56 protein-coding genes (2 of these 56 only partly in view) are annotated in these 55,323 nt (G+C 69.4%); 39 read left to right on the top strand and 17 right to left on the bottom strand.

Features of this window, described 5'->3' with window-relative positions; genetic code table 11:
* From hrpB to N177_RS18615, 8 genes are all read left to right on the top strand, one after another.
* On the top strand, positions 1-1,750 hold the 3' portion of the coding sequence (gene hrpB, locus N177_RS18580) for an ATP-dependent helicase HrpB (protein ID WP_023433959.1). The gene continues 701 nt to the left of window position 1, outside the view; the window shows 1,750 of its 2,451 coding nt (coding positions 702-2,451); its start codon lies off the left edge, out of view; its stop codon occupies positions 1,748-1,750.
* Positions 1,751-1,883: 133 nt separating this feature from the next.
* On the top strand, positions 1,884-3,059 hold the full coding sequence (locus N177_RS20780) for a GGDEF domain-containing protein (RefSeq protein WP_023433960.1): 1,176 nt from the start codon (positions 1,884-1,886) through the stop codon (positions 3,057-3,059).
* Between the two features lie 153 nt (positions 3,060-3,212).
* A complete protein-coding gene (locus N177_RS21750) occupies positions 3,213-3,440 on the top strand; it encodes a hypothetical protein (protein WP_023433961.1) in 228 nt (75 codons plus the stop codon).
* A 22-nt stretch (positions 3,441-3,462) separates the two neighbouring features.
* Entirely contained in the window at positions 3,463-5,937 is a 2,475-nt protein-coding gene (locus tag N177_RS18595; protein ID WP_023433962.1) for an EAL domain-containing protein, read from the top strand.
* A gap of 379 nt (positions 5,938-6,316) precedes the next feature.
* Positions 6,317-6,640, top strand: a complete 324-nt coding sequence (locus tag N177_RS18600) for an ArsR/SmtB family transcription factor (protein ID WP_023433963.1) — start codon at positions 6,317-6,319, stop codon at positions 6,638-6,640.
* Positions 6,637-7,050 carry an SRPBCC family protein gene (locus N177_RS18605; protein WP_023433964.1) on the top strand — a complete coding sequence of 138 codons (414 nt, stop codon included), beginning with the start codon at positions 6,637-6,639 and terminating at the stop codon, positions 7,048-7,050. Before N177_RS18600 ends, N177_RS18605 begins: the two co-directional genes overlap by 4 nt.
* A gap of 4 nt (positions 7,051-7,054) precedes the next feature.
* Entirely contained in the window at positions 7,055-7,495 is a 441-nt protein-coding gene (locus N177_RS18610) for a DUF1801 domain-containing protein (RefSeq protein ID WP_023433965.1), read from the top strand.
* Positions 7,496-7,641: 146 nt separating this feature from the next.
* Entirely contained in the window at positions 7,642-10,485 is a 2,844-nt protein-coding gene (locus tag N177_RS18615; protein ID WP_023433967.1) for a translocation/assembly module TamB domain-containing protein, read from the top strand.
* A gap of 12 nt (positions 10,486-10,497) precedes the next feature.
* Here N177_RS18615 and N177_RS18620 read toward each other — a convergent pair whose 3' ends face one another.
* Positions 10,498-10,764, bottom strand: a complete 267-nt coding sequence (locus N177_RS18620; RefSeq protein WP_023433968.1) for a hypothetical protein — start codon at positions 10,762-10,764, stop codon at positions 10,498-10,500.
* Positions 10,765-11,084: 320 nt separating this feature from the next.
* On the opposite strand from N177_RS18620, the gene N177_RS21930 reads away from it, so the two are divergent.
* From N177_RS21930 to N177_RS21175, 3 genes are all read left to right on the top strand, one after another.
* Entirely contained in the window at positions 11,085-12,095 is a 1,011-nt protein-coding gene (locus N177_RS21930) for a hypothetical protein (RefSeq protein WP_200863433.1), read from the top strand.
* Positions 12,096-12,129: 34 nt separating this feature from the next.
* Positions 12,130-13,365, top strand: coding sequence for a DNA cytosine methyltransferase (locus N177_RS21170; RefSeq protein ID WP_200863434.1), 1,236 nt, complete (start codon positions 12,130-12,132; stop codon positions 13,363-13,365).
* A 65-nt stretch (positions 13,366-13,430) separates the two neighbouring features.
* Complete coding sequence (locus tag N177_RS21175; RefSeq protein ID WP_081718675.1) at positions 13,431-13,820, top strand: very short patch repair endonuclease; 390 nt, start codon at positions 13,431-13,433, stop codon at positions 13,818-13,820.
* 25 nt (positions 13,821-13,845) lie between these two features.
* Here N177_RS21175 and N177_RS18630 read toward each other — a convergent pair whose 3' ends face one another.
* From N177_RS18630 to N177_RS18645, 4 genes are all read right to left on the bottom strand, one after another.
* Positions 13,846-14,439 carry a LysE family translocator gene (locus N177_RS18630; protein WP_023433971.1) on the bottom strand — a complete coding sequence of 198 codons (594 nt, stop codon included), beginning with the start codon at positions 14,437-14,439 and terminating at the stop codon, positions 13,846-13,848.
* A 129-nt stretch (positions 14,440-14,568) separates the two neighbouring features.
* A complete protein-coding gene (gene ilvN, locus N177_RS18635; protein ID WP_023433972.1) occupies positions 14,569-15,084 on the bottom strand; it encodes an acetolactate synthase small subunit in 516 nt (171 codons plus the stop codon).
* Between the two features lie 35 nt (positions 15,085-15,119).
* Positions 15,120-15,833, bottom strand: coding sequence for a glutathione S-transferase family protein (locus tag N177_RS18640; protein WP_023433973.1), 714 nt, complete (start codon positions 15,831-15,833; stop codon positions 15,120-15,122).
* Between the two features lie 359 nt (positions 15,834-16,192).
* On the bottom strand, positions 16,193-17,959 hold the full coding sequence (locus N177_RS18645; protein ID WP_023433974.1) for an acetolactate synthase 3 large subunit: 1,767 nt from the start codon (positions 17,957-17,959) through the stop codon (positions 16,193-16,195).
* A gap of 371 nt (positions 17,960-18,330) precedes the next feature.
* Here N177_RS18645 and N177_RS18650 point away from each other — a divergent pair, with 371 nt between their 5' ends.
* Together N177_RS18650 and N177_RS21180 are read left to right on the top strand one after the other, a co-directional pair.
* Positions 18,331-19,506, top strand: coding sequence for a DNA cytosine methyltransferase (locus N177_RS18650; RefSeq protein ID WP_023433975.1), 1,176 nt, complete (start codon positions 18,331-18,333; stop codon positions 19,504-19,506).
* Positions 19,503-19,934: a very short patch repair endonuclease gene (locus tag N177_RS21180; RefSeq protein WP_081718677.1), complete on the top strand. Its 432-nt coding sequence runs from the start codon at positions 19,503-19,505 to the stop codon at positions 19,932-19,934. The genes N177_RS18650 and N177_RS21180 overlap by 4 nt, the downstream gene beginning before the upstream one ends.
* Here the strand turns inward: N177_RS21180 and N177_RS18655 are convergent.
* Both N177_RS18655 and N177_RS21185 read right to left on the bottom strand, forming a co-directional pair.
* Positions 19,896-20,567: a hypothetical protein gene (locus N177_RS18655; RefSeq protein WP_160170946.1), complete on the bottom strand. Its 672-nt coding sequence runs from the start codon at positions 20,565-20,567 to the stop codon at positions 19,896-19,898. The two genes, N177_RS21180 and N177_RS18655, sit on opposite strands and share 39 nt — an antisense overlap.
* 236 nt (positions 20,568-20,803) lie before the next feature.
* Positions 20,804-21,445, bottom strand: a complete 642-nt coding sequence (locus N177_RS21185) for a thermonuclease family protein (RefSeq protein WP_023433977.1) — start codon at positions 21,443-21,445, stop codon at positions 20,804-20,806.
* Positions 21,446-21,758: 313 nt separating this feature from the next.
* On the opposite strand from N177_RS21185, the gene N177_RS20785 reads away from it, so the two are divergent.
* The 4 genes from N177_RS20785 (at position 21,759) to N177_RS18685 (ending at position 25,867) form a co-directional block, all read left to right on the top strand.
* Positions 21,759-22,784 carry an N-acetylmuramoyl-L-alanine amidase gene (locus tag N177_RS20785; RefSeq protein ID WP_023433978.1) on the top strand — a complete coding sequence of 342 codons (1,026 nt, stop codon included), beginning with the start codon at positions 21,759-21,761 and terminating at the stop codon, positions 22,782-22,784.
* 284 nt (positions 22,785-23,068) lie between these two features.
* Positions 23,069-24,181: a 3-isopropylmalate dehydrogenase gene (leuB, locus tag N177_RS18675; protein ID WP_023433979.1), complete on the top strand. Its 1,113-nt coding sequence runs from the start codon at positions 23,069-23,071 to the stop codon at positions 24,179-24,181.
* Positions 24,182-24,308: 127 nt separating this feature from the next.
* The gene (locus N177_RS18680; RefSeq protein WP_023433980.1) at positions 24,309-25,298 is read left to right on the top strand and encodes a hypothetical protein; all 990 of its coding nucleotides are present in this window, start codon (positions 24,309-24,311) and stop codon (positions 25,296-25,298) included.
* A complete protein-coding gene (locus N177_RS18685; protein ID WP_023433981.1) occupies positions 25,298-25,867 on the top strand; it encodes a hypothetical protein in 570 nt (189 codons plus the stop codon). Before N177_RS18680 ends, N177_RS18685 begins: the two co-directional genes overlap by 1 nt.
* Before the next feature lie 22 nt (positions 25,868-25,889).
* Here N177_RS18685 and N177_RS18690 read toward each other — a convergent pair whose 3' ends face one another.
* Positions 25,890-27,284, bottom strand: coding sequence for a M20/M25/M40 family metallo-hydrolase (locus N177_RS18690; RefSeq protein ID WP_040486170.1), 1,395 nt, complete (start codon positions 27,282-27,284; stop codon positions 25,890-25,892).
* A 117-nt stretch (positions 27,285-27,401) separates the two neighbouring features.
* Entirely contained in the window at positions 27,402-28,883 is a 1,482-nt protein-coding gene (locus N177_RS18695; RefSeq protein WP_023433983.1) for a helicase HerA-like domain-containing protein, read from the bottom strand.
* Positions 28,884-29,014: 131 nt separating this feature from the next.
* Between N177_RS18695 and N177_RS18700 the strand changes: the two genes are divergently transcribed.
* The 3 genes from N177_RS18700 (at position 29,015) to scpA (ending at position 33,430) form a co-directional block, all read left to right on the top strand.
* Positions 29,015-29,368: a hypothetical protein gene (locus tag N177_RS18700; RefSeq protein WP_023433984.1), complete on the top strand. Its 354-nt coding sequence runs from the start codon at positions 29,015-29,017 to the stop codon at positions 29,366-29,368.
* Positions 29,369-29,438: 70 nt separating this feature from the next.
* Positions 29,439-31,274, top strand: a complete 1,836-nt coding sequence (locus tag N177_RS18705) for a methylmalonyl-CoA mutase family protein (protein WP_023433985.1) — start codon at positions 29,439-29,441, stop codon at positions 31,272-31,274.
* Positions 31,271-33,430: a methylmalonyl-CoA mutase gene (gene scpA, locus N177_RS18710; protein WP_023433986.1), complete on the top strand. Its 2,160-nt coding sequence runs from the start codon at positions 31,271-31,273 to the stop codon at positions 33,428-33,430. The genes N177_RS18705 and scpA overlap by 4 nt, the downstream gene beginning before the upstream one ends.
* Before the next feature lie 6 nt (positions 33,431-33,436).
* Here the strand turns inward: scpA and N177_RS18715 are convergent, their stop codons facing one another.
* Entirely contained in the window at positions 33,437-34,006 is a 570-nt protein-coding gene (locus N177_RS18715; protein WP_023433987.1) for a hypothetical protein, read from the bottom strand.
* A 145-nt stretch (positions 34,007-34,151) separates the two neighbouring features.
* Here N177_RS18715 and N177_RS18720 point away from each other — a divergent pair, with 145 nt between their 5' ends.
* From N177_RS18720 to N177_RS18735, 4 genes are all read left to right on the top strand, one after another.
* The gene (locus N177_RS18720) at positions 34,152-35,258 is read left to right on the top strand and encodes a DUF3298 domain-containing protein (RefSeq protein WP_023433988.1); all 1,107 of its coding nucleotides are present in this window, start codon (positions 34,152-34,154) and stop codon (positions 35,256-35,258) included.
* A 92-nt stretch (positions 35,259-35,350) separates the two neighbouring features.
* A complete protein-coding gene (locus tag N177_RS18725) occupies positions 35,351-35,932 on the top strand; it encodes a DUF1131 family protein (RefSeq protein ID WP_023433989.1) in 582 nt (193 codons plus the stop codon).
* A gap of 10 nt (positions 35,933-35,942) precedes the next feature.
* Positions 35,943-36,944, top strand: coding sequence for a methylmalonyl Co-A mutase-associated GTPase MeaB (gene meaB, locus N177_RS18730; protein WP_023433990.1), 1,002 nt, complete (start codon positions 35,943-35,945; stop codon positions 36,942-36,944).
* The gene (locus N177_RS18735) at positions 36,941-37,591 is read left to right on the top strand and encodes a pyroglutamyl-peptidase I (protein WP_023433991.1); all 651 of its coding nucleotides are present in this window, start codon (positions 36,941-36,943) and stop codon (positions 37,589-37,591) included. Before meaB ends, N177_RS18735 begins: the two co-directional genes overlap by 4 nt.
* Positions 37,592-37,616: 25 nt before the next feature.
* Here N177_RS18735 and N177_RS22270 read toward each other — a convergent pair whose 3' ends face one another.
* The 5 genes from N177_RS22270 to msrB form a co-directional block, all read right to left on the bottom strand.
* Positions 37,617-37,745, bottom strand: coding sequence for a hypothetical protein (locus N177_RS22270; RefSeq protein ID WP_023433992.1), 129 nt, complete (start codon positions 37,743-37,745; stop codon positions 37,617-37,619).
* A gap of 12 nt (positions 37,746-37,757) precedes the next feature.
* A complete protein-coding gene (locus N177_RS18740) occupies positions 37,758-38,081 on the bottom strand; it encodes a pyridoxamine 5'-phosphate oxidase family protein (protein WP_023433993.1) in 324 nt (107 codons plus the stop codon).
* Positions 38,082-38,102: 21 nt separating this feature from the next.
* Positions 38,103-39,320 carry an acyl-CoA dehydrogenase gene (locus N177_RS18745; RefSeq protein ID WP_023433994.1) on the bottom strand — a complete coding sequence of 406 codons (1,218 nt, stop codon included), beginning with the start codon at positions 39,318-39,320 and terminating at the stop codon, positions 38,103-38,105.
* A 67-nt stretch (positions 39,321-39,387) separates the two neighbouring features.
* The gene (locus N177_RS18750; RefSeq protein WP_023433995.1) at positions 39,388-41,493 is read right to left on the bottom strand and encodes a S9 family peptidase; all 2,106 of its coding nucleotides are present in this window, start codon (positions 41,491-41,493) and stop codon (positions 39,388-39,390) included.
* 51 nt (positions 41,494-41,544) lie between these two features.
* On the bottom strand, positions 41,545-41,961 hold the full coding sequence (gene msrB / locus N177_RS18755; protein WP_040486243.1) for a peptide-methionine (R)-S-oxide reductase MsrB: 417 nt from the start codon (positions 41,959-41,961) through the stop codon (positions 41,545-41,547).
* A gap of 217 nt (positions 41,962-42,178) precedes the next feature.
* Between msrB and N177_RS18760 the strand changes: the two genes are divergently transcribed.
* The 13 genes from N177_RS18760 (at position 42,179) to N177_RS22145 (ending at position 52,151) form a co-directional block, all read left to right on the top strand.
* Positions 42,179-42,664, top strand: a complete 486-nt coding sequence (locus tag N177_RS18760) for a Na+/H+ antiporter subunit E (protein ID WP_160170947.1) — start codon at positions 42,179-42,181, stop codon at positions 42,662-42,664.
* 1 nt (position 42,665) lies between these two features.
* Complete coding sequence (locus N177_RS18765; RefSeq protein ID WP_023433998.1) at positions 42,666-42,947, top strand: MrpF/PhaF family protein; 282 nt, start codon at positions 42,666-42,668, stop codon at positions 42,945-42,947.
* Positions 42,944-43,441: a monovalent cation/H(+) antiporter subunit G gene (gene mnhG / locus N177_RS20790; RefSeq protein ID WP_023433999.1), complete on the top strand. Its 498-nt coding sequence runs from the start codon at positions 42,944-42,946 to the stop codon at positions 43,439-43,441. The genes N177_RS18765 and mnhG overlap by 4 nt, the downstream gene beginning before the upstream one ends.
* Positions 43,438-43,992 carry a DUF4040 domain-containing protein gene (locus N177_RS18775; protein ID WP_023434000.1) on the top strand — a complete coding sequence of 185 codons (555 nt, stop codon included), beginning with the start codon at positions 43,438-43,440 and terminating at the stop codon, positions 43,990-43,992. Before mnhG ends, N177_RS18775 begins: the two co-directional genes overlap by 4 nt.
* Positions 43,989-44,405: a Na(+)/H(+) antiporter subunit B gene (locus tag N177_RS18780; RefSeq protein ID WP_023434001.1), complete on the top strand. Its 417-nt coding sequence runs from the start codon at positions 43,989-43,991 to the stop codon at positions 44,403-44,405. Before N177_RS18775 ends, N177_RS18780 begins: the two co-directional genes overlap by 4 nt.
* The gene (locus N177_RS18785) at positions 44,405-44,770 is read left to right on the top strand and encodes a cation:proton antiporter subunit C (protein ID WP_023434002.1); all 366 of its coding nucleotides are present in this window, start codon (positions 44,405-44,407) and stop codon (positions 44,768-44,770) included. Before N177_RS18780 ends, N177_RS18785 begins: the two co-directional genes overlap by 1 nt.
* The gene (locus tag N177_RS18790; RefSeq protein ID WP_023434003.1) at positions 44,767-46,248 is read left to right on the top strand and encodes a monovalent cation/H+ antiporter subunit D family protein; all 1,482 of its coding nucleotides are present in this window, start codon (positions 44,767-44,769) and stop codon (positions 46,246-46,248) included. The genes N177_RS18785 and N177_RS18790 overlap by 4 nt, the downstream gene beginning before the upstream one ends.
* Positions 46,248-47,771 carry a monovalent cation/H+ antiporter subunit D family protein gene (locus tag N177_RS18795; protein WP_023434004.1) on the top strand — a complete coding sequence of 508 codons (1,524 nt, stop codon included), beginning with the start codon at positions 46,248-46,250 and terminating at the stop codon, positions 47,769-47,771. The genes N177_RS18790 and N177_RS18795 overlap by 1 nt, the downstream gene beginning before the upstream one ends.
* A complete protein-coding gene (locus N177_RS18800) occupies positions 47,768-48,013 on the top strand; it encodes a hypothetical protein (protein ID WP_023434005.1) in 246 nt (81 codons plus the stop codon). Before N177_RS18795 ends, N177_RS18800 begins: the two co-directional genes overlap by 4 nt.
* On the top strand, positions 48,006-49,688 hold the full coding sequence (locus N177_RS18805; protein ID WP_023434006.1) for a Na(+)/H(+) antiporter subunit D: 1,683 nt from the start codon (positions 48,006-48,008) through the stop codon (positions 49,686-49,688). The genes N177_RS18800 and N177_RS18805 overlap by 8 nt, the downstream gene beginning before the upstream one ends.
* A 301-nt stretch (positions 49,689-49,989) precedes the next feature.
* Positions 49,990-50,403 (top strand): Ros/MucR family transcriptional regulator, encoded by a 414-nt coding sequence (locus N177_RS18810; protein WP_023434007.1) that lies wholly within the window; start codon positions 49,990-49,992, stop codon positions 50,401-50,403.
* Positions 50,404-50,952: 549 nt separating this feature from the next.
* Positions 50,953-51,321, top strand: a complete 369-nt coding sequence (locus N177_RS18815) for a helix-turn-helix domain-containing protein (RefSeq protein ID WP_051402481.1) — start codon at positions 50,953-50,955, stop codon at positions 51,319-51,321.
* Positions 51,318-52,151, top strand: coding sequence for a DUF6456 domain-containing protein (locus N177_RS22145; protein ID WP_023434009.1), 834 nt, complete (start codon positions 51,318-51,320; stop codon positions 52,149-52,151). Before N177_RS18815 ends, N177_RS22145 begins: the two co-directional genes overlap by 4 nt.
* Before the next feature lie 19 nt (positions 52,152-52,170).
* Here the strand turns inward: N177_RS22145 and N177_RS18825 are convergent, their stop codons facing one another.
* Both N177_RS18825 and N177_RS20795 read right to left on the bottom strand, forming a co-directional pair.
* Positions 52,171-52,605 (bottom strand): SufE family protein, encoded by a 435-nt coding sequence (locus tag N177_RS18825; RefSeq protein WP_023434010.1) that lies wholly within the window; start codon positions 52,603-52,605, stop codon positions 52,171-52,173.
* A gap of 79 nt (positions 52,606-52,684) precedes the next feature.
* On the bottom strand, positions 52,685-53,104 hold the full coding sequence (locus tag N177_RS20795; RefSeq protein ID WP_023434011.1) for a DUF5330 domain-containing protein: 420 nt from the start codon (positions 53,102-53,104) through the stop codon (positions 52,685-52,687).
* 231 nt (positions 53,105-53,335) lie between these two features.
* On the opposite strand from N177_RS20795, the gene N177_RS18835 reads away from it, so the two are divergent.
* Both N177_RS18835 and N177_RS18840 read left to right on the top strand, forming a co-directional pair.
* Positions 53,336-55,111: a PAS domain-containing sensor histidine kinase gene (locus tag N177_RS18835; RefSeq protein WP_152527965.1), complete on the top strand. Its 1,776-nt coding sequence runs from the start codon at positions 53,336-53,338 to the stop codon at positions 55,109-55,111.
* 43 nt (positions 55,112-55,154) lie between these two features.
* Positions 55,155-55,323: the start of a peptidoglycan-binding domain-containing protein gene (locus tag N177_RS18840; protein ID WP_040486171.1), read on the top strand. Its footprint extends 503 nt past the window's final position; only the first 169 of its 672 coding nucleotides appear in the window; its start codon is at positions 55,155-55,157; its stop codon lies beyond the right edge, outside the window.

Consider the following 55,323-nt stretch of genomic DNA (forward strand, 5'->3'; position numbering starts at 1 on the left):
GCTGCCGGCCGACACCGATCTCGCGCCGCTCTACGGCGCGCTCGATGCCCGGGCACAGGACCTAGCCATCCGTCCGGCAGCGCCCGGCCGGCGCAAGGTGGTGCTCGCGACCTCGATCGCCGAGACGTCGCTGACGATCGAGGGCGTGCGGCTCGTGGTCGATTCGGGCCTCTCCCGCCGCCCCCGCTACGAGCCGGGCTCGGGCCTCACGCGGCTCGAGACGGTGCGGGCGTCGCGCGCCGCCGCCGACCAGCGCAGGGGCCGCGCCGGGCGCACGGAACCGGGCGTCTGCTACCGTCTCTGGGACGAGCCGCAGACGGCCTCGCTCCAGCCCTTCGACACGCCGGAGATCCTCGCCGCCGACCTCGCGGATCTCGCGCTCACGCTCCTCGCCTGGGGCGCGGCGGATCCGTCGGTGCTTCGCTGGCTGGACGCGCCGCCGGCCGCCGCCTACGCCGAGGCGCTCGACCTGCTGACCCGCCTCGGCGCGCGGGATAAAGCGGGCGGCCTCACCTCCCACGGCCGCAGGCTCGCCGAGCTGCCGCTTCCCCCGCGGCTCGCCCACATGCTGCTTCAGGGCGCGGCCTCCCGAGAGGGACGGCTGGCGGCGGACATCGCCGCCATCCTCTCCGAGCCCGGTCTCGGCGGACGCGACACCGATCTTCCCGCCCGACTCGAGAGCTTCCGCCGCGATCGCGGCCCCCGCGCGAGGGCCTCGCGCGACGCCGCCGCCCGCTGGGCGGCGATGGCGGAACGGCTGACGGCGCGGGATGACGCCCTGCCGCAGCCGCCCGACGCGGCCACGCTGCTGGCGCTCGCCTATCCCGAGCGGCTGGCGCAGCAGCGGGGCGGGCGCGGCCGCTTCCGCATGGCGAACGGCAGCGGCGCAAGGCTCGACGGGGGGGATCCGCTCGCCGATGCCCAGTTCCTGGCGATCGGCGAGGTGCAGGGGGGCGGACCGGACGGCCGCATCCTGCTCGCCGCCCGCACGGACCGGGAGACGATCGAGGCGGTGTTCGCCGACCGCATCGTGGAGGAGGAGCGGCTGGACTACGACAGCGCCGCGGACGGGCTGCGCGCGGTCCGCCTGCGCCGGCTCGACGCCCTCGTGCTCCGCGAAACACCGATCGAGGTGCCGCGCGACGAGCGGGCTGCGATGCTCCTCGCCGACGCGGTGGCGCGGCGCGGGCTCGCCTCCCTCCCCTGGCCGGAGGACATCGCCCGGCTGCGCGAGCGCGTGGGCTTTCTCCGCCGCCACGACCCGAGCTGGCCTGACCTGTCGGACGAGGCGCTGGTCCGGCGCCGCGAGGAATGGCTCCTGCCCATGCTTCAGGGCAAGAGGCGGCTCGGCGATCCCGGCCCCCGGGACATCCGCGACGCGTTCGCGGCACTCCTGCCATGGGCGCGCATGGCGGAGCTCGACCGGCTCGCGCCGCCACGCTTCGAGGCGCCCTCCGGCACGAGCGCCGCGATCGACTATGCGGGGGAGGAGCCGGTCGTCCGCATCCGCGTGCAGAACCTCTTCGGGCTGGCGACCCATCCGGGCGTCATGGACGGCCGCGTGCCGATCCTCCTCGAGCTCCTGTCGCCGGCGCAGCGGCCGCTCCAGGTCACGCGTGACCTGCCGGGCTTCTGGGCCGGCAGCTGGCGCGACGTGCGCGCCGACATGCGCGGCCGCTACCCCAAGCACGCCTGGCCGGAGGATCCGGCCACCGCGGCGCCGCTCAAGGGCACGAAGCGGCAGGGCTGAGGGTGGCAGCGCCACATTCGCCCGGTATCCGGAGACGATTCTCTCGTTTTCATCCGATCGGGACGCCGGGCGAGGGCGGATTTTAACGTTTTGCGGGAATTGTCCGTCTTGAACAACGCGACGAGTCCTCTCCATGACCGAGACCGGCGGCCACTGGTCCATCGGCGTCGATCCGGCCACCATGCTGGCCGCGAACGCGCTGATCCTGCTCATCATGTCGGTCGTCTTCTTCATCGCTTGGCGTGGCCAGCGCGACGAGAAGACGTGGCTCTCATGGCTCGCCTCGAACCTGGTCCTGGCGGCGGCGGTGGGGCTCTTCGTCCTGGTTCCGCCGGGGCATCTCGATCCCCTCATCTTCCTGCCGAACTGCCTGCAGGTCCTCGGTGTCGGGCTGCGCTGGCGCGCCGCGCGGTGCTTCAATCGGCGGACGACACCGGTGCTCTTCATCGTCCTGCCGGTCGCGCTCACGGGTTCGATCTACGTGGTGAAGCCCTTCATCCCGTTTGCGGACCTCTATGCCCTCGTCAACGCGATCGTGGCCGCGCAGCTCGTCGCCATCGCCTGGGAATACTGGCGCGATCGTCACGACGGCCTGCGCTCGCGCTATGGCCTCGTCGCCGCCTACGGCCTCGTCGCCATGTCCTGCTCGGCCAGGGTGATCCAGGGCCTGACGCTCGACCGCACGGTCGTCGATCTGCCGCACGATCCGCTCCTCGAGGTCCATGTGATGGTGGCCCTGATCCTGACCGTCGCCGGCGGCGCCTTCGCCCTGTCGCTCGCCTACGAGCGCAACTCGCGGGAGCTGAAGCGCCTCGCGATGTGCGACGCGCTGACCGGCCTCTGCAACCGCCGGGCCTTCGACGACGCTATGCGGCGAGAGCTCGCGAACCTGCCCCGCCGCAACTTCGCGCTTCTCCTCGTCGACATCGACCGGTTCAAGGACGTCAACGACCGCTACGGCCATGGCGCCGGCGACGAGGCCCTGCGCACATGCGCCGGCGTGTTCGCCGCGTCGGTCCGGCCGGGCGACCTGGTGGCCCGTATCGGAGGCGAGGAGTTCGCCTTCCTGCTGCCGGGCATCGCCGCCGCCGATGCGATGGCCATGGCGGAGAGGTTGCGGGGGCAGGTCGAGGCGACGGAGATCGTGGCGGGAGAGCACCGGTTCACCGTCACCCTGAGCGCGGGCCTGTTCCACGGGCGCGGCGGCGCCGGCGACTTCGACGCGGTCATGCAGGCGGCCGACCGCAGCCTCTATGCCGCCAAGCATGGCGGGCGCAACTGCGTGGCGTCGTCATCGCTCGCCGCCTGAACGTGGAGCCTCGGTCAGAAGCTCTCCCGCGGCGCGGCGCCGGGTAAGGCTCGCTTAAGTTCCGCATGAAACAGTCGGCTCGAGTTGAGCAGCGGACGGTTCCACAACTGGCGGGTTCCACAACTGATGTGCAGAGTCGGTCCCCAGAAGGGGATGCGCGAGACCGCCAGAAGGGCGGTGCTTGCCGGGCTCGCCACCGACCTGTCGCTTCCACCAGTGACGGTGCAGGCGCGCGATGTGGCGAAGGACAGCGCCGTGACGGCGGTGGCCGAGGTCGCGGCGGTCGGGCGCGGGCGAGATGCCCGTTCCCCGGCGGGCGACATCGGGGCCTTGTGCGTCGGGGTCCCCGGGAGCGTTCGCTTCCGGATCGCGGCCGTATGATCTCGAACTGCGGCGCCCATCAATGTCCATCCGTCTGAAGCTCCTGGCGGGATCCCTCGTCCTGACGCTGGTGACGATCGTGCTCGGCGGCTACGCGCATGTCTCGCAGCGCGAGGTGGGCACCCTCGCCATGCGCATCTACGACGAGACGTTCCTGTCGCTCGACCATCTCCGTTCCGCGCAGAACGCCCTCGTCGAGCTCAGGGCGGACTACAGGATGCTCGACTCGTCGGCGCTTGCGCGCAACGACGAGCTCGAGTCCGGAAACGGCTTCGCCACCTATGGCAGGCGACTGCCCCACATCATCGCCGACCTCGAGTCGGCCGCGGGACGTTCGACGTCGTCCGCAGGCCGTGCCCGCATAGAGGCTCTTCATGCCGATCTCGTGGCACTGCAGGAGGGGAGCCCGCGGCTGTCGCGGCGGCAGCTCCTGGACCAGCTCCTGCGGATCGACCGGGAGCTCGAGACCGCAGTCGAGACCTTCGCGGACGATGGTCTCCGCCTGCGGCGCGAGATCGGCGGCCTCGTCTCGGCTTCCATGCACGAGATGGCGGTGGCGGTGGCCGTCGCGGCGGCGATCGCATTGGCGGCGTCGGTCCTCCTGTCGGGGATGATCGTGCCGCCTCTCAACCGTGCGGTGAAGGTCGCGAAGGCCATCGCCGAAGGGAGGCTCGACAACGAGATCACGCCCGGAGGGCGCGGCGAAACGGCCGATCTCCTGGGCGCGCTCGCGACCATGCAGGACGGGATCGCCGCCCAGCTGCAGCGCATCCAGGACCTGATGGCCGCGCAGGCGAAGACCTACGACCACCGCATCGCGCTGCAGAACGCGCGCTTCCAGGCGGCGCTCAACAACATGTCCCAGGGCCTGTGCATGTTCGACGAGAACGAGCGTCTCGTCGTCTTCAACCGCCGCTTCGCGCAGATGTTCGGCGGCTTCCGGCTGGGCGCGTCCGCCTCGCAGGTGCTCCTGAGCCCCGAGATCAAGCACATTCTCGCACCGGGCACCGACGCGGCCTTCACGCACGAGCTGCCGGACGGGCGCGTCATCTCTATGACCCGCCAGATGATCCCGGAAGGCGGCTGGGTCGACACGTTCGAGGACATCACGGAGCGGCGGCTGGCGGAGCGCCGGCTCAGCCACATGGCCCTGCACGACGGCCTGACCGGCCTGCCGAACCGCGTGCAGTTCCGCGAGACGCTGGCGGCGGCGCTGCGCGACCACGAGTGCCGCGGCGTGGCCGTGCTCTGCCTCGACCTCGACGGCTTCAAGACGGTGAACGACGCGCTCGGCCATCCGGTCGGCGACGCGCTCCTGAAGGCGGCGGCCGGGCGCCTCCTCGGCGCGACCGAGGAGGGCGATCTCGTGGCGCGGCTCGGCGGCGACGAGTTCGCGGTGATCCGCCGGGGCCCCGGCGCGGCGGAGACGGCCGAGGCCATGGCGCGCTCCATGATCGCGCTGCTGGCGGAGCCGTTCCGCCTCGGCGACCACCTCGTGACGGCTGGTGTCTCCGTCGGGATCGCGGCGTCGGGGGGCGCGCACCGGGCGGAGATGTGCGTCGACACGCTGATCAAGAACGCCGACCTCGCGCTCTACCGGGCCAAGAGCGACGGGCGCGGGACCTACCGCTTCTTCGAGCCGGAGATGGACCGGCGGCTGCAGGCGCGCCGCCGCATCGAGCTCGACCTGCGCGGGGCGCTGGAGCGGGGCGAGCTCGAGCTGCACTATCAGCCCTTCGTCGACGTCTCCGCGCGGACCGTGACGGGCGTCGAGGCGCTGCTCCGGTGGACCCACAAGGAGAGAGGGCCCGTCTCGCCGGCCGAGTTCATCCCGGTGGCGGAGGAATCCGGCCTCATCCGGCCGCTCGGCCTGTGGGTGCTGCGCGAGGCGTGCCGCCAAGCCGCCGCATGGCCGCAGTGGCTTGACGTGTCCGTCAACCTCTCGCCGGTGCAGTTCCGGACCGACAGCCTCGTCGGCGACGTGCGTTCGATCCTGGCAGAGACGGGCCTCGATCCGAGGCGCCTGCAGCTCGAGGTGACGGAATCGCTCCTCCTGCAGGACACCCAGTCCGTGCTCGTGAAGCTGCAGGCCTTCCGCGACCTGGGCATCCGCATCTCGATGGACGATTTCGGCACCGGCTACTCCTCGCTCGGCTACATCTCGAAATTCCCCTTCGACAAGATCAAGATCGACCAGTCCTTCGTGCGTGACATCGAGAAGCCCGACAGCCTGGCGATCATCCGCGCGGTGATCGGCCTGAGCCGGGCGCTCGGCATCGCCGTCATCGCGGAAGGCGTCGAGACGGAGGCGCAGCGCGACGCCCTGCGCACGGAAGGCTGCCACGAGATGCAGGGCTATTTCTTCGCGAAGCCGCAGCCGGCGCCGGAGCTCGCCGGCTCGGTGCTGCGGATCGCCCGCGGCTTCGGCATTGCCGAGGACGCGCTCCCCGACGCGCGCCAGGCGGGGGAGCGGACCTCCGCCTTCGCGGCGGCCTGACGAACGGACGGCTCAGGCCCGGCGCCCCTCACGCTGCCGCGCGGCGACATCAGCCGCCTGACCGCGAGGAGGATCAGGACGTTGAGGCCCATGCCGGCTAGAAGCACCAGCGCGTAGGCGACGAGCGGGAGCTCTCCCTCGCCCAAGTCGAGGAAGCCGATCCAGGGCATTGCGAGAAGGGTCGCGAAGGCGGCCGTCCAGCCGGGGGGCGGAGTGGTCATCGAAGGGATCCCGGGAAGGGCGGCCTCGCCGCGCCCGGCGACGCTATATGGCGCCGCGACGCCGCGCCACAGGCAACGGCGGACCTGCCTCGGCGTCCCCTTGACCATCGATAACCATCTGGTTATGGAAATTTCATAACCACAGAGTTGTCGATCGAATGGCCGCTACGGACGACGCGCTCTTCAAATCCCTGGCGGACCCGACGCGGAGAGCGATCTTCGAGCGGCTCTGCCGAGAGGGCGAGCTGACGGTATCGGCACTCACGAAGGGGGCCGGCGTCTCCCAACCCGCCGTGTCGAAGCACCTCGTCGCGCTGAAGCAGGCGGGGCTGGTGAGCGACCGCCCGCAGGGTCGCCAGACCCACTACAGCGCCCGGCCGGAGGGGCTGATGCCGCTGATCGACTGGACCGGCCGGATGACGGCGTTCTGGGAGAGGCGGTTCGACGATCTCGAAGACCTGCTCAGGAGGATGGACCAGTGACCGTTGCAGCGAGCCAGACCCGATCCGTCGTCGTCGAACGCGAGCTTCCGCACTCGCCCGAGCGGGTGTGGCGGGCGATCACGCAGCCGCAGTTGATGGAGGAGTGGCTGATGAAGGGCGACTTCTCCCCCGTCGTGGGCCACCGCTTCAGCTTTCGGGCCGAGTGGGGCACGATCGAAGGCGACGTTCTCGAGGTCGAGCCGACGAGAAGGCTCACCTACAGCTGGGGCGACCACGATCTGAAGACGGTCGTCTCCTGGACGCTGACGCCGACCGGCATCGGAACGCAGCTCCGCATGGAGCAGACGGGTTTCCGGTCCGACCAGCCGCGCTACTATGGTGGCGCGAAGGCCGGCTGGCCGCGCTTCCTCGAGGCGCTCGAGGAGGTGCTGTCCCGGAACTGGGAGTGAGGCGATGGCAGGAAGGTCCCGGAAGGCGCCCGCTGCCGGCGGCGCGCCGAAGCTGCTCTCCGGAGGCAACCCGCAGATCCCGAAGGGCGACGGCGACGAGCCGGTGCAGGCTTACATCGCCGCCATGCCGGGCTGGAAGCGCGATGTCGGGCACAGGCTCGACGCGCTCGTGGCGCGGACCGTGCCGGACGTGCGCAAGGCGGTGAAATGGAACTCGCCGCTTTACGGCGTCGAGGGGGGCGGCTTCTTCCTCGGCGTCCACTGCTTCACGAAATACGTGAAGCTCGCCTTCTTCCGCGGCGCCCGGTTGAGCCCGCCGCCGCCGGTGGGGTCGAAGGATCCGGATACGCGCTACCTACACATACACGAGAACGAGGAGATCGACGAGGAGCAGCTGGCGGACTGGCTGCGGCAGGCGTCCCAGCTGCCGGGATGGGTGCCGTAGCGCCGCCGGCACCCGACTACGCGTCCTGCACCGGAACCGCCGCGGCGGCCGCCATGTTCTCCTGAACGCGCGCGCGATGACGGTTGCCGCCGGCCCGGCGGCGCCTCCCGTCGGCGTCGGGCGCCGCGGCCGCATCGGGGATTGCCATGCACCACACGGGTCTTCGACGTCTCGTCTTTCCGGTCCTCGCGCTCATTCTCGTCGCGGCGGCCACGGTCGCGGCGGTCGCGCAGGAGGGCGAGGACGAGGAGCGCTCCCGCTTCGTGCGCTTCGTCGAGCGGCAGATCTCCACCCCCGACAGGCAGATCAGGCTCGGCGGCATCGAGGGCGCGCTGTCCTCCAATGTCAGGCTCGACAGCATCACGATCGCCGACCGCGACGGCGTGTGGCTGCGCATCGAGGGCGTGCACCTCGTCTGGAGCCGGAGCGCGCTCCTGCGCCGGCGCCTCGAGGTCGAGCGCCTCGAGGCCGACCGCATCGCCGTCGAACGCGCGCCGCGGGCCGCGGACGGGCCCTCGCAGCCGCTCGAGGAGCGGACCTTCGAGCTCCCCGAGTTTCCGCTGACCTTCGATGTCGGCGAGATCCGCGTGCCGCGCATCGAGATCGCCGCGGGCGTGGTCGCCGACCAGGCCTACGACCTCTCGCTCGCCGGCTCGGGACGGCTCGAGAGCGGCGCGCTCGACCTCGACGTCGCGGTGGAGCGCCTCGACGGCGCCGGCGAGCTGCAGATCGAGGCGGGTTTCGCGGAGGAGACGCGGGTCCTCGACCTGCATCTGCTCTTCTCCGAGCCTCGGGACGGGCTCGTCGCGAACCTCCTGAACCTTCAGGGACGCCCCGCCGTGACGCTGGAGGTGACCGGGTCCGCCCCGATCGACGACTTCACCGCCGACATCAGCCTGACCGCCGACGGCGAGGAGATCATCTCCGGCGACGCCGCGATCACGAGCCCCGCGCCGGGCAGCCACCGCCTCGCGGCCGACCTCGGCGGCAGCCTCGAGCGCCTCGTGCCGCCGGCCTATGCCGAGCTCGTCGACGAGGGCTCGCGGCTGACGATCGACGCGACCCGCGCCGCGGACGGCTCGATCGCGATCGCCGGGGCGACGCTGCGCTCGGGCGTGGCGGTGGTCGAGGTGTCGGGCGAGCTCGCCCCCGACGGCGTGCCGACCGCCCTCGACGTCACCGGCAGCCTCGGCACCGCCGAAGGGACCCCCGTCACGCTTCCCGTCGGCGAGGGCCCCTCAACCGTGAACGCCGCGCGGCTCGAGGCGAGCCTCGGCGGGGAGGGGGGAGGCTGGACGGCGGAGCTCGCGCTCGACGCGCTGGCGACGCCGGCGCTGTCGATCGGGCGCCTGACGATCGCAGGCGGCGGGACGGCGGCCGAGATGGCCGACCCGGAGGCGCGGAGCCTGACCTTCGACGTCACCGGCCGGGCGGAAGGCGTCGAGGCCGAGGGCCTGCCGGCCGCGATCGGCGCCGAGGTCGATCTTCGGGCGCAGGGCGCCTGGGGCGCCGGCCAGGGCTTCCGGGATCTCGACGCGACGCTTCAGGCGGGCGGCGGCCGGCTGAACGTCACGGGCGTGGCGGGCGAGGCGCTGGCGCTGTCGGGCGACTTCGAGGCGGTGCCGCTCGCGCTCCTCAACGCCGTGCAGCCGGATCTCGAAGCCGCGGGCATCCTGTCGGGCACGCTCGAGCTCGGCGGCACGAGGGAGGTGCCGATCGCGGTGTTTGACCTTCAGGGCCGCGGGGTCGCCGTGGCGCTGACGGAGCTCGTCGGGCTCGACCCCGTCGACATCGAGGCCGAGGGCCGCTTCGCCGACGAGACGCTGACGATCGACGCCGAGGCGCTCGTCGCCGGCCGCACGCTGAGCCTCGACGGCACGATCGGCGAGGCGCTCGACGTGACGCTCGGCATCGACGCGTTCCCGCTCGACATGGTCGAGGGCCTCGCGCCGGGGCTCGACCCGCAGGGCCGCATCTCGGCGGAGCTCCACGCGACGGGCACGCTCGCCGCGCCGCGGGCGAGTTTCGGCCTGAGCGGCGAGGGCGTGACGCTCGGCCTCCTGCAGGATCTGGGCCTGCCGCCGGTCGAGCTGACGGCCGAGGGCCGCTTCGAGGACGGGGCGGCCGAATTGACGCGGGCCGTGCTCGGCATCGGCTCCGGGCGGATCGAGATCGAGGGCGCGGTCGGCGAGATCGTCGACCTCCGGGCGAGGCTCGACGCGATCCCGCTCTCGATCGCGGGTGCCGCGCTGCCGGGCCTCGACCCCCAGGGCACGATCTCCGGCACGGCCGAGGTCGCGGGCTTCGTGCTCGATCCCGAGGCGGAGTTCGAGCTGACCGGCAGCGGGGTCACGCTCGCGCCCCTGTCCGAGGCGGGCGTGCCGCCGGGCGAGCTCTCGATCTCCGGCGCCTATGCCGCGGGCGCGGCGTCGCTGTCGCAAGGCATGTTCGAGATCGCCGGCGGCCGGCTCGACCTCCAGGGCGAGGTCTGGCCGGCGCTCGACGTGGCGGCGACGCTCGACGCGCTGCCGCTCTCGCTCGCGCGGGGCTTTTCGCCGGCGCTCGACGTCGACGGCACCGTCTCGGGCCGCGCGGAGGCGACGGGATCGCCCTTCGAGCCGCAGGCGGAGTTCGACCTCCAGGCGTCGGGCATCACGAACGCGGGGCTCGCGCAAGCCGGCATCGAGGCGGCGAGCCTCAGGGCGCGCGGCAGCCACGGGCAGGGCACGACGACGCTCGAGGAGATTTTGCTCGAGGCGGGCGAGGGAAGGATCGAGGCGCGCGCCGCGCTGGGCGACGAGATCGACCTTCACGCGACGCTTTCGGCCTTCCCGGCCGCCGCGATACGCGCCGTGCGGCCCGACCTGCCGCTCACCGGCACGCTCTCGGGCACGCTCACGGCCTCCGGCCCGACCGGCGACCCCGTGCTCGACTTCGAGCTCACCGGCAGCGCCATAAGCGGCCTCGGCGCCGGCGCGGAGGCGCGCTGAGGGGAGGGGGCTTCAGGCCAGCCGTTCGAGCTCCGCCTCGAAGGCGAGCCGATACTGCGCCGCTTCCTCCTCGGGCAGCGCGAGCGACATCTGCGGGAAGAGCTTGCGGTAGAGCCGCTGCCGCTCGGCATCCCACGGCATCGTGCTCGCGCCCCGCGCCTCCTCGAGAATCCGCCCGAGCTTCCGCCGCACCCGCACAGGGTCGGCGCGATAGACCACCGGTGCCGAGGGAAAGAGGTCGTCCTGCGCCTGGAAGAGGTCGAGCTGGGGCTTGGTCATTCCGCTGCTTCCTCTGCTCGTGCGAATCAGCCTCAATGATCGGCGTCGTCGGCTAGGTCTTCACCGTCGTGCTTCCGCAACTTGGCAAGAGTCGCCACGCCCGCTAACAACATAGCATGAGCAGTAAACCCGTCGTACAGCGCGCCCCCTTTATTTGGAGAAGCTACGCAGTCAAGCCCTCGTCCAAGCGGCTGCTGATAAACTTCGTTGTTTCGGCGCTAGCCGCTCGCGGCTGTACCATCTTTCATGTTAGCTCGGAGCGTCTTGCGCCATTTTACATCGTGTTTGAAACTAGAGGTGGCCAGCGCAAGGGAGTGTTGGTGTACGCCTTCCTTGCTAACCAGAAGGTGACTGGCGGTAGGCCTGAAGATGAGCATAGATTCCAAATAAAATATGGGGGTGATCTCTCTGGTTCGCTCGATGTTGGGATTGACCCCACAGGCTTGATTACGACTATCATGATCGGCATCGATCCAGATCGGGACCTGTTCGTCGCGGTTGATCCGCGCATGAACACGCCAGCCCCCATGTCGCGCTCCGTCGAATTCAAGGCTCGTCACGTTGAGCGCATCAAAGATGTAGGGTGGTGTGCGTGGGAGAGGGTCCGCCGTCCGGCGAAGTCGAAAGGGCGTCGGGCTTACCAACTGGATGACGATGCGCGCATCGAGGTCGTGATAGGCGCTCAAAAGCAGCGCCTCCTCGATCTTATTGCTTTCGAGCAGATCGCTGCCGGCCTTGATCCCGGCGAGCGTCATCTACTAGCCGATCAGGTCTTCGCCCAAAAGTGCGACGCCCCCGATGAAGCGCTTCCGCACGACCTTCTCAAGGAGTTGGATGTTCCGCCGGATGCGTTGTTCGACCTGATTGAAGGCGCGAGCCGGCTGAAGATGGCCGTGCGGGGCTGGGTTGCGGAGTCTCACCTGGAGAGGTGGCTACGTGGCTTGCAGGGCGTGACAGAATGCCAGCGGCAAGACATCGAGGGAGCGCCGGATATCACGCTCCGGTGGAAAGGCGGTCCACCTTTCCAAATCGAATGCAAAAACACGCTTCGGCAGCCTTATGCGGATGGGATGCCGAAGGTGGATTTTCAACGCACGAGGGCCTCGAAAGGAGACCCCTGCTCGCGCTACTATGCCCCCGGCGACTTTCCGGTGTTGGCAGCTTGCCTGCATGCGGTTACAGCGAAGTGGGAGTTCCGCTTCGCCCTCACTCTCGAACTGCCACCGCACAAGAAATGCAAGGGCCGTATCGCAAACATGGTGCGCGTGGCAGAGCCAACGTTCACCTCCGACCCCAGTATTTTGTTCGACAAATGTTCTCAATCGCATTAGCCTTGTACGGGATGCCTCAGCATCGGGGGTCGACGTGGCTTTGAAAGCAATTTCGCTCTTCACGGGCGTTGGAGGTCTTGATTATGGGTTCGAGGCCGCCGGCTTCGGAACCGAGGTGGCGCTCGATATCGATCCCGTGGCCTGCCACACGCTGAGACTGAACCGCCCTTGGCGCGTGCTTGAGAAGCCCATCAAGGAAACCACGGCGGAGGAGTTGCTAGACGAGTCTCGACTTCTCCCGCGGCAAGCGGATGTCCTCATCGGAGGGCCACCCTGTCAGCCGTTCTCCAAGTCGGGATATTGGGCACGAGGCTCTGCCTCACGAATGGAGGATCCTCGTGCGGAGACGCTTCAAGGGTATCTGGACATTCTTGAAGGGACGCTGCCGAGGGTCTTTCTGATAGAGAACGTGCCTGGCCTGAACTACCGAGGTAAGAATGAGGGCTTCGAGGCCATCCAACGTGGCATTGACGCCATTAACGAGAGACGGGGCACAAGCTACAGGATATCTGTTGCAGCCCTGAATGCCGCTTCGTATGGGGTGCCTCAGCTGCGAGAGCGGGTGTTCATCGTCGGGTCTCGCGAAGGGGCGAAGTTCAGATTTCCAAGGCCGACTCACAGGCTTCCCTTCCGACCGGATTCCGATCAGGGGTTGGAACCCTGCAGAACTGTTTGGGACGCGATCGGTGATCTGCCCTCGGCGTTGAACGATGCGGAACTCGGTATGAGAGGGAAGTGGGCAGATCTCCTGCCAACAATTCCCGAGGGCCAAAACTACCTGTGGCACACTGATCGAGGAGGCGGCCTTCCGCTTTTTGGGTGGCGTCGTCGATACTGGAGCTTTCTGCTGAAGCTGTCGAAGTCGCTTCCATCATGGACCATTCAGGCGCAGCCGGGACCAGCGACGGGTCCGTTTCATTGGTCCAACCGCAAGCTTTCGGCGGTAGAGCTTGGACGAATTCAGACGTTTCCCGATGGCCTGACCTATGATTGCCGTCACGCCGACGTACAGCGGCTTGTTGGCAATGCTGTTCCATCTGCCCTCGGCGAATTGCTGGCACGCGAGATAAGTTACCAATTGCTTGGTTGCGCGAAGATTGTCGCGCCTTTGTCGCTGATCCCGATGAAGCGTGGTGACATACCCGAGCCCGAGCCCATTGCACCTCTGCCAGCGAAGTACGCCTCAATGGTCGGGGAGCATGAAGATCATCCGGGGACCGGTAAGGGCTATCGGGCAACTGGATGGGCTGCTGCCGCAGTGACTGGGTAGTGCAAAGACGCGAGCGTGTAGTTCCTCAGGCCCCACCGCCGACATCAACGGGCGTCAGCGCGGTCATGCGCGGAAACAAGCGCTCGAACACAAAGCCCGAGATGATCGTGCGTTCGCTCTTGCACGCGGCAGGCTACCGCTATCGCCTCCACGCATCCGATCTTCCAGGCAGACCGGACATCGTCTTCCGATCACGAAAGAAGGTGATCTTTGTGCATGGGTGCTTTTGGCACCAGCATCCGGAACAGCACTGCCGTCTGCGAAAGCCCCCGAGGACGAATACGAGCTATTGGGGCCCTAAGCTCACTCGTAACGTGCAGAGAGATGTGGCGAACCAGATGGCGTTGGCTTCGAGGGAGTATGCAGTGCTTGTCATATGGGAGTGCGAGCTTCGATACCCCGTGCTCCTGCGGTCAAAGCTCGAGACGTTTCTCGGGCCCCCGCGGCGTGCCTAGACTAGCTTGTGCGGGCTGCCCCGCCTCACATCAGCATCGGCCAGAGCGAGAGGACCAGCAGCGCGCCCATGGTGCGGTTGAACCATTTGAGGCGGGTGGGCTGTGCGAGCCAGGTCTTCAGCGCGGCGCCGAAGCCCGTCCAGGTCGTGACGCTGACGAGGGTGACGAGGGTGAACACGACGACCATCACCGTGACGCTTCGCGCGTAGCGGGCGGGATCGGTGTAGGCGGCCGTCGCGGCGATCGCCATCGTCAGGCCCTTCGGGTTCACCCACTGGAAGGCCGCCGCCTGCAGGAAGCTCATCGGCGCGCCGGCGCGCTTCGCCTCGCCCATCGAGCGCGACAGCGCGATCTTCCAGGCGAGCCACAGGAGATAGGCGCCGCCCAGGATTTTCACCGCGATCTGCAGCGCCGGCACCTCGCGGAAGATCGCGCCGAGCCCCAGCGCCACGACGAGCATCAGGAGCGCGAAGCCCCAGGTGATGCCCATCATGTGCGGGATCGTGCGGGTGAAGCCGAAATTCACCCCCGAGGTGACGAGCATCAGGTTGTTCGGCCCCGGCGTCATCGCGCCCGCGAAGGCGAAGAGCGTGACGGCGAGGATCAGGTGCGCGTCCATCTCGGATGCCTGCGGGGTTAGATCACGATGATGTCTGGTCGAACCGACCAGACATCATGAACGTGATCGATTCCAGGTTTGGAGCGGGATGCGGGCGGAAAACCGGTTCCCACTTTTCCTCATCCCGCTCTACAGCGCCTGGGGCCCGCGCTGCAGCGCCGCGAGGCCGGTGCGGGCGACCTCGACGAGGCCGAGCGGCTTCATGATGGCGACGAACTCCTCGATCTTCGTCGCGCGGCCGGTGATCTCGAAGACGAGGTGGTTCGTCGTCGCGTCGACGACGCTCGCCTTGTAGGCGTCCGCGAGCCGCAGCGCCTCGACGCGGTTCTCGCCGCGGCCGGAGACCTTGACGAGGGCGAGCTCGCGCTCGAGCGGGCGGTTCGTCAGGGTGAGGTCGACGACCCGGTGCACCGGCACGATGCGCTCGAGCTGCGCGCGGATCTGCTCGATGACGGCCGGCGTGCCGGTGGTGACGATCGTGATGCGCGAGAGGTGCTTCTCGTGCTCCGTCTCCGAGACGGTGAGGGAATCGATATTGTAGCCCCGGCCCGAGAACAGGCCGATGACGCGGGCGAGCACGCCCGGCTCGTTGTCGACCAGCACGGAGAGCGTGTGCTGGGCGGTCTGGTCTGCGTCGTGCGTCATCGTGGTCCTCGTCTTCCCCGTGCCTTGTCGTCTTTTCAGAGTGCCGGCCGCAAATTCTCGATCGGCTGCTCGTCCACCTCGTCGTGGGCGAGCACCCAGGTCTCCCGAAGCGCGGCCTCGCGCCAGGCCTTAAACGCCGGCAGCGCCATGACGGCCGCCATGTAGTCGCGCACGACCTCGTAGGTAGGCTCGTAGGTAGCCCCGTCATTTTGCGTGACCACGCTGTAGGTATGAAAGCGCGTGACGACCGGCGCGAACATCGCATCGGCGGCAGAAAACCCGCCGAAAAGGAACTCTCCACCCGATCCGAACCGCTCCCGGGTGGTTTTCCAGATCTCCAAGACCCGTTTCACGTCGCCGGTCACGTCGTCTGGATGGACCTTCGCCGAGTACCGTTTTCCGAGGTTCATCGGCATCGCGCGCCGGAGCGCCTGGAAGCCCGAGTGCATCTCCGCCGAGATCGCGCGCGCATGCGCCCGCGCGGCCCGGTCCTCCGGCCAGAGCCTCGCCTCGGGGAAGCGTTCGGCCAGGTATTCGAGAATCGCCAGCGAATCCCACACCCTCACGTCGCCGTCCTTCAGCGCCGGCACCTTTCCGGCGGGGGAATGCTCGAGAATCCGCGCCTTCGTGTCCGGCTGGTCGAGCGGCACCATCACCTCCTCGAAGGGGATGCCGTGATGCTTCAGCGTGAGCCAGGGCCTGAGCGACCAGGAGGAATAGCACTTGTTGCCGATGACGAGGGTGAGCATGCGGGTGATCCCGTGCGGGAGATGTGTAGCTACGCCGTCGTGATTAGTCCCCCGGCGCGGCCGCGTCGAGGGGGATGGGGCGGGGTGCCCCGTGTGGCCCTGGATCCCAGCTTTCGCTGGGATGAGCGGCTGGGGGGAGGGCGGTGCCCCTCGCCCCACTCCCCGCGGGAGGCGGGAGAAGGGCGACGCCCTTCCCGTGTCGCCCCTGGACCCTGAAACAAGTTCAGGGTGACACCGAGTGTGTGGCGAGGCCTTGCCACACGCGTGCCCCGGCCCCGAGCCGGGGCCCAGGGCCGGGTGGCACGAGCTCCCCGCATGGCCCCTGGGCCCCGGGTCAAGCCCGGGGCACGCGCTGCGGCTTACACGAGCATCTTGCCGGCCTCGTCGATCGCCTGCGAGATCTCCTCCTCCTCGATGTCGGCGGCAAGCAGCATCTCGTTGTGGGCCTTGCCCGAGGGGATCATCGGGAAGCAGTTGGCGAGCGAGGCGACGCGGCAGTCGAAGATGACGGGGCCGGGCGTGTCGATCATCTCCTGGATCTTGTCGTCGAGCTCGCCGGGCTTCTGGCAGAAGATCCCCTTCGCGCCATAGGCTTCGGCGAGCTTCACGAAGTCGGGCAGCGCCTCGCTGTAGCTGTGCGACAGGCGGTTGCCGTGCAGAAGCTGCTGCCACTGGCGGACCATGCCCATATACTGGTTGTTCATGATGAAGATCTTGACCGGCAGGTTGTGCTGAACCGCCGTCGACATCTCCTGCATGTTCATCAAGACCGAGGCATCGCCCGCCACGCAGACGACGAGGGCGTCCGGGTGCGCGACCTGCACGCCCATCGCGGCCGGCAGGCCGTAGCCCATCGTGCCGAGGCCGCCCGAGGTCATCCAGCGGTTCGGCTCCTCGAAGCCGTAATATTGCGCGGCCCACATCTGGTGCTGGCCGACCTCGGTCGTGATGTAGGAATCGCGGCCCTTCGTCAGCTCGTAGAGCCGCTCGACCGCGTATTGCGGCATGATCACGTCGTCGTTCGGCTTGTAGCCGAGGCACCTCTTGCCGCGCCACGCCTCGATCTGGCGCCACCAGGTGGCGAGCGCCTCGGTCTCGGTGCGGCCGCCCTCGGCCTTCCACGCCGCCATGATCTCGGTGAGGACGGCGTTCACGTCGCCGATGATCGGCACGTCGACCTTCACGTTCTTGTTGATCTGCGAGGGGTCGATGTCGATGTGGATCTTCTTCGAGCCCGGCGAGAACGCGTCGAGCCGCCCGGTGATGCGGTCGTCGAAGCGGGCGCCGACGCAGATCATCACGTCGCAATCATGCATGGCGAGGTTCGCCTCGTAGGTGCCGTGCATGCCGAGCATCCCGAGCCACTGCCGGTCGGACGCCGGGTACGCGCCGAGGCCCATCAGCGTCGACGTGACGGGAAAGCCCGTGGCGCGGGCGAGCGCGCGCAGCGTCTCGCTCGCCTCGGGGCCCGAGTTGATGACGCCGCCGCCGGTGTAGAAGACCGGCCGCTTCGCCCCCGCGATCAGCCGCGCGGCCTCCTCGACGCCCGAACGCTCGGGCTTGATCCTCGGCTGGTAGGTCTTGTGCTGCACGTTCTCGGGGCCCGAATAGCGGCCGAGCGAGAGCTGCACGTCCTTCGGGATGTCGACGAGGACGGGGCCGGGCCTGCCGGAGCGGGCGACGTAGAACGCCTCGTGCAGGATGCGCGGCAGATCCTTCACGTCCTTCACGAGCCAGTTGTGCTTCGTGCAGGGGCGCGTGATGCCGACCGTGTCGCATTCCTGGAAGGCGTCGTTGCCGATCAGGTGCGTCGCGACCTGGCCCGAGATGCAGACGAGGGGGATACTATCCATCAGCGCGTCGGTCAGGCCGGTCACGGCATTGGTGGCGCCGGGGCCGGAGGTGACGAGGACGACGCCGACCTCGCCGGTCGAGCGGGCATAGCCCTCGGCGGCGTGCGTCGCGCCCTGCTCGTGGCGCACGAGGATGTGGCCGACCTCCTCCTGCTGGAAGAGCGCGTCGTAGATCGGCAGCACCGCGCCGCCCGGATATCCGAACACGCGGCTGACGCCCTGGTCGACGAGAGCCCGGATCAGGATCTCGGCGCCGGTCATCTCCTCGTCCATGGGGGTCGTCGGCTGGTGCGGTTTCATGGCTTGCTCGCTTCGGGGCTTGTCGTCGTCGGGTCTGTGCTTCGAAATTTCAGGCAATAAAAAAGGGCCTCGTCGGGCCCTCGGGTGCGCACCATCGTTCGGAGAGGTCTCTATGCCCCTCCGCCCATGGCGCGCCAGCTTACGAGAATGAGAGTGCGGGCCACGAGGGCCTCCGTGTCGAATATACCGTGGCGCGGAGAGTAGGCCGGGGAGGGGCGGGCGTCAAGGGCTAGCAAGAGAACGCGACGTGTGGAACAATACAAGAACATTCAGATCCCTCCGATAGATGGTCATCGGGGGAGGAGAATCGGGTTAAGTGGGACGAGTCACTCGGGAGCTTGATAATGAAAGTCGCGGGGCTCTTCGCGGGCATCGGTGGTATGGAGCTCGGCTTGGGACGGTCTGGGCACCACGCCACCGTGCTGTGCGAGATCTGGGATCCTGCGAAAGCGGTGCTGCGTCGGCATTTCCCTGAGGCCCGGCTCGAATCCGACGTCACTCGGTTGCGCTCTCTACCGGACGACGTCGAGCTGATCGCGGCCGGCTTTCCCTGTCAGGACCTGAGTCAAGCCGGGCTGACGGCCGGCATCGAAGGCGCGCGTTCGTCCCTCGTCGGGCAGGTGTTCAGGCTGATCGACGAGCGACGCGTGCCTTGGGTGGTTCTGGAGAACGTCTCGTTCATGCTGCATCTTCGTCGCGGGCAGGCGCTCGAGATGATCGTGCGCGCCTTGGAAGAGCGCGGCTATCGCTGGGCCTACCGCGTCGTCAATTCGCTGGCCTTCCTGCCGCAACGCCGGGAGCGGGTATATCTCGTCGCGACCACGACCGACGTGGACCCGGCAGACGTTCTCTTGGCCGACGATGTTCAGGCGCCGGACATGGCCACGAGCCTCGAGCGGCATGCTCACGGGTTCTATTGGACGGAGGGAGTGCGGGGCCTGGGGTGGGCTCCCAACGCCGTTCCGACCCTGAAGAACGGCTCCACCGTCGGCATCGCCTCGCCGCCGGCCATTCTTCTTCCTTCCGGCGAGATCGTGACGCCTCATATCGGCGACGCGGAGCGGCTCCAGGGGTTCGCTACAGGATGGACCGCGGCCGCCGAGGCGGTGGGGCGTCCTTCGCTTCGATGGTCTCTCGTCGGGAACGCGGTGAGCGTGCCGGTGGCGGAGTGGCTCGGTGGTCGTCTCATGGAACCGGGAGACTATGATGCCGCGCACGACAGACCGCTCGACCCGGCCAAGAGCTGGCCGAGAGCGGCACGCTTCGATGGTGTCCGCAGGGTAGGGGTCGACGTCGGCGCCTTTCCGTCGTGGCGCAATCGCCCGCACCTCCACGATTTTCTGCAGCATCCCGGTAAGCCATTGTCCGCCCGAGCGACGCGGGGATTCTTGGGGCGCACACAGCGGAGCACCTTGCGCTTTCCCGCCGGCTTCCTAGATCGCGTGCATGCCCACTGGCTTCGGGTCGAGGACTTTCGCTCTTCCCCGTCCGAAAGAGTCTCCGTTTACGCCGCCGAATGACGCTCCCTCTCGAGACAGACGCAGCACGCAGCGCCCTGATGGGGCGAGTGCGGCAGAGGGGGACCAAACCTGAACTGCGGGTGGCGGCTATACTTCGGAGCATGGGGGCGCACTACCGGCTCAACGCGCGCGGATTGCCCGGATCACCTGATTTCTCGAACCGGCGTCGGCGCTGGGCCGTCTTTGTTCACGGCTGCTACTGGCATCACCACACTGACTGCAAGCGCGCCACGATTCCCACGCGGAACCGTGAGTTCTGGCTGGAAAAATTCCACGCCAATCGGGCACGCGACGCCAAGGCTCTCAGGGCGCTGCGCCGAAGTGGGTTTCGGGTGGCGGTGGTCTGGGAGTGTGAACTGTCGGATCCGTCGCTCGTGGAAGCGAAGCTGTCAAAGATCCTTGAACCGCGTCGAGTAGATGTGCCCTAGGCGGTCTATCATCGAGGCGTAGTGGAAGATGTCTCCTGGCTGCGGTGCGGGTTCTTTCTCGAATAATTCTACAGGCGTTCCATCATTGACGCACCTGACGACCGAGATGGCGAGGGCGTCATAGCCGACATCGCCCGTACGCGATCTGCGTGGTAGCTGCCTGACTTTCTCGACGGCGAGGGCGGCGTATCGCGGCTGCGGATCGCTGCTCCACTCTGGGTCTGTCGCTCGGTTCTTCTTGTTCAGGTCAGGGCTCAAGTAGCGTTCCGCGATATTGGCCATGAAGAAGCCGGCGGCGATGGCCTGGTCGCTCGCGCCGTGTACGGTCGCATGTGAGGAGTTGAGTTCGTCGTAAAGGCGCGGCAACGCGCGTTGATGAGCCGTCATGCAGGCCTTCGCCTCGAGCGCCATCAGAAGCCCTCCGACTGCGGAGCTGTTGAGCGTCGGAAGTTCGGCCAGCACTTCCCTCTCTGCCGGGACGAGTGCGATCGCGTACCGCTCGGCCATGGTTTCGAGTGAGAGCCGGTTCTTCCGCGGCGCTTCGCCCGCCGCCGGTGTACACAAGACGAGATCGAGATCCTTCTTTCGATCGTGAACGAAGTCGCGGATCTCGTGGTTTATCCCGAACGTCACCTTGCCGGATTCGACATGCGTCCGAAGCAACGTGCAGGTTCGGAGTAGATCGAAAATTATTCCCCAGCACGCGACCTTGGAATGGTGATCGCTTCTCGGGTGGTACTGCCAATGATTCCCGTGTTTGTCCCGGCGCGTCGTTTCGGACAGAGTTCGAACGAGGATTTGTGGGCCGAACATAAGATCCCGCACCGAATCGATTTCTTCGGGTCACTATAACGCATGAACGTGATCCCTCACCCACACCATCCCCGTCTCCGCCCCGTCCACTCCCGCGCCAGGCCCTCGGCCACCAGCACGGCGCCCAGGCTCCGCCCGTCGCGGGTGACGGTGCGCAAGCTTCGGCCGTAGCGGTCGGTGTCGCGGGCGCCGCGTTTAAGCTCGAACGGGCCTTCGCCCAGGAGGACCTGCAGCCTGTCGCGCGCCTGGACGGCGAGTTGCCGCTCGCGCGGGCAGGCGCCGTTCAGCTCCGGCGTGTCGATGTCGGCGATGCGGATCTTCTCAGGCCCGAGCCGGAACGTGTCGCCGTCGATGACGCAGTCGCGCCGCGCGGCGCCGTTGCAGAGGGGCAAAGGGCGGCCCTCGCCGCGGCCGGCGGACGGGGCGCCCGGCAGGCCCGGCAGCGGGAAGCCCGTGATGTCGAGGGTGGGCAGGTCGAGGCCGGTCAGGTCCAGACCTGTCAGGTCCAGACCTGTCGCGGAGAGGCCGCGATCGACCCATACCGGCGCCTCGAGCGCCGTGAGGCCGGCGAGGCCCAGCGCGACGAGGAGCGTGGGGAGCGCGGGCAGGCGGGCGAGGCGGCCGCGCCGGCGCTTCGGGGCGCCGCGCGACGGCGGCCTTGCCCGCCGCCGCCTGCCGAGCGGGATGATGTCGGCCATGTCGGGTCCCCTTCCGGTCGTGCGATGGGTCAGTGAAGCCGGCGAGGGGTTAATGGAGGCTTTGGGGGAAACGAGGCGTTTTCCGTGCGGCCCCTGGGCCCCGGCTCGGTGGCCGGGGCACGCCGTGCGTGCGGCTTGGGGGGAGGGCGGTGCACCTTGTTCCACCCCCGCGGGAGGCGAGGGCGGGTGAAGGGCCATGCCCTTCCCGCGTGGCGCCGGGGCGGCAAGTCTCCGGGCGGCCGGGATCATACATTCCCTTGCGTAAACTTCGCTCCCGTTCCTATACTTGCCAAGTAAAAATCGGGAGGGGATCATGCAGTACACGGACGAGTTCAAGTCGATGGTGGCTGCCTTCATGCGGCTGCCGACCGAGTTTCCCAACGTGCGGCCGGCCTCGGTCGCGCAGTTCATCCTGGAGAGCGGGCGGGGAAGCTCGCTTCTGGCGCGCGAGCACAGGAACTTCGCCGGCATGAAGTGGCGCCCGGAGATGGCCGGGGTGGCGACGAAGAAGCTCGTGATCGCGCCGAGCGAGACGGCCGATTTCTGCAGCTTCGAGAGCCTGGAGAAGTTCGCCGAGGGCTACTGGATCTTCCTGAACCGGGCGCCCTACGAGGGCTGGAAGGCGCACGCGGACGACCCTTACGACTTCATCGGCTTCGTCGGCCGGATCTGGGCCGCCGACCCCGCCTACACCGAGAAGGTGCAGAACCTGATCGGCGAGGCGGAGGCGCTGATCGCCACGCTGCGCGAGCCGCACGTGCACACCGACGGCGCGCCCTGCTGCGGCGGCATGATCGACCCGCCGGAGCCGATGGCCCACCGCGAGAAGCCGGCGGTGCGCTGGGACCCCTCGCCGTTCAACTGGTCGCGCGGGGGGACGCGGATCGACACGGTGGTGATGCACTACACGACCTCGCGGAACCTGCAGGGCACGATCGACTGGTTCAAGAGCCCGAACAACATCCACAAGACGGCGGCCCACTACGTGATCGGGCGGGACGGCACGATCGTGCAGATGGTGAAGGACGCCGACGCCTGCACCCACGGCAACAGCCAGAACAGGCGCTCGATCGGCATCGAGCATTCCGCAGCCCCGGGCGACCCGATGACCGAGCCGCAGGAGCGGGCCTCCGTCGCGCTCGTGCGCTGGCTGATGCAGGAATACGCGATCGCGCCCGAGCGGGTGATCGGCCACAAATGCGCGCCGCGCGCGACGAGCTGCCCCGGCGACCTCTTCGCCGCCTACGGCGCGACCTCTGCGTCGGACTGCGCGGCGGTGACGAGGGCGATCCAGACCTGGGTGCGCGAGAGGGTGCTCGCGGAGGGCGTGATCGCCTGAGGACACGAGGCGGGGAGGGGCGAAGGGGCTCGTCCTCCCTTGACCCGGGCCGTGAGGGCGGCTCGCAAGGGCTCCCCGCGTCGCTCTCACATCCCGGCCTTTGCCGGGATGAGCGGCTGGAGTGGACACGGTGCCCAGCGCTCCACCCCCGCGGGAGGCGGGAAGGGGTGAAGGGCTTTGCCCTTCCGGCCCTTCCCGATTGCCCGCGATCCCGGATTGCGCTACGCCCGCCCGTGGTACACCAAGAAGAGCCGCGGGGGCGCGGCCCGGGAAGGACACGGGACATGGCGAGCTACAAACTGCTTCTGTTGCCGGGCGACGGCATCGGCGTCGAGGTGATGGCCGAGGTCGAGCGGGTGATCGACTGGTTCAACCGGCGCGGCGCGGTCTCCTTCGAGACCGAGAGCGACCTCGTGGGCGGCGCGGCCTATGACGCGCATGGCCAGTCGATCTCCGACGAGACGATGCGCCGCGCGGACGAAGCCGACGCGATCATCTTCGGCGCGGTGGGCGGGCCGAAATGGGACAGCGTTCCCTACGACGTGCGGCCGGAGGCCGGGCTCCTGCGGCTGAGGAAGGACCTGAAGCTCTTCGCCAATCTGCGCCCCGCCGTCTGCTACAAGGCCCTGGCGCAGTCGTCGTCCCTGAAGACGGAGCTCGTCGAGGGGCTCGACATCCTGATCCTGCGCGAACTGACCGGCGGGGTCTATTTCGGCGAGCCGAAGGAGATCACGGAGCTTGGCAACGGCCAGAAGCGGGCCGTCGACACGCAGGTCTACGAGACCTACGAGATCGACCGCATCGCGCGCGTCGCGTTCGAACTGTCGCGCGCCAGGCAGAGCCGCGTGACGTCGGCGGAAAAGCACAACGTGATGAAGTCGGGCGTCCTCTGGAAGGAGGTCGTGACCCAGACGCACAAGGACGGCTTCGAGGACGTGACGCTCGACCACATGCTGGCCGACGCGCTCGGCATGCAGCTCGTGCGGCGCCCCAAGCAGTTCGACGTGATCCTGACCGACAATCTGTTCGGCGACATATTGTCGGACGTCGCGGCGATGCTGACGGGCTCGCTCGGCATGCTGCCCTCGGCCTCGCTCGGCGCGCCTGACGGGCAGACGGGGCGGCGCAAGGCGCTCTACGAGCCGGTGCACGGCTCGGCGCCGGATATCGCCGGGCAGGGCAAGGCGAACCCGCTGGCGATGATCGCGAGCTTCGGCATGGCGCTGCGCTATTCCTTCGATCGCGGCGCGGAGGCCGATCTCGTGGAGCACGCGGTGTCGGCGGTGCTCGACGAGGGCTATCGCACCGGCGACATCATGGCCGACGGCTGCCGCCTCGTCGGCACGCAGGAGATGGGCGAGGCCGTCGTCAAGGCAATGGACCGGCTCGCCGTCTGATCTTCCGGAGGTTCCCCGCGGGGCGGCCGCGCGCCGCCGGTCGGGGAACCTCCCGCTTCTTCCTCACGTTGCAAAGCGTGGAGAGCGGCCGTCCGTCCGGGGCGGCCACGCGAGGGAGGAAGACCCCATGACCGCACGATACGCAGTGCCGGCGCTTGCCGCCGCGCTTCTCGCCGGCGCCGCCGCGCCGGCCGCCGCCGATTGCGCCGCCGACGTCGAGCAGGCGCGCGAGGCCTATGCCGACACGCTGGCCGCAGCCACGCAGCCCGGCATGAAGCCCGAGGAGCCGTCGCCTGAGAACGAGCCCTCCGGCTATTCGAGCTCGGGCGGACCGGCGCCCAACCTGCCGGGCGAGGCGCCGGGCGGGCAGCAGGGCGAGACCACGCCGGGCGAGCAGCCGGCGCAAGGCGAGGCCGAACAGGCACAGGACCCCGCGCCGGCGCAGCAGGCCGATTCGTCCGCTCCGGCCGCGCAGGATGGCACGGTCCCGCCCGCCGCCGATCAGCAGGCGGATGCCGAGCAGGACGACGAGCAGGCAGGTGAGGCCGTCGAGGTGACGGTGGTCGAACCGACGGACGGGCAGGCCGCGCCGGAGACGGGCGACGCCGCCGACGCCGGCGCCGCCGCGCCGGAGGCGGGCGAGCCTGCCGAGATGGAGACGGCCGCGCCCGCCGGCGACGCGCAGCCCGCGACGGATCAAGGTCAGACGGCCGAGGGCGAGCAGCCTGCCGATCAGCCCGCGGACATGCAGGCCGATGCGGCCCAGCAGGGCGGCGAGACGCCGCCCGCGGCCGATCAGGCGCAGACGCCCGAAGGCCAGGAGCCCGCCGACATGCAGGCGGCCGCGGGCCAGGAGGGCGACGACCCGAACGAGGCGAAGCAGGCGGATCTCGCCCAGGCCGAGCGCAATGGCAACCCGCCGTCGAGCGGAGATCCCAGGACCAACCCGACCGAGGAGGCCGAGGCCGACCTCGAGAAGGAGAAGCCGGTTCTCGGTCTCGCTCTCATGAACCTGAACTACGCCCACGCCTTCGCCGTCGCCGGCAACGAGGAGGCCTGCCAGGCCTCGCTCGCGAAGGTCGAGGAGACGCTGAGCGCCTGGCGCGAGGGCTCGTGATGCGCAGACCGATCGCGGTCCTCGCCGCAGGGCTCCTCTGCAGCGCGGCCGGCGTGGGCGTCGCCCGCGCCGACTGCGGCTGGGACATCCAGATGACGGTGGGCGAGATCGCCGAGGTCGAGGGGGCGATCCCGCTCGCGGAGAACCCCCGCCTGCCGCTCGGGCCCGGCACGGAGCTGCCGCCGCAGCAGCGCAGCACCCGCGACGGAGAAAGCGAGACGGCGGCCGAGGGAGCGGAGGGCTTCGTCAGCGGGGCCACTCCCTCCGGGCAGGAGGTGGTGCCGGACGCCGCAGCGCTGACAGGCCACGCGACCGAAGGCGCGGTGCCGGGGCCCGCGGAAGAGACGGTGGCCGCGAGCCCCGATCCCGAGGGCGGGCTTCTCGACGCGCCCTCCGCGCAGAACGAGGCGGCGCGCCATCTCGCGGGGGCGAAGCTCAAGGTGCGGGACGCGCGTGCCGCGTGGGACCGCGGCGACCGGCAGGCCTGCTACGGCGAGATCGACCAGGCGAAGGACCTCGTCGCGAGGGCCCGGGCGGCGATCGCGGAGGCGGCGAAAGGCGGCGCCTGACGCCGCCTTTCCATCTTCACACTCAGGCCCTGTCGGCCAACGCCCCGAAGACGCGCGCCCACGAGCGGATGCCGTGGCGGAAGCTCGCGAGGTCGTATTTCTCGTTCGGCGAATGGATGCGATCGTCGTCGAGCCCGAAGCCGATCAGGATCGAATCCATGCCGAGCGTCGACTTGAAGTCGCCGACGATCGGGATCGAGCCGCCGCAGCCCATCATGACGGGCGCCTTGCCGAACTCCGCTCGAAGCGCGCCGGCGGCCTTCGCCATCTCCGGCCTGTTCATGTCGACGACGAGCGCGGGGCTCGCCGCATGGCCGATGAACTCGACCTTGCAGTCCGTCGGCACGCGCTCGCGCACGAAGGCGCGGAACGCCTCGCGGATCTTCTGCGGGTCCTGCGAGCCGACGAGGCGGAAGGAGATCTTCGCGGAGGCCCGGCTCGCGATCACCGTCTTCGAACCGGCACCGGTATAGCCGCCGATGATGCCGTTCGCGTCGCAGGTCGGGCGCGACCAGATCTGCTCGAGCGTCGAGCGGTCCTTCTCGCCGGCCGGCTCCTTCAGCCCGACGCCGCCGAGGAAGGTCTCGTCGGAGAAGGCGAGCCCGTCCCACTGCGCCTTCACCTCGGGCGGCAGCTCCGGCACGCCGTCATAGAAGCCCGGCACCGTGACGGCGCCGTTCTCGTCGTGCAGGTTGGCGATGATGCGTGCGAGGATGTTGATCGGGTTCTTCGCCGCCCCGCCATACATGCCCGAATGCAGGTCGCGGCTCGCCGCGGTGACGATCACCTCGTCGTAGACCATGCCGCGCAGCATGGTGGTGATCCCCGGCGCGCCGCGGTCCCACATGCCGGTGTCGCAGACGAGGGCGAGATCCGCCCTCAGCTCGTCCCTGTTGGCCTCGAGGAAGGGGCCGAGATTGCCCGAGCCCGATTCCTCCTCGCCCTCGATCAGCACCGTGACCGGCAGCGGCACAGAGCCGGTGGTCTCGGCCCAGGCGCGCAGGGCCTCGACGAAGGTCATGAACTGGCCCTTGTCGTCGGCCGCGCCACGGGCGACGATCTCCTTGCCGTGCGGCGCGTCGACGAGGCGCGGCTCGAAGGGATCGGTCTCCCAGAGGTCGAGCGGATCGGCCGGCTGCACGTCGTAGTGGCCGTAGAGCAGGACGCGCGGCGTCTTGCCGTCGGGCGCGGGCCCGCCATGCGCGACGACCATCGGCTTGCCGCCGGTCTCGCGCAGCGAGGCGTCGAGGCCGATGCCCGCGAGCTGGTCGACGACCCACTGCGCCGCCTTGCGGCAGTCGCCGTCGAAAGCGGGGTCGGTCGAGATGCTGGGGATGCGCAGGAGCTGAAACAGCCGCTCCAGGCTCTTGTCGAGGCCGCTTTCGGCCGTGGCGAGCACCTTGTCCATGTCGCTCATCGAGGCTTGATCTCCTGGACTTCGTGGAAAGACTTCGGGGACGCCGGAGAGGGCCGACGGCGGCCCGGCGATCATGCCGGCCGCTTTACCATCGCGCCGGAGCGATGGCGAGCCGGCTCAACGCCGGCGCAGACTGCCGAGGATGCCGCGCACGATCTCGCGACCGATCGTCGAGGCGACGGTGCGGGTGAGCGACTTGACCGCCGCCTCCGCCACCGTCTGCCGGCCGGAGCCGCCGCCGAGGTCGAAGATCGAGCCTCCGCCACGCCGCGCGGCCGCCTGCTCCTGCTTCGCGGCCTCCGCGGCCTTCAGCTTCTCCTCCGCGCGGCGGCTCAGGATCTCGTGCGCAGACTCGCGGTCGACCGGCCGGTCGTAGATGCCGCGCACGGGGCTGTCGGCCATCACCGCCTGCCGCTCGGCCTCGGTGATCGGGCCCATGCGGGAGGAGGGCGGGCGGACGAGCGTGCGCTCCACGACCGACGGCACTCCCTTGTCCTGAAGCGTCGAGACGAGCGCCTCACCGACGCCGAGCGTCGTGATCGCCTCCTCGGTGTCGAAGGCGGGGTTCGGGCGGAAGGTCTCCGCCGCGACGCGGACGGCCTTCTGCTCGCGGGGCGTGTAGGCCCTGAGCGCGTGCTGAAAGCGGTTGCCGAGCTGCGCGAGCACGGTGTCCGGCACGTCTGCGGGGTTCTGCGTGACGAAATAGATGCCGACGCCCTTCGAGCGGATCAGGCGGACGACCTGCTCGACCTTCTCCAGGAGCGCCTTCGGGGCCTCGTCGAAGAGGAGGTGGGCCTCGTCGAAGAAGAAGACGAGCTTCGGCCGGTCGGGATCGCCGACCTCCGGCAACTCCTCGAAGAGCTCCGACATGAGCCAGAGCAGGAACGTCGCGTAGAGGCGGGGCGCCTGCATGAGCGTGCCGGCCGAGAGCACGTTCACGTAGCCGCGGCCCGAGCGGTCGACTCGCATGAGGTCGCGTATGTCGAGGGCGGGCTCGCCGAAGAGGCTCTCGCCGCCCTGCTGCCGGAGCACGAGCAGGCGCCGCCGGATGGCGGCCGTGGTGGCGCGCGAGACGCCGCCCTGCCGCAGCGACCCTTCCGCCGAGCGCTCCTCGACGAGGGACAGGAGCGCCTCGAGGTCGTTCATGTCGAGGAGGAGGAGCCCCTCCTCGTCGGCCAGGTGGAAGGCGAGGTTGATCGCGCCCTCCTGCGCGTCCGTGCAGTCGAGGAGGCGCGACAGGAGGAGCGGGCCCATGTCGGAGATCGTCGTGCGCAGCGGGTGGCCCTCGCGGCCGAAGAGGTCCCAGAAGACGACGGGGCTACCTTCGAAGGCGAGGTCGGCGAGCCCGATCATCTCCGCGCGCTCGGAGAGGAAACCCTTCGGCTCTCCGGCCACAGCGACGCCCGACAGGTCGCCCTTCACGTCGGCGCAGAAGACCGGCACGCCGGCGCGGGAGAACTGCTCTGCGAGGACCTGCAGCGTCACCGTCTTGCCGGTGCCGGTGGCGCCGGTGACGAGGCCGTGGCGGTTGGCGAAGCGCAGCTCCATGTGCTGCGGCTCCGCGCCCGCGCCGATGAAGATCGTGTCCGTCGCGGTCATGGTTTCCCCCGCTGCCCCAGCCACCGACGTTTCTAGGCCCGGGCGGGGCCGGCGGCAATCGGGCTCGCCTTGTGCCGCCGGATCCGGCCCGGCAGAATGCGGCGGCGCATCGAGAGGAAGGCTGTCGGCAGATGGACGAACTGGTCGGGCGGGTGATGCAGGCCGCCGAGGTCGACGCCGGAACGGCGCGGCGGGTGATCGAGATCGAGCTCGCCTTCATCAAGGATCACGGGCCGGACGAGAAGGTGGGGGAGCTCCTGCGCCGTATCCCCGGCGGCGAGGCGATCGAGACGCCGGAGGCCGGATCGTTCGGGGGGATGATGGGGGCGATGTCGGCCTACGCGAAGCTTCAGGGCCTGGGCCTCGGGACGTCGCAGCTCCGCAGCGCGACGAAGGAGATCCTGACGTTCGCGCGCGAGCATGGCGGGGACGACGATGTCGACGACATCGTTCGGGCGATCCCGCTTTTGAGCCAGGTCATGTGACGGGGCCGGGACGGGCGCCATGCTGGACGGGTTGGCGGGTCCCGACGCCGGTGACGGAAGGAAACGGTCGGTGAGCGATCTGAGACTGGCCGAGGGCTTCGCCCCGGCCGACGAGGAACGGTGGCGGGCTCTGGCGGAGGCGGCGCTGAAAGGCCAGCCTTTCGAGCGCCTGAGGACCCGCACGCATAACGGGTTCGGGATCGAGCCGCTCTACGGCCAGACCGCGCATGGGCCCTCGATCGGCGTCGACGGCGGGTGGTGGCCGCTGGGGCGGGTCGACCATCCCGACCCGGAGGCGGCGCGCGAGATCGCCCGCGCCGAGATGGACGGCGGGGCAGGCGGGCTCGTCCTCGTGTTCGCCGATGCCGGCGGCGGACCCTGCCTGCCGGCCGACCTCAGCACCTCGTTCCTCGCCCGCGAGCTCGACCTCTCGGCCTCCGCGCTGCACGCCGAGGTGGGGCCGCGCGCCGACGCGCTCCTGATCTCGCTCCTCGCCTCCGCCGGCACGGGCGGGGCGGCCGAGATCGTCCTGCGCTCGAGCCTCGGGGCCGGTATCCTCGCCTTCGGCATGGACGCCGCGGCATGGCGGGAGGGCGCCGGCCACCTTCTCAGCGGCGCTTCGAGCGACTTGAAGGTCAGGCTGTTCTGCGCCGACGGGCGGGTGGCCCACAATGCCGGCGCCTCGGAGGCGCAGGAACTGGCCGTCATGCTGGCGGACCTCGTGGCGCAGCTCCGGCTGCTCGAGGAGGACGGCACCGCGCCGGGCGAGGCGGCGCATCGCCTGTCGCTCGCGCTGGCCGCCGACACCGACGAGTTCATGACGATCGCGAAGCTGCGCGCGGCGCGGCTGCTCGCGAGGCGGGTGATGGAAGCCTGCGGCGTGGCGGAGGCGCGGCTGCCGCTCCACGTCGAGACGTCGCGGCGCATGCTGTCGCGGCGCGACCCGTGGACGAACATGCTGCGCACGACGGCGGCCGTGGCGGCGGCGGGGCTCGGCGGGGCCGACAGCGTCTGCGCGCTGCCGCACACGACGATGCTCGGGGTGCCGCCGCTGACGGCGCGGCGGCTTGCGCGCAACACGCAGCTGATCCTGCTCGAGGAGAGCGGGCTCGGCCGGGTCGGCGACCCGGCTGCCGGCTCCGGCTATGTCGAGGGGCTGACGGCGAGGCTCTGCGAGGCGGCGTGGGCGCTGTTCCGCGAGATCGAGGCGCGCGGCGGGCTCGTGGAGAGCCTGCGCGACGGCTGGCTGCAGCGCGCCGTGTCGGAGGTGCGGGAGGCGCGCCTCGCCGACATCCGCACGAGGCGCCAGCCGCTGACCGGCACCTCGGAATATCCGTGGCTCGACGAGCCGCAGGCGCGGCTGCACCCGAAGGGCGACGTCGCACCGCCGGCGACCGGGCCGTTCCCGGGCGTCGCGCCGCTGCCGCCGATGAGCCTCGGCGCGGAGTTCGAGCGCCTGCGCGACCTGTCGGACGAGATGCGCGCGCGGACCGGGGAGAGGCCGGCTGTGTTCCTCGCCCCGCTGGGGCGGCTGGCGGAGCACTCGGCGCGGACGGAGTGGACGCGCGCGGCCTTCGCCTCCGGCGGCTTCGGGTCGGTCGCGGGACCGGACGAGGCGGAGCCCGAAGCCCTGGCGGACGCGTTCGGGGAAGCCAAGTGCCGCATCGCCTGCCTCTGCGGCACGGACGAGGCCTACGCAGAGCGGGGCTCGGCGGTCGCCTGGGCGCTGAAGGCCCAGGGTTGCGAGCGGCTCTACCTCGCCGGGCGGCCGCACGGGGCGATGGACGGCCTGCGGGCCGCCGGCGTCGACGCCTTCCTCCATGCCGGCTGTGATATGATCGAGGCGCTGGAGGACGCCTATCGCACGCTCGGCGAGGAGCCGGGCAGGAAGGGAGCGCCGGCATGAGCAGGATCCCGCGTTTCGCCGAGCTCGACTTCGAGATGCCGGCCGAGGGGCCGCCCTCGGCAGGGCCCGGCTTCGGGACGCCCGAGGGCATCGACCTCAAGGGCAGCTACGGCCCCGGGGACCGCGACGGGCTCGACTTCCTGCAGAGCTATCCCGGCGTCGCGCCGTTCCTGCGCGGGCCGTACCCGACGATGTACCGCACGAGGCCGTGGACGATCCGGCAATATGCGGGCTTCTCCACCGCCGAGGCGTCGAACGCCTTCTACCGCCGCAACCTCGCGGCCGGGCAGCGGGGCCTGTCGATCGCCTTCGACCTCGCGACCCACCGCGGCTACGACAGCGACAATCCGCGCGTGAAGGGCGACGTCGGCATGGCCGGCGTCGCGATCGACTCGATCTACGACATGCGCACGCTGTTCGACGGCATCCCGCTCGACAAGATGAGCGTCTCGATGACGATGAACGGCGCGGTGCTGCCGATCATGGCGCTGTTCGTCGTGGCGGGCGAGGAGCAGGGCGTGCCGCCGGAGAAGCTGACCGGGACCATCCAGAACGACATCCTGAAGGAGTTCATGGTCCGCAACACCTACATCTTCCCGCCGACGCCATCGATGCGGATCGTCTCGGACATCTTCGCCTACACCTCGCAGAGGATGCCGCGCTTCAACTCGATCTCGATCTCCGGCTACCACATGCAGGAGGCGGGGGCGACGGCGGATCTCGAGCTCGCCTACACGCTGGCCGACGGCGTCGAGTACGTGCGGGCGGGGATCGCGGCGGGCCTGCCGGTCGACGCCTTCGCGCCGCGCCTGTCCTTCTTCTTCGCGATCGGCATGAACCACTTCATGGAGATCGCGAAGCTCAGGGCGGCGCGGCTGCTCTGGGCGAGGCTGATGCGGCAGTTCGAGCCGCAGGACGAGCGCTCGCTCAGCCTGCGCACCCACTGCCAGACCTCCGGCTGGAGCCTGACGGCGCAGGACGTCTACAACAACGTCGTGAGGACCTGCATCGAGGCGATGGCGGCGACGCAGGGGCACACCCAGTCGCTGCACACGAACGCGCTCGACGAGGCGCTCGCCCTGCCGACCGACTTCTCCGCCCGCATCGCCAGGAACACCCAGCTCTTCCTGCAGCACGAGGCCGGCACGAACCGCGTCATCGACCCGTGGGGCGGCTCGTACTTCGTGGAGCGGCTGACGCAGGAGCTCGCGGCCCGGGCCTGGACGCATATCGAGGAGGTCGAGGGCCTCGGCGGCATGGCGAAGGCGATCGAGGGCGGCCTGCCGAAGCTCAGGATCGAGGAGGCCGCGGCCCGGACGCAGGCGCGGATCGACAGCGGTCGCCAGACGGTCGTCGGCGTCAATCGCTGGCGGACGGAGGAAGCCGACGAGATCGAGATCCTCAAGGTCGACAACTCCGCCGTGCGGGCGAGCCAGATCGAGAAGCTCGACCGCCTGCGCGCCGAGCGCGACCAGGGCGCGGTCGAGGAGAGGCTCCAGGCGCTGAGCCGGTCGGCCGGGAGCGGCGAGGGCAATCTCCTCGCGCTCGCCGTCGACGCCGCGCGGGCCAAGGCGACGGTCGGCGAGATCACCTCGGCGCTCGAGAGCGCGTGGGGGCGGCACCGGGCGGAGATCAAGGCGATCACGGGCGTCTATGCGCGGGAGGTCGGGCAGATGGACGAGAAGCTCTCCCGCGTGCGGCGGCTGGTGGAGGCGTTCGAGGAAAACGAGGGGCGGCGGCCGCGCATCCTCGTCGCGAAGATGGGCCAGGACGGCCACGACCGGGGCCAGAAGGTGATCGCCTCGGCCTTCGCCGATCTCGGGTTCGACGTCGACATCGGCCCCCTCTTCGCGACCCCGGAGGAGACGGCGCGCCAGGCGGTCGACAACGACGTGCACATCGTCGGCGTCTCCTCGCTCGCCGCCGGGCACCTGACGCTCGTGCCGGACCTGAAGGCCGCGCTCGAGGGGCAGGGCCGCGGCGACGTCATGATCGTCGTCGGCGGGGTGGTGCCGCCGCAGGACCATCAGGCGCTGATCGAGGCCGGCGCCTCGGCGATCTTCCCGCCGGGTACCGTGATCGCCGACGCGGCGGCCGATCTCCTGCTCGAACTCGGCCGCCGTCTCGGCCACGAGCCCGCCCAGGCCGCGGAGTAGGCTGCCTCAGAAGGGCAGCCTCGGCAGCGGCAGGCCCTGCATGGCCGCGGCGGCCGGCATGTCCATGACGGTGAGGCCCGCCGGCGGGGAGAAATGCGCCGCCTCCTGCGGTTCCCGCTTCAGGTCGTGCAGCTCGGCGGTCGTCCCGTCGACCTCGACCCGCAGGGGCACGTTGCCTTCGCCGAGGCAGGCCCTGCCTTCGTCGACCTGCCAGATCTCGCATGTCTCGCCGCGGACGGTCTCGGTCTCGCCGGTGGCCGTGGCGTTCACCCTCGACTCGACGTCCGCCGGCGTCTTCACGCGCATACCCATGCCGGGCATCTGCGACGTCCACATCACGATGTCGCCGGACTGCATGTCCCGGATCGCCGAGATCTGCATCCCCGCGGGGGAGATCTCGACCCGCATCGCGCCATCGGCCGCGGAATAGCGCATCGCCACCTTCATCTCGTCGCCGCTGCCGTCGCGGACCACCCACGTGCCGGAGAAGTCGGTCTGGGGCAGAGGCGGCTCCGCCATGGCGGGGGCGGCAAGGGAGATCGCGGCGGCGAAACAGCCGGCAAGCAGGAGGCGCATCTGGTCTTCCCTTCGGATTAGCTCGACAGAGTGGTCGCCGGGGACTGGCGCCACGGCAGGTAAGCGAGGATAGATTGGCGCCAGAGGCAAGGCGACCACAAACCGCCCGGACAGGGGCTCCGGCGGCGGCGCGGGAGACACGAAGATGACGGGACGCTGTTTCATTGCCGTTTGCGCCGGGCTCCTCGTCTCCGGCGCGGCATCGGCGCAGGACGACCGGGCGCTCGAGCTCAGGGACATGTCCGAAGCCGCGGAGATCAGGGTCGTCCTGCCGCCGGCCGCCGCCGACCACCCGGCCCTTCGCGACGAAATGCTCGCCGAGGGGAGAGAGCTCCTGGCCAAGTTCAGGTCCGAAGCGCAGGCGGCTATGGCCGAGGCGGAGACGGACCCGGACTATCCCTGGCACCCGTGGTCGCTCGACTACGTCTACGAGCCGCGCTATCTCGGCCCCGTGTACGGGAGCTTCCTCGTCAATATCTTCACCTTCCAGGGCGGGGCGCATCCGCAGCTCGCCTTCGAGACGGTGACACGGGATCTCGAGACGAACACGCCCGTGACCCTCGACGATCTCTTCTTCGACGCGAGCGACGGCTCGCCCGCGCTCGTCGCCATCTCCGATCACGTGCAAAACGACATCGCGAGGCAGAAGGAGCAGCGCACGGGCGAGCCGGCGGATCTCGGCTCCGCCGACTGGCTGGACGCGGTGGCGCCGCGGCCGGAGAATTTCGAGCTCTTCACCTTCGTGCCGGCGAGACAGCGCGGCATGGTCGCGGGCCTCACCTTCCACTTTCCGCCCTACGCGGTCGGCGCCTACGCCGAAGGGCCGTTCGAGTCCTTCGTGCCGGCCTCCGTGTTCTCGGGCGAGCTCGCGGACTTCTTCCCGCAGGTCTTCGGCGGCGAGCCGCTGCGGGTGTGGCCACTTTCGAGCTACGAGGAGCCCGGCGTCTTCGCCTTCCTCGAGGCGCCGGAGCCGGAAACGCTCGTGGCGTCGCCGCTGCAGGTCGCGGGGGAGGTGCCGCGCATGTGGTTCGACGGCGGCGCGCCGCTCGTGCGGGTCGCCGACTTCGACGGCAACGTCCTGGGGGAGGCGGAGGCCGTGATGCAGCCGGACCGGCCGGCGGCCGAGGTGAGCGTCGGCACCGTGCCCTTCCAGGCGACGGTCGAGTTCGGCCGGAGCGAGGCCACGGAAGGCCAGCTCGTGATCGTGCCGCCGGGGGAGGGCAGCGAGGTGAGCACCTTCGTGCGCTTCTGAGAGGCTGAACCCTTGCCCGCGCGAGCCGGCTTCGTGTACCCGGAGGCCCGACCGGCGCGGTATGTCCGCGCTTTGCTGGCGGAGATTCGCGAATGATCCCGAGAGTTGCGGCGTTCCTGTCCCTGGGGCTCGCCCTGGCCGGCTGTGCGAGCGAAGGGGGGCCGCCATCGGTCAGCTCCGCCACCTCGATCATGCCCGTGGCCTATGCGATCGAGGCGGATTCGGCGGGACCGATCACCGCCACCACCTCCTACTCCCGCCAGGCCCTGCAGGCGCTGTTCCCCGGCGACCGGATCGACGTGATCCAGACGGCCGACGAGACGGGGGTCGTGAGCGCGCTGACGATCTTCGAGGAAGGCCTGCAGACGCTGATGGTGATCCCCACCTCGAACCGCCGGGAGATCAAGGCCGTCCACGGGGCGGGGCTGGCGGTGGCGGGCCCCGGCGGCGAGCGGCTCGGCATGACGTTCCGCGAGCTCGGCATGGACCGCGGCACCTGCCGGCTGGGGCAGGGCCCCTGGGTGGGCATGGCCGTCTGCCGGTCGCGACAGGCCCCGAATGTGAGCCTCGTCTTCGACCCCGGCGAGTGGAGCGAGCCGAACGAGCTCGCCCCCGCCGAGGTGCTCGCGGAGGGCCGGCTCCAGCGCATCGTCTGGTCGCCCCCCGGGGCGTGAGGGCACGAGGGTGAGCGGCCGCCCGATCGACACCGACGACCTCGCCCGACGGCTGCGGGCGGGCGAGCGGGGCGCTCTCGCCCGGGCCATCACCCTCGTGGAGAGCCGCAAGCCGAGCCACCGCAGGCAGGCGGCGGAGCTCCTGCAGGCTGTGCTGCCGGACACGGGGCGCGCGCGCCGGATCGGCATCACGGGCGTGCCGGGCGTCGGCAAGTCGACGACGATCGAGCAGCTCGGGCAGAACCTCATCGCCGCCGGGCACCGGGTGGCCGTGCTCGCCGTCGACCCGTCCTCCTCCCGCAGCGGCGGCTCGATCCTCGGCGACAAGACGAGAATGGCCGCGCTCGCCTGCGACGAGCGGGCCTTCGTGCGGCCCTCGCCCTCCGGCGGCACGCTCGGGGGTGTCGCGGCGCGCACGCGGGAATCGTTGCTTCTCTGCGAGGCGGCGGGCTTCGACGTCGTGATCGTCGAGACGGTCGGCACCGGCCAGTCCGAGGTCGCCGTCGCCGACATGGTGGACGTGTTCGTGCTGCTCGCCCTGCCGGGGGCCGGTGACGAATTGCAGGGCATCAAGAAGGGCGTGCTCGAGCTCGCCGACATCATCGCGGTGAACAAGGCCGACGGCGACAACGAGGGCCGCGCGCGGCAGGCGGCGGCGGAGCTCAAGGCGGCGCTGCACATCCTGACGCCCGCCTCGCCCGACTGGACGCCCGAGGTCGTGACGGTCTCGGGCCTCGCGAACAGGGGCCTCGACCGCCTCTGGGAGACGATCGGACGGCACCGGGAGGCGCTTGTGGCCTCCGGCGGCTTCGCGGCGCGGCGGCGGGAGCAGCAGGTGAAATGGATGCGCACGCTGCTCGAGGAGCGGCTCCTGGGCCTCGTGCGGGGCAACCGGGCGGTGGCGGGCCGGCTGAAGGAGCTCGAGGCTCGGGTGGCCGACGGCGATCTGACGCCCGCGCTCGCGGTCGAGGAGCTGGCGCAGGCGCTCGACCTGCCGGAGGCGACGACATGAGCGCGCCAACCGTCCTCGTCACGGGCTTCGGGCCGTTTCCCGGCGCCCCGGTGAACCCGAGCGCGGCGCTCGTGCGCGCGCTGCCAACCGGCACGATGTCGCGGCGGCACGGCATCGCGCTCCACACCGAGATCATGCCGGTGAGCTATGCGGCGGTGGCGGAGATCCTGCCGCGGCTGTGGCGGGACCTGCGGCCCGACGCCGTGCTGCATGTCGGGCTGCACGGCCGGGCGCGCATCCCGCATGTCGAGCTTCGCGGCAAGAACCACAGGAGCCCGCTCGCGCCCGATGCCGGCGGCGCGCTGCCGAACCACCCGGCGATCGACCCGAAGGGCCCGGCGATCCGCCACGCCTCGCTGCCGGCACCGCAGATCCTCGCCGCGATCCGCGCGAGCGGCGCCCGGGCGCGGACCTCCCACGACGCCGGGAGCTATCTCTGCAACTTTGCGACCTACCTCTCGCTGGGACTGGCGCGCGAAGGGGCGATCGCGGGCTTCCTGCACGTGCCGTGGCCGGCGGAGGAGCGGGGCCGGGCGCGGCGGGCGCCGGCCGATCGGCCCGGCTGGAACGAACTGTCGGTGGCGCTCGAGGCGACGATCGGTGCGGTGGCGCTCGAGGCGAAGCGGCGGGCACGGGGCGGCCGGTAGGTCTTCCGCCCCGCGGGCCACGGAATCACCCCTTCGGGCGCACGCCATAGGTGTCGTAGGCCTCGTTCATCCGCTCCTCCTCGCTCCGCTCGGGGAGGAGCGTATAGCTCGGTGCCCAGATGCGCGCGATGCGGGCGATCTCGACGACGATCACGTTGCGGACCGGCTAGGCCTCCCCGGCGAGGCGGAGAAGGTCGGCCGCGACCGCCGCGAACTCCTCCGTGTCCTTCGGCACGATCCGCGCCCGGCCGGTGATCTTGAAGCCGCGCTGGCGGAAGACGTCGACGAAGCTGACGCAGACATCCGGGTTCGCGGCGACGTTGCGCACGCTGTTCGACGAGGCGATGTCGGCGACGACGATCCGGTCGTCGCCGAGGGTCGCGAAGATCTCCTTCGGCGTCACGTTCGGCACCCCCTCGGGGCTGACGGTCGCGAGCCAGCAGAGGACGGAGTTCGCGATGTCGGTGCGGACGGCGTCGTTGAGCTTCACGCGGGCCGTCTCCGGACCAGATCAGAAGAACGCCTGGATGCCCGTCTGGGCGCGGCCGAGAATCAGGGCGTGGACGTCGTGCGTGCCCTCGTAGGTGTTCACCGTTTCGAGGTTCGCGAGGTGGCGCATGACGTGGAACTCGTCGGCGATGCCGTTGCCGCCGTGCATGTCGCGGGCCATGCGGGCGACGTCGAGCGCCTTGCCGCAGTTGTTGCGCTTGACGAGCGAGATCATCTCCGGGGCAACCTTGCCCTCGTCGAAGAGCCGGCCGACGCGCAAGGACGCCTGGAGGCCGAGCGCGATCTCGGTCTGCATGTCGGCGAGCTTCTTCTGGACGAGCTGCGTCGCGGCGAGCGGCCTGCCGAACTGCTTGCGGTCGAGCGTGTACTGGCGCGCGGCGTGCCAGCAGAACTCGGCCGCGCCCATCGCGCCCCAGGAGATGCCGTAGCGGGCGCGGTTGAGGCAGCCGAAGGGCCCTTTCAGGCCCGCGACGTTCGGCAGGAGGTGCTCCTCGCCGACCTCGACGCCGTCCATCACGACCTCGCCGGTGACCGAGGCGCGCAAGGAGAGCTTGCCCTCGATCTTCGGCGCGGTGAGACCCTTCATGCCCTTCTCGAGCACGAAGCCGCGGATCTGGTCGTCATGCGCCTCGGACTTCGCCCAGACGACGAAGACGTCGGCGATCGGCGAGTTCGAGATCCACATCTTCGAGCCCGAGAGGACGTAGCCGCCGTCGGTCTTCCTCGCGCGCGTCTTCATGCCGGCGGGGTCGGAGCCGGCGTCGGGCTCGGTCAGGCCGAAGCAGCCGACCCACTCGCCCGAAGCGAGCTTCGGCAGGTACTTCCTGCGCTGGCTCTCGTCGCCATAGGCGTAGATCGGGTACATGACGAGCGAGGACTGCACGCTCATCATCGAGCGGTAGCCCGAATCGACGCGCTCGACCTCGCGGGCGACGAGGCCGTAGGCGACGTAGCTCGTGCCGGCGCCGCCATATTCCTCGGGCGTCGTGGGACCAAGCAGGCCGAGCTCTCCCAACTCGTCGAAGATCTCGCGGTCGGTGCGCTCCTCGCGATAGGCCGTCAGGACGCGCGGCAGGAGCTTCTCCTGCGCGTAGTCGCGCGCCATGTCGCGGATCATCCGCTCCTCCTCGGAGAGCTGCTCCTCGAGGAGGAACGGATCCTCCCACTGGAATGCCCCGTACTTGGAGTGCGACTGCTTCTGGTCCTCGGCGAGCGACATGGCGGAACTCCGACTGCTGTGGCGGAGCCGGGCCCGCGGCCCGGCTATCCTCTCATGGGCCCCATGCTTACTCCCGATCGGCGAGGCCTGTCACCTTCAGCGCGAAGGCATAGACGAGGGCGACCTCCTTCAGCCGGTCGAACCGGCCGGAGGCGCCGGCATGGCCGGCCGACATGTTGACCTTCAGCGCCAGGATGTTGTCGTCGGTCTTCTCGTTCCTCAGGCGCGCGACCCACTTCGCGGCTTCCCAGTAGGTGACGCGCGGGTCGGTGAGGCCCGCGAGCGCGAGGATGTGCGGATAAGCCTGCGCCCTCACATTGTCGTAGGGGCTGTAGGAGGCGATGAGGTCGTAGTCCTCGACGCGCTCGATCGGGTTGCCCCATTCGGGCCACTCGGGCGGGGTGAGGGGCAGCGTGTCGTCGAGCATCGTCGCGAGCGTGTCGACGAACGGCACCTCGGCGACGATCGCGAGGAACCTCTCGGGCGCCATGTTGGCGACGGCGCCCATCAGCATGCCGCCGGCCGAGCCGCCATGGGCGACGATCCGGTCGTGGGCGGTGTAGCGCTCCGCTGCGAGATGGTCGGCTGCCGCGATGAAGTCGCTGAAGGTGTTGAGCTTCTTCGCCGTCTTTCCCTCGCGGTACCAGCGCTGGCCCTTGTCCCGGCCGCCGCGGATATGGGCGAGGGCGAACACGAAGCCGCGGTTCACCAGCGACAGGATGTTCGTGTTGAAGCCGGCGGGGATGGTGATGCCGTAGGAGCCGTAGCCGTAGAGCAGGCACGGGGCCGAGCCGTCCCGGGGCGTGTCCTTCAGCATGAGGACGGAGATCGGCACCGTCTCGCCGTCGGGAGCGGGCGCGTGGACCCGGCGCACCACGTAGCGCTCCGGATCGTGACCGGACGGCACCTCCTGCTCCTTGCGCAGGGTGCGCTCGCCGGTCCCGATCGCGTAGTCGTAGACGCGCGCCGGTGTCGTCAGCGAGGAGTAGCTGAAGCGGATCTCGTCGGTCTCGTACTCGTAGCCGTGCATCACGCCGAGCGCGTAGGCCTCCTCGGGGAAGGAGATCTCGTGCTCGGTGCCGTCGCTCCAGCGGCGGATCACGATGCGCGGCAGCCCGTCCTCGCGCTCGAGGCGCACGAGATGGTCTGCGTAGGGCACGGCGTCGATGACGTAGCGGCCCTCGCGGTGGGGCACGAGGTCGCGCCAGTTCGCGACGGCGGGATCCTCGACCGGCGCGGTGACCAGCTTGAAGTCCTCCGCGTCGTCGCGGTTCGTCAGGATGACGAGGTCGGTCCCATGATGCTCGACATGGTACTCGATGCCCGTCTCGCGCGGCGCGACGAGGCGGGGCTTCGGGTCCGGCGATGCCGTGTCGATCAGCCAGACCTCGCTCGTCTCGTGGTCGTGCGCGTCGATGACGACGAAGCGCCGCGACTGCGTGCGGCCGACGCCGACGAAGAAGCCGGCATCGGCCTCCTCGTAGACCAGCTCGTCCTTCGCGGCATCCTCGCCCACGACGTGTCGGAAGACCTGGCGCGGCCGGTGGTTCGCGTCGAGTCTCGTGTAGTAGAGCGCCCGCCCGTCGGGCGACCAGACGGCGCCGCCGGTCGTGTCGGTGATCTCGTCGGGAAGGTCCTCGCCCGTCGCGAGGTCGCGGATGCGGATCGTGTAGAACTCCGAGCCGGCCGTGTCGGTCGCGTAGTAGAGGAGGCGGTGGTCGGGCGCGTGCCCGGCGCCGCCGAGGCGGAAGTAGCCGCGGCCTTCGGCCAGCGCGTCGCCGTCGAGAAGCGTCTCCTCCTCGCCGCCGCCACGCGGGGTGCGCACGAGGAGAGGGTGCTCCCCTCCCGTGCGGTAGCGCGTCGCGTAGGCATAGGGGCCGTCGGGAGAGGGAACGCTCGAATCGTCCTCCTTGATGCGCCCGCGCATCTCGGAGAACAGCCTCTCCTGAAGCGCCTCCGTGCCCGCCATCACCGATGCCGTCCACGCGTTCTCGGCCTCGAGCTGCGCGCGGATCTCCGGCGCGAGGCTCGAAGGGTCGTGCATCACCTCCTGCCAGTTCTCGGCCCTCAGCCAGGCATAGGGGTCGCGGCGGGTTCGGCCGTGGTGGCTCGTCTCGAGGGCGCGCCCTTCCGCGCGCGGCGGCGTGGCGGCGGCGTCAGCTAGGGACTTCATGTTGCGGCGGTTTTTCCTTCGTGCAGTGCGGTCGGGTTCACGCGACCGCCGTCACGCGAGCTTCCGGTCGAAGCTCAGCGCGTGGCCGTTGATGCAGTAGCGCAAGCCCGTGGGCGGGGGTCCGTCCGGGAAGACGTGACCGAGGTGAGCGTCGCATGTCGCGCAGCGCGCTTCCACCCGGCGCATGCCGTGGGAGAGATCCTCGTGCTCGCTCACGCGGCCCTCCGCAATCGGCGCCCAATAGCTCGGCCAGCCGGACCCCGAATCATATTTCTGCTCCGAGCTGAAGAGCGGGGTGCCGCAGCAGACGCAGGCATAGGTGCCCGCGGCCTTCTCGTCCCAGTACGGCCCGGTGAACGGGCGCTCCGTGCCCTGGCAGCGGGTCACCCGATACTGCTCGGGCGTCAGTTCCTCCTGCCACTCGCGGTCGCTCTTCTCGACGCGGCCGGACGTCTCGGTGTCGCTCATCTTCATCCTCCGGGAACCTTTCCGTGGGCATACATAGTGTGCTGATCCGACTTCGCAATTCAGCATCATCTACATCATCAGCTGGTATACCAGATGCCGCCCGGCGTCGGGTTTTCGTTGACGGCACTTGTCAATTGCGTATTTTCCCCCAGGGGTCGATACGGGGCATGTGAACCTCGAGGGCCCCGTCGACGGTATCTCCCGGGGGAATTTCGACGTGGGCATTCGAGGCCTGAGCCTGATCGCGGCGCTGTTCGCCTTCTGGCTGCTCCTGTCCGGCCACTACGACACCTGGCTCGTGTCGGTCGGCTTCGTCTGCTCGGCACTGGTGGGCGCCTTCATGTGGCGCCTCAAGGTGCTCGACCAGGAGGGCTACCCGGCCGGGTTCCTGGTCGGCGCCGTCACCTACTGGCCCTGGCTCGCCTGGGAGATCGTGAAGTCGGCGCTCGACGTCACGAAGGAGATCCTGAAGCCGCGGCTGGAGATCTCTCCGACGGTGGTGCGGGTGACGGCTTCCCAGAAGACCTCCGTCGGCTTCACGACCTACGCCAATTCCATCACGCTCACGCCCGGCACCATCTCCACCACCGTCTCCTTCGACGACCACACGATCCTCGTCCACGCGCTGACGCGCGAGGGGGCGGACGCGACCGCCGAGGGCACGATGGACCGCCGCGTGAGCCGCTTCGAGAGCGGTCTCTGACATGTTCGCGACTGCCGCCTTCGCCATATTGGTGGCGCTCGGCCTCGCCGTGGCGCGTGCCCTCCTGGGGCCGACCGTGTTCGACCGCATGCTCGCGGTGAACTCGATCGGCAACTTCGCGATCCTGATGCTCGCGGTCTTCGGCTTCCTGACGGGGCGCCCGGAGTTCCTGGATATCGGCATCCTCTACGCCCTCCTGAACGTGATCGGCACGATCGCCGTCCTGAAGTTCTTCCGCTTCGGCGATCTCGCCCATTCGGGCGGCGAGGAGCCGAGCTCATGACCTCTATCCTCGTCGAGATCCTGCAGTGGGCGATGCTGCTGGCCGGGAGCTTCTTCCTCGTCGTCGGCGCCTTCGGCGTCGCGCGGATGCCCGACATCTTCACGCGGATGCACGCCGCCTCGGTCGCCGACACGCTCGGCGCCGGGCTCCTGATCCTCGGCATGTGCCTCGAGAGCGGGTTCTCGCTCGTGACCGTGAAGCTCCTGATGATCCTCGCTCTCTTCTTCTTCACGAGCCCGCTGTCGAGCCACGCGCTCGCGCGGGCCGCGCTCGTCGTCGGCGTGAAGCCGCTGCTCGCCGGGGAGGGCGGCCGGCTCGAGAGACGGGCGGTGGAGGTCCTTCCGCCGCGGCCGGCCGGCCATCTCTGGGAGATCGACGAGACGGAGGGCGAGGGGCGCGCGGCCGTGAAGCGGCGGCTCGACGAGCAGGACATCGGGAGCGGAGACAGCGGCACGCTCGGCCTCGGCCAGGACGGAAAGGAGCGACCGGAATGATCGAGGCCCTCATCAACATGGTCCTCCTCACCCTGCTCGCCGCGATCATGATCGGGGTCGTCAGGCTGAGGAACCTCTTCGCCGTCGTGATCCTGTCGAGCGCCTACAGCTTCATCATCGCGACGGTGCTGATCGTGCTCGACGCGGTCGACGTGGCGATGACCGAGGCGGCGGTCGGCGCCGGCATCTCGACCGTCCTGATGCTCGCCGTGCTCTTCCTCACGAAGACCGAGGAGCAGAAGCCGAAGCACTCGCCGGCCCTGCCGCTGTTCGTCGCGACGGTGACGGGCATCGCGCTGATCTACGGCACGCTCGACCTGCCGGCCTTCGGCGTCCCCGACCAGCCGATCCACACCCATGTCGGCGCCTACTATCTGGAGAAGTCGGTGGAGGAGACGGGCATTCCGAACGTCGTGAGCTCGGTTCTCGCGAGCTATCGCGGCTTCGACACGCTGGGCGAGACGACCGTCGTCTTCACAGCCGGGATCGGCGTGCTGCTGCTGCTCCGCCGCAACCGCAGGCGCAACGGCAAGAACGGAGAGACGTCATGAGACTGGACGTCATCCTCCGCGTCATCTCGAAGCTGTTGCTGCCGTTCATGCTCGTCTTCGCGCTCTACGTGCAGTTCCACGGCGACTACGGGCCGGGCGGCGGCTTCCAGGCGGGCGTGATCGTCGCCGCGGCGGTGATCCTCTACGCCATCATGTTCGGCCTCGACGCCGCGCTAGAGGCCGTGCCGGTGCGGGTCGTGGAGATCATGGTGCCGCTCGGCGTGCTCATCTACGCCGGCGTCGGCGTGGCGAGCCTCCTCCTCGGCGCGAACTTCCTCGACTACGACGTGCTCGGCCACGACCACCACCACGCGCAGGAGCTCGGCGTCATGCTCGTCGAGATCGGCGTGCTCGTCTCCGTGTCCGGCACCATGCTCGCGATCTTCTACGCCTTCGCCGGTAGGGGGCGCTGATGGACTTCTTGCAGACAGTCGTCTCCCACTACAACCAGTGGATCGCCGTCTTCCTGATGGTGTCGGGGCTCTACATCGTCGTCGCCCGCGGCAACATGGTGAAGAAGCTCGTCGGCCTGAACCTGTTCCAGACCTCCGTCTATCTCCTCTACATCTCGCCGGGGAAGATACTCGGCGGGACGCCTCCGATCCTGGCGGCCGAGTTCGCGGTCTACTCGAACCCGCTGCCCCACGTTCTCATCCTCACGGCCATCGTCGTCGGCGTCGCGACGCTCTCGCTCGGCCTCGGCCTCGTCGTGCGGATCAACGAAGCCTTCGGGACGATCGAGGAAGAAGAGCTCTTCGCCCGGGACCCCGAAGCATGATCCTCGACAACCTGCCTGCCCTGCAGGTGGTGATCCCGCTCGTCGGGGCCACGATCTGCGCGCTCATCGACCGCCGCCGCGTCGCGTGGCCGATCGCGCTCGCGATCAGTCTCGTGGGGATCGTGATCTCGGTCGCGCTCCTCGCCCAGGTGCTGGCTGGCGGCCCGATCTCCTACGCCATGGGCGGCTGGGCGCCGCCCTACGGCATCGAGTACCGGGTCGACGTCGTCAACGCCTACATCCTCGTCCTCGTCTCGGTGATCGGCGCGGTGATCATGCCCTACGCGCCGCGGAGCGTGGCGGCGGAGCTGGCGGAGAACAAGCAGGCGTGGTTCTACACCATGTACCTCTTGAACCTGACCGGCCTGCTCGGCATGGCGATCACGGGCGACGCGTTCAACGCCTTCGTCTTCCTCGAGATCTCGTCGCTGTCGTCCTACGTGATGATCGCGCTCGGGCGGGACCGGCGGGCGCTGCTGGCGGCCTACCAGTACCTGATCCTCGGCACGATCGGCGCGACCTTCTACGTGATCGGGGTCGGCCTGCTCTACGCGATGACGGGGACGCTGAACTTCGTCGACATGGCCGAGCGGATCGTCGACGTGGAGAGCTCGCGCTCGGTGCTCGCTGCGCTCGCCTTCCTGACGGTCGGCATCAGCCTGAAGCTCGCGCTCTTCCCGCTGCATGTCTGGCTGCCGAACGCCTACGCCTACGCGCCCTCGGTGGCGACGGTGTTCCTCGCGTCGACGGCCACGAAGGTCGCGGTCTACCTCTTCCTGAGGTTCTTCTTCTCGATCTTCGGCGCGCGCTTCGTCTACGCGGACCTGCCGCTGACGGAGATCCTACTCGTCCTGTCGGTCGCCGCGATGTTCATCGCCTCGATCATCGCGATCTTCCAGGACGACGTGAAGCGGATGCTCGCCTACTCCTCGGTGGCGCAGATCGGTTACATGACGCTCGGCATCGGCATCGCGAACCTGAACGGCCTGACCGGCACGATCGTGCACCTGTTCAACCACGCGGTGACGAAGGGCGCGCTGTTCATGGCCGTCGGCGCGGTCGTCATGCGCGTGGGGCGCCACGACCTGGAGGGGCTCGCCGGCATCGGCCGGCGGATGCCCGTGACGATGGCGGGCTTCGTGATCGCCGGGCTGTCGCTGATCGGCGTGCCGGGCACGGTCGGCTTCGTCTCCAAGTGGTATCTCGCCGCCGGCGCCTTCGAGAGCGGGGCGTGGCTCCTGTCCTTCCTGATCATGGCGAGCTCGTTCCTCGCGGTCGTCTATGTCGGCCGGGTCGTCGAGATCGCGTGGTTCCGCGAGCCGACGCAGGCCGTCGCGTCCGTGGAGGAGGCGCCGCTCTCCCTTATTATCCCGACCTGGGTGCTCGTGGCGGCATCCGTCGTCTTCGGCCTCGACGCGGCCTTCACGGCGGGCGTCGCCGAACGGGCGGCCGAGGCACTTCTCGCGGGGATCCTCTGATGGACTCGACCCTCGTCCTTCTGGCGCTCCTCGTGCCGCTGGTGGCCGCCGTGCTCATTCCGCTGGCCGGCGGGCAGCCGAACCTGCGCGAAGGCATCACGCTCGCCTCCGCCGGCATCCTCTTCGTGATCGTCGCGAGCCTCGTCGGCCCGGTGCTCTCCGGCGCGCGGCCGGAGCTCGGCGGGTTCGAGGTGCTTCCGGGCCTCGTCGTCGGCTTCAGGGTGGAGCCGCTCGGGATGCTCTTCGGCCTCGTCGCCTCGACCCTGTGGATCGTGAACTCGATCTACTCGATCGGCTACATGCGCGGGAACGGGGAGCCGAGGCAGACGCAGTTCTACGTCTGCTTCGCGGTGGCGATCGCCGCGACGATGGGCGTCGCCTTCTCCTCGAATCTCTTCACCCTCTTCCTCTTCTACGAGGTGCTGACGCTCTCGACCTATCCGCTCGTCACCCACAACGGCAACGCGGAGGCGCGGGCGGCGGGGCGGGTCTACCTCATGCTCCTCCTCGGCACGTCGATGCTCCTGCTCCTGCCGGCGATCATCTGGACGGGCATCCTGGCCGGCACGCTCGACTTCGCCCCGGGCGGCATCCTGGCCGGCAAGGCGGGGCCCGTGCTGACGGGCGTGCTGCTCGGCCTCTTCGTCTTCGGGATCGGCAAGGCGGGCGTCATGCCCGTGCATTACTGGCTGCCGGCGGCGATGGTCGCGCCGACGCCGGTCAGCGCGCTGCTCCATGCCGTCGCCGTCGTGAAGGCCGGCGTCTTCACGCTGACGAAGGTCGTCGTCTACGTCTTCGGCGTGGAGAACCTCGCCTCGCTCGGCACGGCCGACTGGCTCGCCTGGGTCGCGGGCTTCACGATCCTCGCCGCCTCCGTCGTCGCGCTGCAGCAGGATCACCTGAAGCGGCGGCTCGCCTACTCGACGATCAGCCAGCTCTCCTACATCGTGCTGGCGGCCGCGATCCTCACGCCGATCTCGCTCGTCGGCGCGGCCATGCATATCGCGGCCCACGCCGTGTCGAAGATCACGCTCTTCTTCGCCGCGGGCTCCGTGCACACGGCCGCCCATGTCGACCATATCAGCCGGATGAACGGCATCGGGCGGCGCATGCCGTGGACGATGGGTGCCTTCACGGTCGCCTCGCTGTCGATGATCGGCGTGCCGCCGACGGCGGGGTTCCTCTCGAAGTGGTTCATCCTCGAAGGCGCCTTCTCGAGCGGCCGGTGGGTCCCCGTCGCCGTCATCATCGGCTCGACCGTGCTCAATGCGAGCTATTTCCTGCCGATCGTCTACCGGGCCTTCTTCCGCGAGGAGGAGCCGCACCCGGCAGGAGCGCACGGGCACCACGGCCATGGCGAGCCCCACGCGCACGACACCCACGCGCACGGCGGCGGCCACGGCGAGGCGCCGCTGCCGATGGTGATCGCGATCGTCGTCACGGCGAGCCTGACCGTGCTGATGTTCCTCTTCCCCGGACTGCCGCTCGGCCTGTCCGAGGCCATGATGGAGACAAGGCCATGACACCCGAACAGGATCACTGGCTCGTCCGCCCCGCCTCGATCCGCAAGTTGTGGGCCGGCTTCATCGTCGTGCTCGCGCTGACGGTGCTGGCCGATCTCTTCGTCGAGCACCATCCGCATTTCGGCATCGACGGCACGTTCGGCTTCGGCGCCTGGTACGGCTTCATCTCCTGCGTCGCGATGGTCTTCTTCTCGAAGGGCCTCGGTCTCCTCCTCAAGCGGCGGGACGACTACTATGAGTGACATCGTTATTCCGCCCGGCCTCGTGCTGATCGTGGGCGCGTTCGCGCTGCCCTTCGTCAGCCTCAGGCTCCGCAACGTCCTGCTGCTCGGGCTGCCGCTTGTGGCGCTCGCCCTCGTCTGGATGGTGCCGGACGGAGAGGCGCTGCGCCTCTCCTGGTTCGGCTACGAGCTGACCCCCGTGCGCGGCGACGCCCTGGCGCGCGTCTTCGGCACCGTGTTCGCGCTCATGGTGTTCGGCGGCGGGCTCTACTCGCTGAACCAGCCGAGGACGCTCGAGCTGACCTCGGCCTACGCCTATGCCGGGTCGGCGCTCGGCGTCGTCTTCGCGGGCGACCTTCTGTCTGTCTTCGTCTTCTGGGAGCTCATGGCGCTCGCCTCGACCATGGTCATCTGGTCGGCCGGGCGGGAGGCGTGGGGGCCCGGCATCCGCTACGCGATCATCCATCTCCTCGGCGGCGTCATCCTGATGGCGGGCGTCGCCGGGCAGATCTGGACGACGGGCGACATCGGCTTCCACGCGATGGCGACAGACGGCTGGCCGCGCTGGCTCATTCTCGCGGGCTTCCTGATCAACGCGGGCGCCCCGCCGCTGCAGGCCTGGCTGCCCGACGCCTACCCGGCCGCCTCCTGGTCCGGCATGGTCTTCCTCTCCGCCTTCACGACGAAGACCGCCGTCTACGTCCTGATGCGGGGCTTCCCGGGCGCGGAGATCCTCCTGTGGGTCGGCCTGTTCATGGCCTGCTACGGGATCGTCTTCGCGATCCTCGAGAACGACATGCGCCGCATCCTCGCCTACTCGATCATCAACCAGGTCGGGTTCATGGTGACCGGCATCGGCATTGGCACGGAGCTCGCGCTGAACGGCGCGGCGGCGCACGCCTTCGCCCACATCATCTACAAGGCGCTGCTCCTCATGTCGGCGGGCTCCGTCCTCTACATGACGGGCAAGAGCAAGTGCACGGATCTCGGCGGGCTGTTCCGGACGATGCCGGTGACCACCGTCTGCGGCACGATCGGGGCTCTCGCCATCTCGGCCTTCCCGCTGACCTCGGGCTTCGTCTCGAAATCCATGATCAACTCGGCCGCCGGCGAGGAGCACCTCGCGGTCGTCTGGTTCGTGCTCGCCGCGGCCACCGCCGGCGTCTTCCTGCACGCGGGCATCAAGTTCCCCTGGTTCGTGTTCTTCCAGAAGGACTCCGGCATGCGCCCGCCGGATCCGCCGGCGAACATGCGCTGGGCCATGTATCTCCTGTCGGCGATCTGCATCGGTCTCGGCGTCTTCCCGCAGCCGCTCTACGCGATCCTTCCCTATCCGGTGGACTACGAGCCCTACACGGGCAGCCACGTCGTGCAGCAGCTCCAGCTTCTGTTGTTCTCCGGCCTCGCCTTCTTCCTCCTGCTGAACGCGCTGAAGCGCACCAGGACCATCACGCTCGACGTCGACTGGCTCTGGCGGGGGCTCGCCCCCGGACCGGCCGTGCGCCTTGCGCGCTGGGTCTCGGCGTGGCGTGCCGTCGCGCTCGAGCGGCTCGGCGGCAGCCTCACCTTCGTCGTCGGCTCGCTGCGCCGGCATCATGGTCCGGAGGGAATCGTCGGCGGCACCTGGCCCACCGGAGTCATGGCCTTCTGGACGACAGTGCTGCTCGCAGGTCTGCTGGTCGTCTATTACATCTAGAGCGTGACTCGGCCGGCAGTCGGGTTCTGCAGCAGTCTTCCGTTAATATTGCTCCAGTAAAGACTTATCGTTCATATAGATTGACTAGACTGCGGTATATTCCGGGCTGCGCTGTAGTGCTGCAGCTTAGTCCGGAGCGTGCCGGTTCTATCTTGCCTGTGGCGGGGCGTGCCCGTATGTAAAGCGCGTGGTCGAAAGACGGTGCGGGGCCTAGCGATTCCCGCTTCACCTACTGTTAGCCCTTTGCCGGGCAGGAGTTCGTTCGTCGGCCTCTACGAAACAAAAAAAGGTGCCCCTAGCCATGGAAAACACAGAGCAGAACAGCGAGCTCATCGAGCTGGCAGCGGAGATCGTGTCGGCCTATGTCAGCAACAATCCGGTCCAGTCGACCGACCTGCCGAACCTCATACACGAGGTGCACCAGGCGCTGTTGAAGGTCGGGACGAACGAGGTCGAGCAGCCCAAGGAAGAGCTGAAGCCCGCCGTGCCGGTGCGAAAATCGGTGACGCCGGAATACATCGTGTGCCTCGAGGACGGAAAGAAGTTCAAGTCGCTCAAGCGGCATCTCCGGACGCATTACGACCTGTCGCCGGAGGAGTATCGGGAGAAGTGGGGACTTCCGGGGGACTACCCGATGGTGGCTCCGAACTACGCCGCGGCGCGCTCGGCACTTGCGAAGAAGATGGGCCTCGGCCAGCGCCGCCGCCGCGGCTGATCGCGGCGGTGTGGCGTGCGGCCGTCGCGGCCGGCGCCACCGGGCGGTCCAATTCGCCCAGTCGCAGGCGCTCCGCCGCGAGCGCCTGCGACAGCGCGATGTGGCGGTTTAGATCGTAGGCCCAGTGAGCCGACCGGGCCCGACGCCGCTCCCGGCGCACGGCCGCGCACAGTCGCTCCACGATGAAGCGGCTCGCATCCGGCTCCTCCCGCGGAACTTCGCCCGGAAACAGCCGGATGAGGCCCGGCAGATGCCGCGACCGTTCGTAGCGGATGGCCCCGCTCCGGATCGTGGCCCCGATTGCCGCCCCAGCGCGGTCGTCCAAGCCTGGCCAATTCTCCCGCCGCCGAACGTCGTGCACCGTCATGATCTTCCCTCCGATGGAGGAACGAAGTTTGACGCGGGCGGGGGAGGTGTGACTTCATACCTATCCGGGCGCCGGCGGAACGCCGGCAAACCCTGGCTATTCCGGCCTTGAAGTCCAGCTTTTATTCACCCACTTAGCCGCCACTGCATGATAGGATATTAATCCTATAATGGAGTGGGCGGATGCCGGTATCGGTGGAGTGCGAGGTGGATCGGGCGCGCCGTGTGCCGCGGCGTGGGCACGGCGATCATGGCGTGGCCCGTCTCGTCGAGAGATACGTGGCGCGCCATCACGGGGTCGCGCTGTCGGAGATGATGGCGCCGGGCAGGGCGACCGCGCGCGCGAAATGGGCGCGGCACACGACCATGTATCTCGAGCGCGTGGTGCTGCAACTCACCTGCGAGGAGATCGCCGCCCGCTTCGGACATCACCGCACGTCGGTCACCCATGCCTGCCGGAAGGTCGAGGAGCGACGGGACGAGGCCGCGTTCGACGCGCGGCTGCAGGCTCTCGAGGCACGCGTGGGGCGCTATCTGGAGGCATCGCGATGAACGCCGTGGACCTACACGACGAGCAGCACTTCGTCCGGCTCCTCGCAGCCCTGGCACGACCGGGCACCCGACTCCTGCGCGAGGACGGGCTGAACAGGGCGGAAGTGGCGCGTGCCGGACGGGACGCGCCCCTTCTCGTGGTGCCGGACGAGATCGTGAGGCGGGCCTTCTCGCGTGGGCTTCTGCGCGGCTTGCCCGACGGCGACGCCGAGGTCAGCGCGGAGGGACGCGCCTTCCTCCGCCGCCTGGCGGCGGGAAGGGCGGACGATTCCTACCGCCGCCAACATCTGGAGGTGCGGCAGGTCTCGGGGCGCCCCTCGAGCGCGCCCGGGCCCGACATCGTGGAGAACGAGAGCCCGCTCGCATGGCTTCACCGCCGAAAGGGTCCGAACGGCGAGCCGATGATCAGCGAGGCACAGTTCCTGGCCGGCGAGAGGCTGCGGGCGGATTACACGAGGGCCGGCCTCATGCCGAGGCTCGGGGTCGACCTGAGCCTCCCGCCGACGCCGCGGGGACAGGCCGGCGTCGGCAACCGGGTCGCCGAAGGTCTCGACCATGCGATCGACGCGCGCGACCGCGTCGACCGGGCGATGCGGTTCGTCGGACACGAGCTCGGGTCGCTCCTGATCGACGTGTGCTGCGACCTCGTGGGGCTCGAGGAGGTCGAACGGCGGAGGGGCTGGCCGCGCCGCTCCGGCAAGCTCGTGCTGCGCATCGCGCTCGACAGGCTCGTCGAGCATTACGGCATAGGGGTGCGGGCGACGGGGGCGGCGCGGGCCGCGCTGCGGCACTGGGGCGCGGAGGGCTACAGGCCGGCGGGGGAGGGGTGAGACGACCTCGCGGCGCCGGTCAGGAGACGGTTTCTGCGACCGCGGCGGCATCGCGGCGGACGCGCTGCACCATCGCGGCGAGACCGTTCGAGCGCTGGGGCGTCAGGTGCTCCTTCAGTCCGAGACGCGAGAAGGCGTCCTCCGCGTCCGTCTCCAGGATCTCGTGCGGCGTGCGGCCGGAATAGAGCGAGAACAGGATGGCGATCAGGCCGCGGACGATCAGCGCGTCGCTGTCGCCCCGGAAGGTGAGGAGGGGACCCGCCGGCCGGTCCTCCCGGTTCGTCTCGAGCCACACCTGGCTGACGCAGCCCTGCACCTTGTTCTCGGCCGAGTGGGCCTCCTCGGGCAGAGGCTCGAGCGTCCGCCCGAGCTCGATCACGTAGCGATAGCGCTCCTCCCAGTCGTCGATGAAGGAGAAGTCGTCGTAGATCTGTTCGATCGGGGGGGTGCTCATCGGCCGCCTGGCTCCTCGTCCTGCCCCGACATATAGGCGCCAAGCCGCGCCCATGTAACCCGGCGCCAGAGCCGGGCCGTCAGCCGTTCAGAGGGCCGCGCCACGAGACCTGGCGGTCTTCCTCGGAGAGCGTGTCGAGGGAAGGCCGCAAGGGTGCCGCCACGCCGCTGTCGGGACCGGCCTGCGGGTCGGGGCCCTCCGGCGCGTCGGGACCCGCCAGCGAGGGGTCCGTGTCGGGCTCCGCCGACAGGCTGCGGTAGACGAGCTGGGAGCCGTAGATCGCCTTCTCCCGAAGGGTGCCGATGAGCATCGCCCCGGTCTCGCAGGCGCGCGGGTTCCGATCGCAGAAGCCGGCGACGTCGCTGACCGCCGACTGCGCGAAGCCGAGCGCGTCGAAGGCCGAGATCGTGGTGCCGGAAGCCTCGCCGGTCTCGCTGCGCGGCATCGGCAAGACGAGCAGCACCAGGGTCAGCCAGAAAGCCAGACGGATGAGGAACATCGCCTTCGTCCCGAGAGAACAGGTTCAACTATCGGTGGGTCCACTCTGCCAGACAGGATTTTCAGCCCCGTTTTGACTTTCTCGAAAATTCTATCTTTCGCAGAACTTCGCCCGGCACACGGGGCGGGAGCGGGCGCGGGCGGCTTTTCAGCGTTCCTTAAGACGCCTCTGAGACAGTGCCGACGGGTCGGGCACGAGTGTTTGTCTTCAAGAACCCGATCGGAGTGTCGAGTGTCTGCAGGCGCGTTCCTATCATCCTTCAGGCGGGGCATCGTGGCCGCGGTGGCGCCACAGCTGCGCGCCGATCCGGCCGAGTGCCTGCGCCAGGAAACGTTCCTCGCGAGCCAGCTCCTGCTGACCCTGGCGACGCTGCTCGCCTTCCCCGTCTATCTCTACGCCTGGGGCAAGCCCGATGTCGCGGAGGTCGCGGTGTTCGCGCTCTCGCTCGGCCCCGCGCTCTGCGCCCTCCACGTCTCGCGCACCGGCAACCTGGAGCGCGGCGTGGTGCTCGCGGGGGGCGCGGCCGCGCTGCTCGTGACGGCCGTCGTCCTGTCGACCGGCGGGCTCGCTTCGCCGGCGCTCGTCTTCATGGCGGTGCTGCCGGGCCTGATCATGTTCGCGCGGAGCCGGCTGGCGACGGTCGCCGTCGCCGCGGCACCGGTCGCCGCCATCTCGGCCGTCGCCGGCCTGGCGGCCACGGGCGCGGCTGAGGCTGGCCCCGCCCCCGGCGCGGCCCTCACCGCCGCTCTCGCCGCAGCCGCGATGGCCTCGCTCCTCGGCTGGAGCGCGAGGCGGAGCTTCAGCGGGCAGCTCGCGCAGTCCCTCAGCCGCGGCGGCGCGGACGCGGAGCTCCTCGACCATGCGCCCGATCTCGTCGTGAGGCTGCGCCGCAACGGCAATCTTCTCGCCGCGAATGCTGCCGCGCGGCGCCTCCTCGGCCTGGCGCCGGAGGACCTGGCGGGAGAGGGGCTCGTTCGCTGCATCCATGTGCAGGACCGTCCCGTCTACCTGCAGGCGATGGACACGGCCTGGCTCGACGGCTCCGCGACTGCGGGCATCCGGCTCAAGGACGGGGACGGGGCCTTCGAGCAGGTGGAGCTGCGCGTGCGCCGGATCGGCGAGCGGCGCAAGGATGCCGACCTCGTGGGCATGCTCCGGAACGTGCAATCGCAGGTCGAGAGCGAGGCGGCGCTCCGGTCGGCGCTGGCGGCGGCCGAGCGGGCCTCCATAGGCAAGGGGCGGCTGCTGGCCAATATGAGCCACGAGCTGCGCACGCCGCTGAACGCGATTCTCGGCTTCTCGGAGATCCTCGCGACGGAGCTCATGGGCAAGTTCGAGCAGGAGCGTCACCGCGAATACGCGCAGCTGATCCACGACAGCGGCAGCCACCTGCTCGACGTGGTGAACGCGATCCTCGACATGTCGAAGCTCGAGACGGGCCGCTTCCAGGTGTTCCCGGAGCCGTTCCACCTCGACGAGGCGATCAAGGCCTGCCGGCAGCTGATGGAGCCGCAGGCCGCGCAGGGCGGGATCCTGCTCGAGGCCGACGGCCTCGGCCCGGAGGAGGAGGTGACCGCCGATCCGCGCGCGGTGAAGCAGATCCTGCTCAACCTGATGTCGAACGCGATCAAGTTCACGCCGCCGGGCGGCAAGGTGATGGTCGGCGCGTATCGCACCGAGACCGGCGCGGTCGCGCTCTATGTCGCCGACGAGGGCCGCGGGATCGCGCCGGAGGACATCGATCGCCTCGGAGAGCCCTTCGTCCAGCTGAAGACCGGATACGATCACGGCGGGGGCACGGGCCTCGGGCTCTCCGTCGTGCGCGGCCTGGCGCAGCTGCACGACGGCACGATGCGGATCGAAAGCACGCTCGGGCGCGGCACGCGCGTCACGATCGTCCTGCCGCAGGCGGACCGGATGGAGACGGTCGTGCCGGTCCGGCCGGCGCGCGCCGCGACCTTGCGGCCCCCGGTGGACGCGGACCTGCCGGACCGCCTGACCGCATGATCCCGACTTCGATGAAGACAGGACAAGCGTGGTGATACGTTCGATGCTGCGACATCCGTCGCGTCTCATCGGTGCCATGGCCTTCGCCGCCCTGTGGATGGCGACGGCGGTGAATGCGCTGTGGATGCAGGCGGGGCACCACCCGGCCCCGCTCGTGCAGAGCGTGCCGTGGGACGGCCCCGACCTGACTGCCGGGGCCGGAGACGAGCCGT

The sequence above is a fragment of the Lutibaculum baratangense AMV1 genome (assembly GCF_000496075.1).
GTDB classification, from domain to species: Bacteria; Pseudomonadota; Alphaproteobacteria; order Rhizobiales; family Tepidamorphaceae; genus Lutibaculum; species Lutibaculum baratangense.

What these genes read in the sequence shown, in the direction of transcription:
- ilvN (WP_023433972.1), bottom strand. Translation starts at nt 15,084, where the DNA reads ATGACGCACGACGCAGACCAGACCGCCCAGCACACGCTCTCCGTGCTG.
- N177_RS21175 (WP_081718675.1), top strand. Translation starts at nt 13,431, where the DNA reads ATGCGCGGAAACAAGCGCTCGAACACAAAGCCCGAGATGATCGTGCGT.
- N177_RS18825 (WP_023434010.1), bottom strand. Translation starts at nt 52,605, where the DNA reads ATGAGCACCCCCCCGATCGAACAGATCTACGACGACTTCTCCTTCATC.
- N177_RS18700 (WP_023433984.1), top strand. Translation starts at nt 29,015, where the DNA reads ATGGACGAACTGGTCGGGCGGGTGATGCAGGCCGCCGAGGTCGACGCC.
- N177_RS18610 (WP_023433965.1), top strand. Translation starts at nt 7,055, where the DNA reads ATGGCAGGAAGGTCCCGGAAGGCGCCCGCTGCCGGCGGCGCGCCGAAG.
- N177_RS18785 (WP_023434002.1), top strand. Translation starts at nt 44,405, where the DNA reads ATGGACTTCTTGCAGACAGTCGTCTCCCACTACAACCAGTGGATCGCC.
- N177_RS18680 (WP_023433980.1), top strand. Translation starts at nt 24,309, where the DNA reads ATGACCGCACGATACGCAGTGCCGGCGCTTGCCGCCGCGCTTCTCGCC.
- N177_RS21750 (WP_023433961.1), top strand. Translation starts at nt 3,213, where the DNA reads ATGCGCGAGACCGCCAGAAGGGCGGTGCTTGCCGGGCTCGCCACCGAC.
- N177_RS18685 (WP_023433981.1), top strand. Translation starts at nt 25,298, where the DNA reads ATGCGCAGACCGATCGCGGTCCTCGCCGCAGGGCTCCTCTGCAGCGCG.
- N177_RS20795 (WP_023434011.1), bottom strand. Translation starts at nt 53,104, where the DNA reads ATGTTCCTCATCCGTCTGGCTTTCTGGCTGACCCTGGTGCTGCTCGTC.
- N177_RS18815 (WP_051402481.1), top strand. Translation starts at nt 50,953, where the DNA reads ATGCCGGTATCGGTGGAGTGCGAGGTGGATCGGGCGCGCCGTGTGCCG.
- N177_RS18745 (WP_023433994.1), bottom strand. Translation starts at nt 39,320, where the DNA reads ATGTCGCTCGCCGAGGACCAGAAGCAGTCGCACTCCAAGTACGGGGCA.
- N177_RS21185 (WP_023433977.1), bottom strand. Translation starts at nt 21,445, where the DNA reads ATGGCCGACATCATCCCGCTCGGCAGGCGGCGGCGGGCAAGGCCGCCG.
- N177_RS18690 (WP_040486170.1), bottom strand. Translation starts at nt 27,284, where the DNA reads ATGAGCGACATGGACAAGGTGCTCGCCACGGCCGAAAGCGGCCTCGAC.
- N177_RS22145 (WP_023434009.1), top strand. Translation starts at nt 51,318, where the DNA reads ATGAACGCCGTGGACCTACACGACGAGCAGCACTTCGTCCGGCTCCTC.
- N177_RS18615 (WP_023433967.1), top strand. Translation starts at nt 7,642, where the DNA reads ATGCACCACACGGGTCTTCGACGTCTCGTCTTTCCGGTCCTCGCGCTC.
- N177_RS18595 (WP_023433962.1), top strand. Translation starts at nt 3,463, where the DNA reads ATGTCCATCCGTCTGAAGCTCCTGGCGGGATCCCTCGTCCTGACGCTG.
- N177_RS18620 (WP_023433968.1), bottom strand. Translation starts at nt 10,764, where the DNA reads ATGACCAAGCCCCAGCTCGACCTCTTCCAGGCGCAGGACGACCTCTTT.
- N177_RS18805 (WP_023434006.1), top strand. Translation starts at nt 48,006, where the DNA reads ATGAGTGACATCGTTATTCCGCCCGGCCTCGTGCTGATCGTGGGCGCG.
- N177_RS18735 (WP_023433991.1), top strand. Translation starts at nt 36,941, where the DNA reads ATGAGCGCGCCAACCGTCCTCGTCACGGGCTTCGGGCCGTTTCCCGGC.
- N177_RS18800 (WP_023434005.1), top strand. Translation starts at nt 47,768, where the DNA reads ATGACACCCGAACAGGATCACTGGCTCGTCCGCCCCGCCTCGATCCGC.
- scpA (WP_023433986.1), top strand. Translation starts at nt 31,271, where the DNA reads ATGAGCAGGATCCCGCGTTTCGCCGAGCTCGACTTCGAGATGCCGGCC.
- N177_RS18720 (WP_023433988.1), top strand. Translation starts at nt 34,152, where the DNA reads ATGACGGGACGCTGTTTCATTGCCGTTTGCGCCGGGCTCCTCGTCTCC.
- N177_RS18725 (WP_023433989.1), top strand. Translation starts at nt 35,351, where the DNA reads ATGATCCCGAGAGTTGCGGCGTTCCTGTCCCTGGGGCTCGCCCTGGCC.
- N177_RS21180 (WP_081718677.1), top strand. Translation starts at nt 19,503, where the DNA reads ATGACGCTCCCTCTCGAGACAGACGCAGCACGCAGCGCCCTGATGGGG.
- N177_RS18775 (WP_023434000.1), top strand. Translation starts at nt 43,438, where the DNA reads ATGATCGAGGCCCTCATCAACATGGTCCTCCTCACCCTGCTCGCCGCG.
- N177_RS20785 (WP_023433978.1), top strand. Translation starts at nt 21,759, where the DNA reads ATGCAGTACACGGACGAGTTCAAGTCGATGGTGGCTGCCTTCATGCGG.
- N177_RS18640 (WP_023433973.1), bottom strand. Translation starts at nt 15,833, where the DNA reads ATGCTCACCCTCGTCATCGGCAACAAGTGCTATTCCTCCTGGTCGCTC.
- N177_RS18600 (WP_023433963.1), top strand. Translation starts at nt 6,317, where the DNA reads ATGGCCGCTACGGACGACGCGCTCTTCAAATCCCTGGCGGACCCGACG.
- N177_RS18695 (WP_023433983.1), bottom strand. Translation starts at nt 28,883, where the DNA reads ATGACCGCGACGGACACGATCTTCATCGGCGCGGGCGCGGAGCCGCAG.
- N177_RS18630 (WP_023433971.1), bottom strand. Translation starts at nt 14,439, where the DNA reads ATGGACGCGCACCTGATCCTCGCCGTCACGCTCTTCGCCTTCGCGGGC.
- N177_RS18780 (WP_023434001.1), top strand. Translation starts at nt 43,989, where the DNA reads ATGAGACTGGACGTCATCCTCCGCGTCATCTCGAAGCTGTTGCTGCCG.
- N177_RS18645 (WP_023433974.1), bottom strand. Translation starts at nt 17,959, where the DNA reads ATGGACGAGGAGATGACCGGCGCCGAGATCCTGATCCGGGCTCTCGTC.
- N177_RS18790 (WP_023434003.1), top strand. Translation starts at nt 44,767, where the DNA reads ATGATCCTCGACAACCTGCCTGCCCTGCAGGTGGTGATCCCGCTCGTC.
- N177_RS18765 (WP_023433998.1), top strand. Translation starts at nt 42,666, where the DNA reads ATGTTCGCGACTGCCGCCTTCGCCATATTGGTGGCGCTCGGCCTCGCC.
- N177_RS18750 (WP_023433995.1), bottom strand. Translation starts at nt 41,493, where the DNA reads ATGAAGTCCCTAGCTGACGCCGCCGCCACGCCGCCGCGCGCGGAAGGG.
- N177_RS18650 (WP_023433975.1), top strand. Translation starts at nt 18,331, where the DNA reads ATGAAAGTCGCGGGGCTCTTCGCGGGCATCGGTGGTATGGAGCTCGGC.
- mnhG (WP_023433999.1), top strand. Translation starts at nt 42,944, where the DNA reads ATGACCTCTATCCTCGTCGAGATCCTGCAGTGGGCGATGCTGCTGGCC.
- N177_RS18810 (WP_023434007.1), top strand. Translation starts at nt 49,990, where the DNA reads ATGGAAAACACAGAGCAGAACAGCGAGCTCATCGAGCTGGCAGCGGAG.
- leuB (WP_023433979.1), top strand. Translation starts at nt 23,069, where the DNA reads ATGGCGAGCTACAAACTGCTTCTGTTGCCGGGCGACGGCATCGGCGTC.
- N177_RS18795 (WP_023434004.1), top strand. Translation starts at nt 46,248, where the DNA reads ATGGACTCGACCCTCGTCCTTCTGGCGCTCCTCGTGCCGCTGGTGGCC.
- N177_RS20780 (WP_023433960.1), top strand. Translation starts at nt 1,884, where the DNA reads ATGACCGAGACCGGCGGCCACTGGTCCATCGGCGTCGATCCGGCCACC.
- msrB (WP_040486243.1), bottom strand. Translation starts at nt 41,961, where the DNA reads ATGAGCGACACCGAGACGTCCGGCCGCGTCGAGAAGAGCGACCGCGAG.
- N177_RS18715 (WP_023433987.1), bottom strand. Translation starts at nt 34,006, where the DNA reads ATGCGCCTCCTGCTTGCCGGCTGTTTCGCCGCCGCGATCTCCCTTGCC.